Annotated in this window: 25 protein-coding genes and 1 rRNA gene; 13 read left to right on the top strand and 13 right to left on the bottom strand. The window is 75.5% G+C overall.

From position 1 onward, the window contains the following. Nucleotides 1-266: 266 nt before the first annotated feature. The gene (locus ACFYWL_RS29885) at nucleotides 267-1,877 is read left to right on the top strand and encodes an RICIN domain-containing protein (RefSeq protein WP_386979720.1); all 1,611 of its coding nucleotides are present in this window, start codon (nucleotides 267-269) and stop codon (nucleotides 1,875-1,877) included. 51 nt (nucleotides 1,878-1,928) lie between these two features. Here the strand turns inward: ACFYWL_RS29885 and ACFYWL_RS29890 are convergent, their stop codons facing one another. The 6 genes from ACFYWL_RS29890 to ACFYWL_RS29915 form a co-directional block, all read right to left on the bottom strand. Beyond that, nucleotides 1,929-2,828: a siderophore-interacting protein gene (locus ACFYWL_RS29890; RefSeq protein WP_386979723.1), complete on the bottom strand. Its 900-nt coding sequence runs from the start codon at nucleotides 2,826-2,828 to the stop codon at nucleotides 1,929-1,931. 139 nt (nucleotides 2,829-2,967) lie between these two features. After that, nucleotides 2,968-3,546, bottom strand: a complete 579-nt coding sequence (locus tag ACFYWL_RS29895; RefSeq protein WP_386979726.1) for a GNAT family N-acetyltransferase — start codon at nucleotides 3,544-3,546, stop codon at nucleotides 2,968-2,970. A 188-nt stretch (nucleotides 3,547-3,734) separates the two neighbouring features. Next, nucleotides 3,735-5,936 carry a carbohydrate-binding module family 20 domain-containing protein gene (locus tag ACFYWL_RS29900; protein ID WP_386979729.1) on the bottom strand — a complete coding sequence of 734 codons (2,202 nt, stop codon included), beginning with the start codon at nucleotides 5,934-5,936 and terminating at the stop codon, nucleotides 3,735-3,737. A gap of 336 nt (nucleotides 5,937-6,272) precedes the next feature. Then, nucleotides 6,273-7,772 (bottom strand): MFS transporter, encoded by a 1,500-nt coding sequence (locus ACFYWL_RS29905; RefSeq protein ID WP_386979732.1) that lies wholly within the window; start codon nucleotides 7,770-7,772, stop codon nucleotides 6,273-6,275. Further along, complete coding sequence (locus ACFYWL_RS29910; RefSeq protein ID WP_386979735.1) at nucleotides 7,769-9,046, bottom strand: MFS transporter; 1,278 nt, start codon at nucleotides 9,044-9,046, stop codon at nucleotides 7,769-7,771. The genes ACFYWL_RS29905 and ACFYWL_RS29910 overlap by 4 nt, the downstream gene beginning before the upstream one ends. Beyond that, a complete protein-coding gene (locus ACFYWL_RS29915; RefSeq protein ID WP_386979738.1) occupies nucleotides 9,043-9,753 on the bottom strand; it encodes a siderophore-interacting protein in 711 nt (236 codons plus the stop codon). Before ACFYWL_RS29915 ends, ACFYWL_RS29910 begins: the two co-directional genes overlap by 4 nt. 46 nt (nucleotides 9,754-9,799) lie before the next feature. On the opposite strand from ACFYWL_RS29915, the gene ACFYWL_RS29920 reads away from it, so the two are divergent. From ACFYWL_RS29920 to ACFYWL_RS29930, 3 genes are all read left to right on the top strand, one after another. Beyond that, on the top strand, nucleotides 9,800-11,941 hold the full coding sequence (locus ACFYWL_RS29920; protein ID WP_386979741.1) for a penicillin acylase family protein: 2,142 nt from the start codon (nucleotides 9,800-9,802) through the stop codon (nucleotides 11,939-11,941). Beyond that, nucleotides 11,938-12,513: a GNAT family N-acetyltransferase gene (locus ACFYWL_RS29925; protein ID WP_386979743.1), complete on the top strand. Its 576-nt coding sequence runs from the start codon at nucleotides 11,938-11,940 to the stop codon at nucleotides 12,511-12,513. The genes ACFYWL_RS29920 and ACFYWL_RS29925 overlap by 4 nt, the downstream gene beginning before the upstream one ends. A gap of 193 nt (nucleotides 12,514-12,706) precedes the next feature. Then, nucleotides 12,707-13,138, top strand: coding sequence for a GNAT family N-acetyltransferase (locus tag ACFYWL_RS29930; protein ID WP_386979746.1), 432 nt, complete (start codon nucleotides 12,707-12,709; stop codon nucleotides 13,136-13,138). Here ACFYWL_RS29930 and ACFYWL_RS29935 read toward each other — a convergent pair whose 3' ends face one another. After that, nucleotides 13,139-14,323: a PucR family transcriptional regulator gene (locus ACFYWL_RS29935; RefSeq protein WP_386979748.1), complete on the bottom strand. Its 1,185-nt coding sequence runs from the start codon at nucleotides 14,321-14,323 to the stop codon at nucleotides 13,139-13,141. A gap of 181 nt (nucleotides 14,324-14,504) precedes the next feature. On the opposite strand from ACFYWL_RS29935, the gene ACFYWL_RS29940 reads away from it, so the two are divergent. Continuing rightward, nucleotides 14,505-15,791, top strand: coding sequence for a YncE family protein (locus tag ACFYWL_RS29940; RefSeq protein WP_386979751.1), 1,287 nt, complete (start codon nucleotides 14,505-14,507; stop codon nucleotides 15,789-15,791). A 62-nt stretch (nucleotides 15,792-15,853) separates the two neighbouring features. Here the strand turns inward: ACFYWL_RS29940 and ACFYWL_RS29945 are convergent, their stop codons facing one another. Next, nucleotides 15,854-16,651 carry a S1 family peptidase gene (locus ACFYWL_RS29945; RefSeq protein ID WP_386979754.1) on the bottom strand — a complete coding sequence of 266 codons (798 nt, stop codon included), beginning with the start codon at nucleotides 16,649-16,651 and terminating at the stop codon, nucleotides 15,854-15,856. Nucleotides 16,652-16,777: 126 nt separating this feature from the next. Next, entirely contained in the window at nucleotides 16,778-19,387 is a 2,610-nt protein-coding gene (locus ACFYWL_RS29950; RefSeq protein ID WP_386979757.1) for a CHAT domain-containing protein, read from the bottom strand. 186 nt (nucleotides 19,388-19,573) lie between these two features. Here ACFYWL_RS29950 and ACFYWL_RS29955 point away from each other — a divergent pair, with 186 nt between their 5' ends. Genes ACFYWL_RS29955 through ACFYWL_RS29965 form a run of 3 tightly spaced genes read left to right on the top strand, consistent with a single transcriptional unit; the run spans nucleotide 19,574 to nucleotide 21,978 of the window. Next, nucleotides 19,574-20,878: a S8 family serine peptidase gene (locus ACFYWL_RS29955; RefSeq protein WP_386979760.1), complete on the top strand. Its 1,305-nt coding sequence runs from the start codon at nucleotides 19,574-19,576 to the stop codon at nucleotides 20,876-20,878. 28 nt (nucleotides 20,879-20,906) lie between these two features. Further along, a complete protein-coding gene (locus tag ACFYWL_RS29960) occupies nucleotides 20,907-21,539 on the top strand; it encodes an RNA polymerase sigma factor (protein WP_386979762.1) in 633 nt (210 codons plus the stop codon). Further along, the gene (locus ACFYWL_RS29965; protein ID WP_386979765.1) at nucleotides 21,514-21,978 is read left to right on the top strand and encodes a hypothetical protein; all 465 of its coding nucleotides are present in this window, start codon (nucleotides 21,514-21,516) and stop codon (nucleotides 21,976-21,978) included. The genes ACFYWL_RS29960 and ACFYWL_RS29965 overlap by 26 nt, the downstream gene beginning before the upstream one ends. Before the next feature lie 209 nt (nucleotides 21,979-22,187). On the opposite strand, the gene ACFYWL_RS29970 is transcribed toward ACFYWL_RS29965, so the two are convergent. Both ACFYWL_RS29970 and ACFYWL_RS29975 read right to left on the bottom strand, forming a co-directional pair. Continuing rightward, nucleotides 22,188-27,641 (bottom strand): carboxyl transferase domain-containing protein, encoded by a 5,454-nt coding sequence (locus tag ACFYWL_RS29970; protein ID WP_386979768.1) that lies wholly within the window; start codon nucleotides 27,639-27,641, stop codon nucleotides 22,188-22,190. A 169-nt stretch (nucleotides 27,642-27,810) separates the two neighbouring features. Continuing rightward, complete coding sequence (locus ACFYWL_RS29975; RefSeq protein ID WP_386979771.1) at nucleotides 27,811-30,639, bottom strand: condensation domain-containing protein; 2,829 nt, start codon at nucleotides 30,637-30,639, stop codon at nucleotides 27,811-27,813. Nucleotides 30,640-30,780: 141 nt separating this feature from the next. Here ACFYWL_RS29975 and ACFYWL_RS29980 point away from each other — a divergent pair, with 141 nt between their 5' ends. The 4 genes from ACFYWL_RS29980 to ACFYWL_RS29995 are packed head-to-tail and all read left to right on the top strand — an operon-like array spanning nucleotide 30,781 to nucleotide 41,436. Then, the gene (locus ACFYWL_RS29980; protein WP_386979774.1) at nucleotides 30,781-36,516 is read left to right on the top strand and encodes an amino acid adenylation domain-containing protein; all 5,736 of its coding nucleotides are present in this window, start codon (nucleotides 30,781-30,783) and stop codon (nucleotides 36,514-36,516) included. Next, on the top strand, nucleotides 36,513-38,018 hold the full coding sequence (locus tag ACFYWL_RS29985; protein WP_386979777.1) for a class I adenylate-forming enzyme family protein: 1,506 nt from the start codon (nucleotides 36,513-36,515) through the stop codon (nucleotides 38,016-38,018). The genes ACFYWL_RS29980 and ACFYWL_RS29985 overlap by 4 nt, the downstream gene beginning before the upstream one ends. A gap of 20 nt (nucleotides 38,019-38,038) precedes the next feature. After that, nucleotides 38,039-41,194 (top strand): amino acid adenylation domain-containing protein, encoded by a 3,156-nt coding sequence (locus tag ACFYWL_RS29990; protein ID WP_386979780.1) that lies wholly within the window; start codon nucleotides 38,039-38,041, stop codon nucleotides 41,192-41,194. Beyond that, nucleotides 41,194-41,436 carry an acyl carrier protein gene (locus ACFYWL_RS29995; RefSeq protein WP_386979783.1) on the top strand — a complete coding sequence of 81 codons (243 nt, stop codon included), beginning with the start codon at nucleotides 41,194-41,196 and terminating at the stop codon, nucleotides 41,434-41,436. Before ACFYWL_RS29990 ends, ACFYWL_RS29995 begins: the two co-directional genes overlap by 1 nt. Before the next feature lie 55 nt (nucleotides 41,437-41,491). Here ACFYWL_RS29995 and ACFYWL_RS30000 read toward each other — a convergent pair whose 3' ends face one another. Further along, the gene (locus ACFYWL_RS30000; protein ID WP_386979785.1) at nucleotides 41,492-41,893 is read right to left on the bottom strand and encodes a hypothetical protein; all 402 of its coding nucleotides are present in this window, start codon (nucleotides 41,891-41,893) and stop codon (nucleotides 41,492-41,494) included. An 85-nt stretch (nucleotides 41,894-41,978) separates the two neighbouring features. Between ACFYWL_RS30000 and ACFYWL_RS30005 the strand changes: the two genes are divergently transcribed. Beyond that, nucleotides 41,979-42,599, top strand: a complete 621-nt coding sequence (locus tag ACFYWL_RS30005) for an L-threonylcarbamoyladenylate synthase (RefSeq protein ID WP_386979788.1) — start codon at nucleotides 41,979-41,981, stop codon at nucleotides 42,597-42,599. A 165-nt stretch (nucleotides 42,600-42,764) separates the two neighbouring features. Here the strand turns inward: ACFYWL_RS30005 and rrf are convergent. Next, a 5S ribosomal RNA gene (gene rrf / locus ACFYWL_RS30010) occupies nucleotides 42,765-42,857 on the bottom strand; the annotation flags it as partial.

Below are 42,857 nucleotides of genomic sequence, written 5' to 3' on the forward strand. Positions count from 1 at the left end.
ACTCAACGCCACCCACCGGACCAACCGGGATGCTCATGCAACCCCAGGACCACCGGGCTGATCAAGCACCGGAGTCCTTTACATGAGCCGGGCGGCGGGCGGCCGGGCGGGCAACGGGCGGCCGGGCGGGCAGCCGGGCAACGCCTTGACACGGCGGAAGGCGAGCGAAAGCATCGATTCCGGTCGCTATCCGGAAAGCGCTTGCCGATCCGTCCCGTCGGCTTCCGGCGCGGCCGGTCCATCGCCACCGCACCGAAGGAGCACCGATGAGACTCCCCGTCCCCCGCCGACGACCCCGCTCCCGGCGGATCGGCCTGGCGGTCGCCACCGCGCTCGCGCTCGTCGGCGCGGCCGTGGCGGTCGGCCCGCAGGCCGCCTCCGCCGCCGCCGTCGACACCGGCGCGACGTACGTGTTCGTCAACCGGCACAGCGGCAAGGCAATGGACCTGTACAACTGGTCCACCGCCGACGGCGCGCCGGTCAACCAGTACGCCCGCAACGACCTCGCCGTGCAGCAGTGGCGCTTCGTGGACGTCGGCGGCGGCTACTACCAGATCCGCTCCGTGCACAGCGGCAAGGTCCTCGAACTGCCCAACGCCGTCGACGGCACCCCGCTCGTGCAGAACGCGGCGGTCGGCGGCAACACCCGGCAGCACTTCGGCCTCGCCGACTCCGACGGCGGGTACGTCCGGTTCGTCAACCGGCACTCCGGCAAGGCCCTCGACGTGTGGGGCTGGTCGACCGCCGACGGGGGCATGATCTCGCAGTACCAGGACCTCGGCGGGGCCAACCAGCAGTGGCAGTTGGTCCGGGTCGGGGCCGCCGCCGACTGCGGGTCGGGCTCGTTCCAGGCCGAGGCGGTGCTCGGCGGCGGCACCTGGACGGTCCGCAACGGCGGCAGCACCGTCCACACCGGCACCGACATGCGCGCCGCCGTGCAGGCCGCCGTGAACAGCCTGACCGCCGGGCGCACCAGCAAGCAGCGGGTCGTCGTCCGCGGCTCCGGCTCGATCAGCGCCGGCTCCCGGATCTCGCTGCCCAGCTACACCACCATTGACGTCTGCGGCACGATCAACGTGACCGGCACCGGCACCGGCGACCAGGCGCCCATCTACTCCCGGGGCACCACGCAGGTGGAGGTGCAGCACCTCGCCGTCACGGGCAGTCCGCTGTACGGGATCTTCCTGCGCAACGTCACCAACGTGGTCCTCGGGCAGATCGACATGCGGCTGACCGCCGGCCTGGGCGTCCGCATCGACAACCGCGGCGACACCAGCCAGTGGACCCGCAACGTGCGCATCGACAACGTCTACGTCTCCGGGGCCAGCTCGCACGCCGTCGAGACCTACGGCGTCGACGGCCTGACCATCGGCACCGTCACCGCCCGCAACGTCGGCGAGTCGGGGCTGCTGCTCAACCAGACCATCAACGCCAGCGTCGCCACCGTCGACGCGGAGAACGCCGGCGCCGGCACCGGCTACGCGGCGTTCCGGATGGCCAACCGCAACGGCCGCGTCGGCGACAGCTACCCGACCAACGTCCGGGTGGGCACCGTGCGGGCCCGCGGCGGCGGCCGGGGGATCTTCTGCGTCTCCGAGTCGGGCGGGGCGGCGATCGACCGGGTCGACATCGCCAACACCGGCAACAACGCCATCCTGATCGAGAACTGCTACGGCGTGAACATCGCCTCCGGCGGCGGCACGATCAGCGGCGGCGGCGAGGTGCGGCTCGCCGAGCGCACCGAGTTCCCCGGCACCCGCGACATCACGCTGCGCAACTTCACGCTGGTCAACAACCGGATCGTGGAGAACCCGTGCGTGGACAACCTGACCATCAGCAACGTCACGCTGAACAACTCGTCGATCAGCCGCTGCTGACCGGGCGGGCCGCACCGGGCCACCGCCGGGCGCAGGCGCGCCGGCGGCGGCTCAGGCGGGGTCGGCCCGGCCCAGCCGCCAGTAGCCCATGAAGGCCACCGCCCGCCGGTCCAGCCCCCGCTCGGCCACCAGGTGCCGGCGCAGCGTGCGGATGACGCCGGCCTCCCCCGCGAGCCACGCGTACAGCGGCACCGGGGTCGCCGGGGTCGGCACCTCCCAGAGGAGTTCCCGGTCGACGTCGACGTCCGCGACCGCCTTGGCTGCCGGCGCGGGGCCGCAGAGCAGGTCGTCCGCCGCCGCGACGGCGGGCACGAGGCGGCTGCCGTGCCGCCCGCCGGCGCGGGGCAGCCAGGTGACCCGCATGCCGGGCGGCGCGGCGACGCCGAGCGCGTCGGCGGGATCGGGCACCTCGAGCAGCGCCCGCCCCCGGGCGTCGGCCGGGAGCCGCTCCAGGATGGCGGTGATCGCCGGCACGGCGGTCTCGTCGCCGGCCAGCAGCAGCCGGCCCGCCGGTGGTGGCCGGAACTCGATGCCGCCGTGCTCGCCGTCGAAGCCGGCGTCGGGGCCGAGCAGGGCCGCCTGGTCGCCGGGGCGCACCCGGCGGGCCCACCGGGTGGCGGGGCCGCCGTCGCCGTGCAGGACGAGATCGACGTCCACCTCGGCCAGGTGCGGGCGGGCCGCCCGGACGGTGTACGTGCGGACCGGGTTGCGCAGGTGCTCGGGCAGGGCCCGATAGCGGGCGTACCAGTCGGGGCCCTCGGGGAGGCTCACCCCGGCCTGCCCGGGCAGCGGCAGCGCCAGCTTGATCCGCTGGTCGTAGCCGTTGTCGGCGAAGCGGTCGAGGTCGCCGCCGGTGAAGGTGACGCGGACGAACGACAGGCTGAGCCGCCGCACGGCGCGGACCTCGACGTCGAACAGCCGCCACGGCGCGATGGGCAGGGTCTGGGTCATGGCGCCTCTCGGACGTGGGCGGGTTCCGTCCCACGGCACCCGGCGTCGATCATCGGACACCGGTCAGGTTAGCCTACCCTTACACGGCCGTGCGCGGGGGTGGTGCGCCGTCCCTCCACCGGGCGACCGGGTCGCCGGCTCAGCCCCCGGCGCAGACCCGGTCGAGGAAGACCGACCGGTCCAGGAAGAGCAGTTGGGCCCGCTTCTCCGGCAGGTCGATCTGCGGCCCGGGCACGAAACCGGCGCGGACCAGCCGGGCGACCGCCCGGTCGTTGCGCGCGTCCGGCTCGGCGACGACGCGCAGCCGGGCCGGGTCGGCCAGCACGAAGGCGAGGAACGTGTCGAGGACCGCCCCGGTGAAGCCGGGCTCGACGCCGCCGTCCGGCGGGCCGATCAGCAGGTGGACGCCGAAGTCGCCGGGGCGCACGTCGTAGCACTCCCCGACCGGGTCGGCCGCCGGCTCGTACGTCTGGAACAGCGCCGCCGGCCGGCCGTCGCGGTGCACGAGGTAGGCGTGGTGGGTGGCGAGCGAGTCGACGTACTCGTAGATCTCGCGCACCCGCTCGCGGCTGGCGTCGCGCATGCCCCAGAACCGCGACCGTTCCCGGGTGACCCAGTCGTGGATCACGTCGGCGTCGCGGGCCGGCTCGACGGGGCGGACGGACACCTCGCCGAACCCCTCGACGTGTCGCCGGAAGACGGTCGATGCGGTGGTCATGCGACTCCTCTGTGGGCGGACACCGTGACGGACGGTCAGGTCAGGTCAGGTCAGGGCAGCGTAACCACACCATTTCCGGACGGGTAGGCCGCCCCGGCCACCCGCGGCACCTGCGGCGTGTGCGCGGACGGGTGGCCGGCCCCGTCGGCGTCGGGGCCGGCCACCCGCGTCGCCGCGTGGCGCGGCGGCTACCTCCAGGTGTCGGTGTTGGTCCGGGCGCCGCCGCCCGGGGTGGTGAAGGCGCGGTTGCCGCCGGACTCCCAGGTGACGGTGCCGTCGGGGTTCTTCTTCACGTACTTGTACTCGACGGCGGTGTTCGGCGGCAGGTCGACCGTCGCCCGCCAGACCGGGTAGTCGGCCGGGGAGAGCGGCACCGCGTTGGCCGGGTTCCACCCGCCGAGGGCCGCGATGTTGCCGACGACGTAGACGTTCTGGCCGTAGCTGGTGGTGACCGTGGCGTGGAACGAGGTGGCGATCTGCCCGCTGGTGACGGTGTCGCCGCGGAACGTCTCGGTGACGGCGTAGGCGCCGCTGGCGGGGGTGGTGAACGCGCGGTTCGCCCCGGACTCCCAGGTGACCGCGCCGGCGGCGGTCTTCTTCACGAACTTGTACTCCACCCCCGTCGACCGGGGCAGGTCGACCACGGCCCGGTAGGCGCCGCCGCCCTGCGCGGTCAGCTTGACGGCGCTGGCCGGGGCCCAGGAGCCCAGCTCGGCGACGCTGCCGACCACGTAGACCTCCTGGCCGCTGGCCGGGGTCGCGGCGACGGTGAAGGTGGTGGCGATCCTGTCGGTCGGGTTGCTGGTCGGGGTGGCCGTCGGCGACGCGGTGGGGCTGGCCGTCGGCGACGGGGTCGCGCCGGGGCGGGCATTGACGTGGATCGCGACCGCGTTGTTGGCGGGGATCGTCACCGACGCCCGGCCGCCGGAGACGGTGACCGTGCCGCCGGCGCAGCCGGAGGCGGTGGCGGGGCCGGAGACGACGTCGCAGTACCGGCCGTCGGCGAGGCCGGTGGCGAACGTGGCGGTGGCGGCGCTGCCGGAGTCGTTGATGCCGATCCAGGCGCGGTCGCCGCGGTGGAAGCCGATGACGTTGCTGTTGACCGCCGTGAAGTCCGAGACGGTCCTGACCGGCCGCGCGGCGTTGGCCCAGCCGACCATGCCCTTGACGCCGGTGGACTGGGTCAGGCAGTTCCAGCCGCTGCCGCAGACGGTGTCGGTGACGTGGCCGTTGCCGTCGGCCGGCGGGGACTGGTTGCGGTTGGACCAGGAGAAGCTGTCGTAGACCGACGGCTTGCCGTGCGGGTAGGCCAGGGCGAAGTAGTTGGCCAGGGTGTAGTCGCTGCCGTCCCTGTAGGACAGCACGACCCCGTCGCGCTCCAGGTCGTGGTTGGTGACCATGGCGAAGACGTTGGCGCTGGGCGCGTCGAGGTTCCAGCTGCCGATGGTGGCGAGCGTGGCGATCGAGCCCTGGAAGGCGGACTTCAGGCCCTTGGCGTACGCGAAGTCGAGCACGTCGCCGTTGCCGGTGAAGGCCCGCGCCTTGAGCGCGTCGTTGCTCGCGCCGTCGAAGATCTCCTGGGCGACGTACGGGCGCTTGTTCTCGGCGACGGTGTTGTTCAGCTTGCCGAGGATCGCCACGAAGTCCTCCTTCTTGACGTGTTTGACGGCGTCCACCCGGAACCCGTCGACGCCGAGGCCGATCAGGTCGTTGAGGAAGGCAGCGATCTTGGTGCGGACGCTGTCCTTCTCGGTGTACAGGTCCGTCAGTGACAGCAGCTCGCAGCTGGTGACCTGGGCCTCGTTGTTCCAGTCGGTGATGGCGCCGTTGGTCGGGCAGTTGTCGCCCGGCCGGTGGAAGTCGCCGTTGCCGTAGGGCACCGCGGGGAAGCTGTAGCCGGGGCCGGAGAAGTCGGTGCCGGCGTAGCCGACGACGGACTCCGGGTTGTTCGCGCCCGCCATGTGGTTGACGACCGCGTCGACGTACACGCGCACGCCGGCGTCGTGGCAGGCGGCGACCATGGCCGCGAACTGCGCGCGGTTGCCGAAGCGGCTCTCCAGCTTGTACGACACCGGCTGGTACACCTCGTACCAGGGGTGCACGCCGTCGGCGCTGGTGGGCAGGCTGACCGACTCCTGGGGCGGCGCGACCTGCACTGCGCCGTAGCCGGCGGGGCCGAGGTGGTTGGTGCAGGCGGCGGAGACGGAGTTCCAGTTCCACTGCCACAGGTTCGCCGTCACCTCGCTGTCGTTGAGGGCGACGGCGGCGCGGGCGGGGGTGGCGGTGGTGGCGGCAGCGACGATCGCCGGCGTCGCGCCGGCCGCGACGATCGCGGCGGCGAGCAGCAGGCGACCGGCGCGGGCGCGGGGGTGTGGCCCTACGGATTCCATGGCAGGGGGGACCTTCTTCCGGGGTCGAAGAGGCACTGACGAGAGTGGACGGCCGTCCGGGTAGCGAAACGATGCGCCACACCTGAAAGGGATTGCAAGACCTTGCGGCAAGATTCTTGAAACCCGCCGGCAACACCGCCGCCGCGCGAACGGTTACATCTCCCCGCAAAGGAGCAGGCCAGCCCGGCTCGCCCACACCGCCGAGCCACCGCTCATGCACGCAGCGCGCTTCGAAAACTGGGACGAGGTTGACGCTCCGCCCGGCCGGCCGTAGCTTTCTCCGCAAGACCTTCCAGAGACTTTCATGGCCCGGCGACGCCGCGCCCGCATCCCGCCTCAGCCGGCCCGCTGGGCTCGGCGCAGCAGCCACGCGGCGAGCAGCCCACCCGCGAGGACGGCAACGGCCCCGACGGTCTGCCCGGCCTCCGACGCGGCACGGAAGGCGTCGGTCACCTGGCCGCGCTCGGCGTCCGTCGCGGCGGCGGCGAGCGCGGCGGGGAACGAGCCGGCCCCGGCCAACGCGGCGGGCAGCAGCGCGGCGAACCGGGCGTTGAGCACCGCCCCCAGCACGGCGACGCCGAGGCTGCTGCCGACCTCCGTCATCGTGCCGTCCACGCCCGCGCCCGCCCCGGCCTTCTCCGGCGGGATCGCGCTCATCACCGCCTCCACGATCGCCGGGTTGGCCAGGGCGCAGCCGGTGCCCATCGTCAGCAGCCCGGCCAGCAGCACGGCGTAGCCGTCGGACGGGGCGTGGGTGACCAGCAGCAGGCCGCTGGCGAGCAGCGTCATGCCGACCGCGATGGCGGCGGCCGTGCCCAGCCGGTGGATCAGCCGCGCGGCCACCCCGGCGAGGTTGAGCACGACGATGGACAGCGCGAACGGGACCATCCGCAGCCCGGCCTCCCAGGCGGGGTAGCCCCGGACGAACTGGAGGTGCTGGGTGAGCAGGAACAGCGCGCCGGTCGCGCCGAAGGTGATCAGGACGACCCCGGAGATCGCGCCGACGAAGCGCCGGTTGCGGAACAGGCCCATGTCCAGCATGGGGTGGGCGACCCGCAGCTCCCACCGGACGAAGGCGGCCAGCAGCAGCGCGCCGCCCAGGGCCGCGCCGAGCACCGGCGCGGAGGACCAGCCCCGCTCCGGGCCCGCGATGATCGCGTACACCACCGCGGTCAGGCCGGCGGTGGACAGCGCCACCCCGCCCACGTCGAACCGCCCGCCGGCCGGGTCCCGGGACTCGGGCACCAGGGCCGCGCCCGCCGCCAGGCAGAGCAGCACGATCGGGATGTTGACCAGGAAGATCGCCTCCCACGGGAAGTGGGCGAGGATGGCGCCGCCCACGGGCGGCCCGGCCGCGAAGCCCAGGGCGCTCGCCGCCGCCCACACGCCGATGGCCCGGGGGCGCTCGGCGGCGTCGAAGACCTGCATCGCCACCGCCAGGGTGGAGGTGACCAGCAGGGCCCCGCCGACGCCCATCCCGGCGCGGGCGGCGACGAGCTGGCCGGTGGACCCGGCGAGGGCAGCCAGCAGCGAACCGAGTCCGAACAGGACGAGGCCGGCGAGCAGCATGCGGCGGCGGCCGTACCGGTCGACGGCCCCACCGGCGGTGATCAGCAGCCCGGACTGCACCAGCGCGTACGCGTTGATGGTCCACTGCACGTCGGCGGTGCTGGCCCCCAGCTCGGCGGTGAGCACGGGCACCGCCACGGTCAGCACGGTGTTGTCGAGCACCACGGTGACCTGGGCGAGGCAGAGCACCGCGAGGATCAGCCACCGGGTGGGCAGCGGGTGGGCGGCGGCCGGGGGCACCTCGGCGGCGGGGGCGGGCAGGCTCACGGCCGGGTCCTCACGGTCGTCGGGGCAACGGGGGCGACGGGCGCAACGGGGGCGGCGGGCGCGGCGACGGGGGCCGGCGCGGGGCGCGGGTGGCGGCGCTGGTGCGCCACACCCACGGCCACGCCGGCCGCGACCAGCACGACCGAGCCGACCGCGACGGCCGGGTAGCCGACCCGGTCGGCGGCGGCGAGCCCCACGGAGGCCGCCGCGAAGGAGCAGACCAGCCCGAACGACGACAGCACCGTGAAGTCGGTGCCGCCGGTGCCCGGCCGGGAGTAGTCCATGTTGACGGTGTAGAGCACGACGTTCGCGGCCGTGTACGCGGCCATGAACGCCGACAGCGCCAGCACCGTCGGCGCGAGCGGGGCGTGGCCGGTCAGCAGCGGCAGCAGCGCCGCCGTGGACGCCGCCAGGGCCACCCCGGCGGCGACGAGCACCCCGGCGCGGCCGAGGCGGCCGACCAGCGCGCCGGCGGCCAGCCCCGCCACGACGGCCGGCACGCTGGTCACGACGCCGGTGACGAGGCCGATGCGCTCCAGCGACCAGCCCGCGTCGACCAGGGCGGGCGACACGAGGGCGTACGCCGCGCCCGCTCCGGTGTAGACCAGCGGCACGACGCCGAAGGTCCACCAGCGGCAGCCGGGCTGCCCGAACACCGACCACAGCGCCCGGTACGCCTGCCCGGCGTCGGCGGGGCGAGCGGCGCGCGGGGGCTCCCGGAACCGCCACACCACCAGCAGCCCGACGGCGGTCAGCCCGGCCAGCAGCAGGATCGCCGGCACCCAGCCGTACCGGTCGTAGACGACCACGCAGGCGCCCCCGCCGAGCAGGTTGCCCACGTAGCTCGCGGCCACCTGGACGCCGTTGCCGACGCCCCGGGCGCGCTCGGAGAGCACCCGGACGGCGACGGCGTCGACGGCGATGTCCTGGGTCGCCGACAGCAGCACGTACGCGGCGCAGATCGCCACGATCGGGCCGAGCTGCCCGGCGGGCCGGGGGTACGGCAGCAGGGCGAGCAGCGCGAGCACCAGGCCGCCCTGCAACACGAGCAGCCAGGACCGGTAGTGGCCCAGGCTGCGGGAGCCGAACCGGTCGAGCAGCGGCGCCCAGAGGAACTTGATCGGCCAGATCAGCCCGACGAACGTCAACAGGGCGAGGGTGTCCAGCGAGGTGCCGCCGTCGCGCAGGATCGCGGTCAGGCCGACGGTGATGAAACCGATGCCGAGGTACTGGGTGACGTAGAGGGTGGAGAGGGTGCCCAGCGGTGATCTCACCGGGCGCTCCAGTAGCCCAGCGCGGTGAGCTGGTGCCGGCCGACGCCGAGGGTGCGGCGCAGGTGCCGGGTGATGTCCCGGGTGCTGCCGGCCTCGCAGGCCACCCAGTAGTGGGCGTCGTCGACGCCGGGCAGCGCCGAGCGGACGGTGTCGACCAGGTGCCGGCCCTCGTCGCGGCGCGGCACCCAGACGACCTCGTGGTGGTCGCGGGCCCGGGTGGGCAGCGCCTTCTCGTCGTCGTGGGCGTACTCGACCCAGACCGTCGCCGGCACGTCGGGGGCGGCGTCGAGCAGGCTGTTCACGGCCGGCAGCGACGCGGCGTCGCCGACCAGGTAGAGGTGGCGTGGGGCGGGGTCGGGCAGGCGGAACGCGCTGCCCTGCACGGTGGCCTCGATGGTGTCGCCGACGCGGGCGGCGCTCGCCCAGCGGGCCGCGACCCCGTCGTGCAGGGCGAACTCCAGGCTGAACCGCCCGGCCGCCGGGTCCGGGTCCACGAGGGTGTAGGCGCGCTGGTGGGGCCGGCCGTCGTTGTCGAACCACAGCCGGATCCACATGGTGGGGTGGACGCCGCACTCAACGAGCAGGCCGCCGTCGTCGACGTGGAGCCGCTGGTAACGCCCGCCCACCGACTCGGTCCCCCGCACCGTGAGCCGGAAGGTCCGGCCGCCCATCGCGCGCAGCACCAGGGCTTCCCAGTTCCGTTTCACGCACCCCTCCAGTAAGGTCTGCCTAAGTTAGGGGAGGGTAACCTAAATGACGCTGTTACGGGAGTCGACGCCACCGCCGGCGTCGCTCGCGCCGCCCGTCGGGCCGCCGGTCCGGGCCGCCGGCATCCACCGCGACACCTGGGGCGTGCCGCACCTGTGGGCCGACACCGTGGACGACCTCGCCCGCCTCCAGGGCCGGGCCACCGCGCTCGACCGGGCCTGGCAGGTCGAGGTGGAGCGGTGGCGTTGCGAGGGGCGGCTCGCCGAGCACGTCGGCCCGGCCGAGGTGGCCTGGGACCGCTTCGCCCGCCGGGCCCGCCTCGACGACACCGCCCGACGCTGCTACGCCCGGCTCGACCCGGACACCCGGCGCTGGGTCGCCACGTACGCGCAGGGGGTCAACGACGGGCTCGCCGAGGGCGCCGCCGCGGCCCCGGAGTTCGCGGCGGCCGGCTGCGCCCCGGGCCGGTGGCGGCCGTGGTCGCCGCTCGGCGTCTTCCTGGTGCAGCACGTGCTCTTCTCGACGTTTCCCAACAAGCTGTGGCGCGCCCACGTCGCCGCCACGCTCGGGCCGGCGGCCACCGCCCTGTTCGACGCCGAGGCCCCCGGCGGGTCCGGCAGCAACGCCTGGGTGACGCCGGCCGACCCGACCACCGGCCGCGGCCCGGTCGTCGCCGGCGACCCGCACCGGATCCTCGAACTGCCCGGCATCTACCAGCAGGTGCGCCTGGCCTGCCCCGAGTTCGACGTGCTCGGCTTCGCATTCCCCGGCGTGCCGGGCCTGCCCCACTTCGGCCACGCCGGCGACGTGGCCTGGGCGGTGACCAACGCGATGGCCGACTACCAGGACGTCTATCGCGAGCGGCTGCGCCGCGACGGCGACGTGGTCCTGGTCCGCGAGGCCGACGGCTGGGCGACGGCGCGCCGCCGGGTCGAACACATCGGGGTACGCGGCGGCGAGCCCGTCCCCGTCGAGGTGATCGAGACGGCCCGGGGGCCGGTGGTCGACCACGACCGGGACACCGGCGAGGCGCTGAGCCTGCGCACGCCCACCCGGGTCGAGCAGCGCTGCGGCTTCGAGGCGCTGCTGCCGCTGCTGCGCTCGCGGACCGTCGACGACGTCGCCGCCGCGCTGGAGTCCTGGGTCGAGCCGGTCAACAGCGTGCTCGTCGCCGACCGGTCGGGCGCGGTGACCCAGCTCGTCGCCGGCCTGGTGCCGGTGCGCGACGACCGGTGCCGCCGGGAGCCGGTGCCCGCCTGGGAGCCCCGCTACCGCTGGAGCGGCCGGTACGCGTCGATGCCCCGCACGGCGGTCACCGGGCCCACGGCCTGCGCCAACGACCGCCGGCCCGACGTGGCGGCGCTGGGCCGCGACTTCGCCCCGCCGCACCGGGCCCGCCGCATCCGCGCCCTGCTCGCCGAGGGCGTCGAGCCGGCGGCCGTGCACATGGACACCAGGCTCGACGCGGGTGTGCTGCGCGGCCTCCTCGGCCGGCTCGACCCCGACGCCCTCACCGACCCGGCCCGCGACCTGTGGGAGCGGCTGGCCGCCTGGGACGGGCGGATGGCCGCCGACAGCGTCGACGCCGCCGCCTACGCCGCCTGGCGGGCGGCCCTCGCCCGAGGGCTGCACGAGCACCCGGCGCTGCGCCCGCTGCGCGCCCCGGGCGCGTACGACGAGCTGTTCCGGCCGTGGACGAACCCGCTGGGACGGATCGGCCACGCCCTCGACGCCGTGGTGGCCGGACTGCCCGGCCTCGGCCTCGGCCTCGGCGTCGAGGGCGTGGCCGTCGCCGCCCTGGAGGAGGTCGCGCACGGCGACCCGCCCGGCACCTGGGGGCGACGGCACGCCCTGCACCCCGTCCACCTGCCGGTCTGCCCCGAGGTCGACGCGGCGGTGGAGGCGATGCGCGCCCGCGTCGCGCTGGCCGGCGACAGCGACTGCGTGCTCGCCACCAGCAGCGTCCCCGGCCTGTCGGACGCCTGCTGGCGCGGCCCGGTCGCCCGCTACGTGTGGGACCTGACCGACCGGGCGGCGAGCCGGTGGGTGGTGCCCTTCGGCGCGTCGGGCCGCCCCGCCGACCCGCACTTCGCCGACCAGTTGCCGCTGTGGGCCACCGGCGGACTCGTCCCGGTGGTGACCGACTGGCGGCTGCTCACCCGTGAATCCGAGAAGAGGGACACGTGACGTACCAGGAGACCCTGCCCGGCCTCGGCGAGCTGTCCCTCGTCGAGGTCGACCCGCAGGCCCATGCCGAGCTGCTGCACGGCTGGGTCACCCAGCCCCGGGCCGTGTACTGGGGCATGGGTGGCTACACCGTCGAGGAGGTCCGCGAGGTCTACGCCTTCGTCGCCGGGCTGGCGACGCACCACGCGTACCTGATCCTGCTCGGCGGCGCGCCGGTCGGCCTGTTCCAGACCTACCAACCGGAGGCCGACCCGGTCGGCGAGCGGTACCCGGTGCGGCCCGGCGACATCGGCATGCACCTGCTGCTGGCCCCCGGGCGACGCCCGCCGCGCGACCTCACCGGCACGGTGGGGCAGGCGCTGGTGCGGTTCCTGTTCCGGGACCCGACGCGACAGCGGGTCGTGGTCGAGCCGGACGTGCGCAACGAGCTGGCCCTGCGCCGGCTGGCGCGCTCCGGCTTCACGTTCGACGACGAGATCGACATGCCGGACAAGCGGGCCCGGCTGGCGTTCCTGACCCGGGACCGCTTCGAGACCCTCTTCCCGGCCCCCACCGCCACCCCGTCCCCGTGACTGGCTGACCGCCCGCGTGGCACAGGGCGATCGGTGCCGCGGGACGCACATTGGGAGCTGAGTCGTTGACGTCATCACCGCCCTTTCCTGTCGAGCCCCCACCCGCTCCCGTCACCGGCCCAGCCTGGTGATCAAGAGATTTGCGTCATCGCCGAGATCAACTCTGACGCATTTCTCTTGATCACTGTCCCGGGTGGGATCACCGCCACTGGAGAAGCTCCTCTCCGACGAACTGGACGCCATCAACCATGCCGCCACCGCCTCGAACGACGAAACGCCGTTCTCCATCCGAGCCACGGCCGAAGACGGTGTTCTCCTCGGCGGTCTCGCCGGCTGGACCTGGGGCGGCTGCGGTGGGATCACCACACTGTGGCTGAGATCAGATCAGCGCGGCCGAGGCTTGGGCGGACGGCTGCTGACCGCCGCCGAGAACGAGATCCTTCGGCGTGGCTGCGACCGGGTTGTCGTCGCGACGATGTCCTTCCAGGCGCCGGCTTTCTACCTGCGACACGGTTACGAGGAAGTCGGCCGCACGCCGGACATGCTGGACGGCACCGCGAAGCACCGCTTCTTCAAACGTCTGGTCGCCAAACGTCTGGTCGCCGCACCCGCCCAGACGCACTGATCAGTCTCCGTCGAGCCAGGTGCGCAGCGCCCACCACCAGCGCACCGTCTGCGGCACCGGCCACCGTCCGCCCGGCTCGGCGAGGGTCGGCGGCATCCCGGTCAGCTCCTGCACCCGGCGCAGCCGGTAGCGCACGGTGTTCGGGTGCAGGTGCAGGGCCTCGGCCGTGCGGTCGAGCCGCTGGCCGTGGTCGAGGTAGGCCAGCGCGGTCGAGGCGAGCTGCCGGTGGAACTCGTCGGCCGGGTCGAGGGCGGCCAGCAGCTCCCCGCTGACCAGGTCGGCCAGGGCCGGCTGGGCGGCCAGCGCGGTCTCCCCGGCGAGGTCGACCACCCGGTGCAGGCCGCGCAGCCCGGCCCGGGACGCGGCGCGCAGGGCGGCCACGCACAGCCGGTGCAGGGCCGGGGCCTGCGCCAGGGGCCGCGCCGGGGCGGCCACCACGAGCCCGGCCGCGTCGGCGAGGCCGGCGGGCGGCAGCCGTACGCAGAGGCCGGCGAGCCGGTCGTCGACGGTGCCGAACAGCGCGCCCGCGCCGCACAGCTGCCGCTCCACCGCCGAGATCCGGGCCGGGTCGGTCAGCTCGGTGACCACGCAGTGGTAGCGGCCGTCGGGGCGCAGCCCGAAGGCGGACAGGTCGTCGGGGCGCAGCCCGAGACCGTGCCCGGGGCGGGCGTCGCCGGCCTCGTCGAGCAGCAGCCGACGCAGCAGCCGGTTGCGGGCGTCGCGGCGGGTGCGGGCCAGTTCCAGCTCCGCCGTGTGGTGGCCGTCGACCAGGGCGCGTTCCAGGGCGCTGGCGTACCGGCCGAGCTCCAGCAGGGCGTCCAACAGCGCGGAGTCGGGTATCCCGGCGGCCCGGCCCCGGTCGAGCGCGATCTCCACCACGCGCTGCCGGCCGGCCTGCACTCCGCGCAGCAGGCCGGCGACGGAGACGCCCTGCGCGGCCCGGTCCGCGCCGAGGCGTCGGGCCTCGGCGAAGTCCCGCTCGCTCGGCTCCGCCAGCCGTGCGAACGACGCCAGCCCGGCGGTCAGCAGGGCCGCCACGTGCCGGCGGTTCTCGGCCGTCGGCAGCCGGGCCACCTCGGGCGAGTGCTCCCGGGCCGCCTCGACCATCTCGTCCACGACCCGCCGGTCGGTCGCCAGGTCGCGCAGCAGCGCGCCGAGGGCACCGGCCCGCTCCGGCATCCCCATCGGCCCGCTTCCCTCCGCCCCGGCCACTGTGGGCCGTACACAACGACCCGGCCGGGTTTTGGCCCCCGTGCCCTACCGGGAGTCCGGCTTCGGTTGGTTTCCTTCTGTTACCGCAAAGTAACACCGCGCCAGCGCACCGCGGAACGCCACCATCGGTCGCCCCCACCGGCAGGAGCAGCCCATGCCCGCAGCAGCACCGTCGTCCCCGCCCGTCCGCCTCGCCCGCAGGTGCGGCGCGCTCGCCGCCGCCGTCGCCGTCGTGGCCGCCGCCGCGCCGGCCCCGGCCGTCGCCGCTCCCGCCGTCCCGGTGGGCGCCGCCGCCCTGGAGGAGGTGATGTTCGTCGGCAACAACTGGGAGGGCACCGTCGACGTCATCCGCTCCCGGGGCGACTACGCCCGGCTCGGCCGGGTCAACGTCGTGCCCGACAAGCAGCAGCGGCTCTGGGAGATCTACCTCAACCCGATCAAGCTCGCCTTCTACCTGGGCATCCAGCAGGGCCCCGGCGAGGGGCACGACCAGCTCATCGACGACATGTACACCACGCCGGACGGGACGGCGCTGGTGGCGTCCCGGCCCAGCTTCGCCGACGTCGTCTCGATCGACCTGCGCACCGGCGCGGTGCGCTGGCGGTTCCCGGTCTCCGGGTTCCGCTCCGACCACATGGCGGTCTCCCCCGACGGCACCCGCGTCGCGGTGTCGGCGTCCACCTCGGACACCGTGCACGTGCTCGACATCGACACCGGCAAGCAACTCGGGTCGTTCGGCACCGGCGACACCCCGCACGAGAACATCTTCACCGGCGGCGGCCGGTACATCTGGAACATGTCCATCGGGGACGTCAACACCTCGCTGGACGCCCCGTCGCAGGACTGGACCAAGGGCGACCGCAAGATCACCATCGCCGACGCGACCACGTTTGCCAAGGTGAAGGAGATCGACATGCGGCCCCGGCTCGACGCGTACGGCCGCAGCGACCTCTCCGACGCCGTCCGGCCGGCGGTCTTCACCCCCGACGAGAGCAAGCTCTACTTCCAGGTGTCGTTCTTCAACGGCTTCGCCGAGTACGACGTGGCCGGCGACCGGATCACCCGGATCGCCACGCTGCCGAAGAACCCGAACACCACCGAGGACCGCACGAAGTGGGTCAACGACTCACGGCACCACGGCCTGTCGATCAGCCCGGACGGGGCGAAGCTCTGCGTTGCCGGGACGATGGACGACTACACCACGATCGTGGACCGGTCCACGCTCACCCCGGGCCCGCTGGTCACGGCCAGCAAGCCGTACTGGGCGACGGTGAGCGGCGACGGCCGCGACTGCGTCATCTCGGAGTCGGGCGCCGACCAGGTCACCGCGATCAGCTTCGCCACGGGCCAGAAGGTGGTCAGCGTGCCCGTCGGCGACCACCCGCAGCGGGTGCGGATCGGGCGCCTCCCCGCCGGCTGGACCCCGCCGGCCGCCCGGTAGTCCCTCCCGCGCGGGTGCGGCCCGGCCGGTGATCCGGCCGGGCCGCGCCCGTCTGCCTGCGGTCAGCCGCCGAGGCTGGCGGCGGCCGAGGCGATCGCGGAGGCGAAGTAGCTCACCTGCGTGTAGACGCCGGGGTAGTTGGGACGGGCGCAGCCGTTGCCCCAGCTCACGATGCCGACCTGGATCCACGCGTTGCTGGCGTCGCGGCGGAACATCGGGCCGCCCGAGTCGCCCTGGCAGGTGTCCGTGCCGCCCGAGGCGTAGCCGGCGCAGATCTCCTCGGCCGGGATGATGTCGCCGCCGTAGTTGGCGCTGCAGACGGAGTCGCTCACGAACGGCACGGTGGCCTTGAGCAGGTAGCGCTGCTGCGCGCCGCCCTCACGCGGCGCGCCCCAGCCGGCGACGGTGAACGTGCCGCTGTCGTACGCGCCGGTGGTGGCGATGGGCAGGGTGGCCAGGCCGGTGACCGGGGTGGCCAGGCGGATCAGCGCCCAGTCCTTGCCGGAGCCGGTGTAGCCGGGCGCGCGGTAGACGTAGTTGGACCGGACGGTGATCCGGCTGGCCGACTGGAGGTCGACCACGCCGAGGGTGGCGGTGATGCTGGTGTTGGCGCCGGTGCGGCTGACGCAGTGCGCGGCGGTGAGGACCAGGGTGGGGCTGTAGAGCGAGCCGCCGCAGCCCATGGAGAGCCGCACCATGAAGGGGAACTCGCCCTGGGCGGCGGGGGTGCCGCCGACGACGTTGGGGGTGACCGTGGCGTCGCCCGCCGCGGCGGCGGGTGCGGCGAGGGTGAGGCTGCCCGCGGTCACCGCGGCCAGCGCGGCGGCCAACAGGCCAGTGAGGGTGCGCCAGCGAACCATGTGTTCCTCCGCATCATCTGCGGTGCGCCGGGGGTGACGCGCCGCCTTCGGATGACGGGAATCATATTCACCATCGTCGATTACTGATCATCCTCGCCTGGTCATACGACGGTGCTATCGCCGCACTCAGCCGGCGCCGAAGCAGACGAAGGCCGCCGCCGTGGCCAGGGCGTCGGCCTCGCCGGTCGCCACGAACGCGGCCTGGGCGTCGGCCAGGGCGCGCGCCGGCCGCGCGCCGCCCCGCATCCTGCGGTGCAGGTCGAGCATCAGCGCGGTGGTGGGCTCGGCCGGCACCGGCAGCACGGTGCCCACCAGGCAGCGGGCGCCCCGGGCCAGCAGCACCGCCGTGAACCCCATGACCTCGTCGCCGGGGCGCACCCCGGACAGGCCCGAGTCGCACGCGGACAGCACGACGCAGCCGGGCGGCCGGGGCAGCCGCTCCAGCTCGTAGGCCAGCAGCGGCCCGTCGGCCAGTTCGAGGCGGGAGAAGAGCGGGTTGTCGGCCCGGAACGTGCCGTGCGCGGCGATGTGGGCCAGCGCCGCGCCGTCCAGCGCGACGGTCAGCGCGCCGGCGGTGGCGTCCGCCCCGGTGAACACACGCGCGCCCGGCAGCACGCCGGCGAGCTGGCGTACCTCGGTCTGCGCGGCCGGCAGGCGTGGACCCGCCGCCAGCACCGGCGGCCCGGCCGGCGCGTCCCGGCGGTCCGCGACCAGCCAGGCGGTGGCCGAGGGGGCGACGGTGACCGGCCGGCCGGCGCAGGTCGGCAGGCCCGACCACGGCACGGCGTGCAGGGCGCCGATCGGGACGACGACCAGGGGACGGTCGCCCAGGTGCCGGCGCAGCGGGTCGAACAGCTGCCGGTCCAGCGCCGCCGCCGCGTGCGCCACACCGGCCCGCACGCCGGCCGAGTCGCCGGTGGTGACCAGCCGGCGCAGGCCGAACCGCAGCAGCCGGGCCCGGTTCGCCGCCTCGGCGAGCGGGCCGAGGTCGTGCAGCGTCGCCCGGCCGTCGCGGACCAGCACCGCCCGCAGCCGCTCCCCGTGCGCCACCAGCTCGACCAGCACACGCGGGCCGAGCCGCCCGGCCAGCGTCGACACGCCGGGCGGGGACGCCAGGGCCCCGCCGCCGGGCGCCCGGCGGGACAGGTCGCGGATGTGCTGCTCCAGCCGGGCCTGCCGGCCCCGCAGCGCGTGCGCCGGCCGGCCGGCCAGCAGGTAGTCCTCCAGCAGGCTGCTGACCAGGCGCAGCTCGGTGAGCGCGGCGAACAGGTCCGGGTCGGCCGGGGGCAGCGCCGCCCGGGTGCGCACCGCGCTGGCCCGCCACCGCTCCGCCCAGGCCAGCACCCGCGCCGGGGCGCCCGAGCGGACCGCGATGTCGAGGCCCTCGGCGGCCAGCTCCTGCCCGTACGCCCCGCTGTGCGCCCGCAGCTCGGTGGCGCCGAGCGAGGCCCGGTGGCTGTCCAGCACGGCCAGTCCGCGCCGCAGCGCCCGGGCCGCCGTCCGGTCGTCCCCGGCGAGGCGGTGCGACAGCGCCAGGGCGTACCACCCCTGGGCCCGGCCGGGCGCGGTGCCCCGCCGCCGAGCGCGGGCCGCCGCGTCCAGCAGGTCCGCCGCGCGGTCGGCGCGGCCCAGCGCCACGGCCAGCCGGCCGGCGTCGATCCGGGTGGTCAGCGCGGGGCCGGGCCAGCCGGTCGCGTCGAGCTGGGCGGCGGTACGCACCAACGCCGTCAACAGGGCCGCCGACCGGGTGCCCCGGCGGAACTCGGCGCGCAGCTCGACGTGCCGGGCGAAGGCGGCCCAGGTGCGGCGGCCCTGGCGGCGGAACCGGGCCCGGGCCTGGGCGGCCGTGTCGGTCGCGGTGTCCAGGTCACCGGCGAGCAGCGCGGCCCGGGCCCGGGCCAGCAGCGCCTCGGCGAGGTCGGAGGCCATGCCCCGGCGGTTCAGCTCCCGCACGGCCACGGCAGCGACCTCGACCGCCTCGTCGAGCAGGGGCACCGACAGCAGCAGCTCGAAGCGGTCCAGCAGCAGCGCCGGCCGGGGCACGGCGAGACGCCGGTATTCCTGTTCGACCTCGGCGAAGCAGCGCAGCGCCCCCACCATGTCGCCGCGCTGGCCGGCCGCGATGCCCAGGTTCCAACGGGTGTCGGCGGCGGCGAGGTCCAACCCGAGCCCCTCGAAGATGGCCGCCGACCGGGCGAGGTCGTCGTCGCGGCCCCGCGCGCCCCGGTGTGCGTTGAGCAGGCCCCGGTTGTTGCGGGCCCGGGCCTCCAGCAGCCGGTCGCCCTCGCGCTGGGCGATGTCGACGGCAAGGGAGTAGTCGCGCACCGCCTCGTCGTAGCGGCCCCGGTAGTGCAGAACCACGCCCCGCTGCATCCGGGCGCGCCCGGCGTCGGCACCGGTGAGCTGCGGCAGCGCCGCGGTCACCGCCCGCAGCGCCGCGGCGGTGCGGCCGGCGTTGGCCAGCACGTAGCCGAGGCTCATCCGGGCCAGCGCCCGGGCCCGCGGCGTCGTCGCGGCCCGTTCCGCCCGGCGCAGGTGCCGCAGCGCCCCGGGCAGGTCGTTGAGCTCCCGCAGGGCAAGGCCGATCGCCCGTTCGGCGGTGGACCGTTCGTCACCGGCGACGGCGCGACCGGCGGCGAGCACCCGCTGCGCGATCGCTATCGCCTCGCGGGGATAGCGCTGCACGGCGTCGAGCGCGGACTGGGCCGCGCCGGCGGAACCGGCGCTGTCGGCCATGACGGACAGCGTTCCCGATGAACCCGGCCACCGTCAATCCGGGGTCCGACAGTGGAAATGCCGGCAATGGACCACCCATTCCTCCAATTGACTTTCAACTATGCTTTGGAAGAATCGACAGCGCCCCGACGTGCTGTCGCACCGGGACACCGCCGACCGCGCACGTCGCGACCGCCTGGAGGACCGGTGCTTCCTGACCGCCCCCGCACGCCACCGCCCGTCGGTCGACTGTCCCGGCGCGGGCTGCTCACCCTGGCCGCGTGCGCCGCGGCGGCGCCGCTCGGCGGCGGGGCGCGACCGGCCGCCGCGGAGGGCACGGACGACGACGCGTACCAGAAGGCGTTCTCCGCGGCGCTGGCCGCCGACCCCGACGTGCGGCGCTTCACCACGCAGGGCCGGGAGTTCCTCTACCGCCCCCGGCAACTGCTCGCCGCCAACGCCGACGCCCAGCGGGTGCTGTCCTGGCTGCGCTCGCGCGGGCACCAGGTGAGCGTCGGGGCCGGCTTCGCCGGCGTCACCCGCCTGCTGTTCGCCAAGGAGACCGACGTGCCGGCCGTGGTCACGGCGCTGCGCGACCCGCGGCAGTGGCCCGGCCAGCAGGTCCCCGGGGTGCAGCCGCACCACGTGCTCCTGGGCCTGGGCAACATCATGGGCAACCCGGGCGGCCCGCCCCGGGCCGCGTCGGCGCTGCCGCCGCCGGACCCGGCGCGCCTCGGCGAGGGGGCCGGCGTCACCGTCGGGGTCTGCGACACCGGGATCTGGCAGCAGGCCGGGGTCTGGCACCCGCAGTGGCTCGGCGGCAGCTACCTGCCGGAGGCCGACGACGTGGACGCGCTGTACGTCTCCGGCACCACGCTGGCCCCGCAGGGCGGGCACGGCACCTTCGTCGCCGGAGTCGTCCGGCAGGCCGCGCCGGGGGTGCGGGTCGACCCCGAGCAGGCGTTGAACCCGACCGGCGTCGGCGACGAGGCGATGCTGGTGGCCGCCATGTCCCGCCTCGGGCCGCAGGTGTCCGTGATCAACCTGTCCCTCGGCGGCTTCACCCAGGACGACGTGCCCCCGCTGCCGCTGGCCAACGCCGTGGCCGCGCTGCCGGCGCAGACCGCCGTGGTGGCCGCCGCCGGCAACGCCGGCAGCAGCCGTCCCGCCTGGCCCGCTGCCCTGGAGCGGGTGCTCGCCGTGGCGGCCGTGCGCCGCGACGGCGGGGTCCTCGTGCCGGCGTCCTACAGCGGCTTCGGCCCGTGGGTCGACGCGTGCGCCCTGGGTGAGCGCGACAGCACGTACGTCGAGGGTCAGCTCCCGCTGCCGGGGCGGCCGACCCTGGTCTTCCACGGCTTCGCCACGTGGGCCGGCAGCTCCTTCGCCACGGGCCACGTGTCCGGTAGGCTCGCCGCGATGATGACCGCCGGTGGCCTGAGCGCCGAAGCGGCGCGGCTCGCGCTGCTGGCGAACCCCCGCTGGCATCCCGACTACGGGGTGCTCGTCGCATGAGCCGCGCGACGCGCGACGGGGAGGCACGGTGACCGACGCGACGGCGACCCGCCTGGTCGCGGCGGCCTCCGGCGGGGACGAGGCCGCCTGGACGGAGCTGGTGCGCCGCTACACGCCGCTGGTGGTCGCGGTGATCCGCGCCCACGGGATGAGCCGCGCCGATGCCGCCGACGTCAACCAGACCGTGTGGCTGCGCCTGGTGGAGCGGCTCGACCAGCTACGCGACCCGGAGGCGCTGGCCGCCTGGCTGGCCACGACGACCCGGCGCGAGTGCTACCGCCTGTCCCGCCTCGACCGCCGTATGCGGCCCGTCGACCCGTACGACGACGCGCTCGACGCCCGGCACGGGCCGCTGGCGGACGCGGCGGCGCCCGACGAGGAACTGCTGCGCGCCGAACGGCGACAGGCGCTGCGGGAGGGCTTCGCGCAGCTTCCGCCCCGCTGCCAGGAGCTGCTGGCGCTGCTGACGGCCGACCCGCCGGTCAGCTACCGGGAGATCGGCGAACGGCTGGGCATGCCGGTGGGTAGCATCGGCCCGACCCAGGCGCGCTGCCTGCGTAAGCTGCGCGCCTGCCCCGCGCTCGCCCCGTTCCTCGGGGTGCGCCGTGGCCTGGAGACGAGCGGGGGTGAACGCGATGGCGCCGTGGCCGCCGGCCGATGACGACGCCCTGACCGTGGAGCTGGGCGCCGCGCTGTGGGACACCGGGCCGGTCCCGGAGGAGTTCCTGACTGCGGCGCGGGCGGCGTTCGCCTGGCGGACGGTCGACGCCGAGCTGGCGGTCGCCGAGCTGATGTTCGACTCGGCGTGCGACGCCGAACCGGCCGGCCTGACCCGCTCGGGCGGCTCCGCCCGCACGTTGTCGTTCCGCAGCGGCCAGGTGGTGCTGGAGATCGAGGTGACCGAGGCCGGCATCGTCGGCCAGCTCTCCCCGCCCCGGGGCGGCCGGGTCACCGCCCGCACGGCCACCGGCCCCTACGACGAGTCGCCGGTCGACGAGGTGGGCTTCTTCTCGCTGGGCGCTCCCCCGGCAGGCCCGGTCCGGCTCTCCGCCCGCGCCGACGGGTACGCCGTCGCCACCGACTGGGTCAGCCTGGGCTGACGCCCGTGTCGCAGCGGGGAGCACGGCCCACCGAGGACGCGAGTCAGCGCATGGGGAGCTGAGTCGGTCACGACATCAACCGGCCGGAATCACGGCGGGTCGAACGATGTCGTATGCGACTCAGCTCCCTATGCGTCGAGAGAAGGGGCCACCGGCTGGTGGGCTCCGGCCGGCCGATGCCCGAGGGCACCAGCCGGCCGGAACTCGGCTCAGCGCAGGCCGGACTCGATGGCCTCGATGATCCGGGGCCGCAGCTCCGCGGCGCGGATGACGGCGTCGACGGAGCCGACCTCGACCGCGCGCTGGATGTTGTGCACCCGGTCGAACTCGGCGGCGACCTCGCCCAGCTTCTCCGCCCGCACCGACGAGCGCAGCTCGTCCAGCTCGGCGGTGAGGGCGGCCCGCTCGGTGCCGGAGGCCGCCGCGACGCGGGCCTCCAGGTCCCGTACCCGCGGGTCGGCGGCGGTGCGGGCGTTGACGTCGCCGGAGAAGACCACGGCGGCGGCGGGCGCGCCGCCGAGCACCGACGCGAACGAGCCCTCCAGCGCCAGCACCGTCATGTTCGGGTTCAGCGCCTTGGAGAAGACCACGAACGCGCCGCCGTGGTAGCGGGAGATCACGCAGAACACGATCGGGCCGCGGAAGTTGACGATCGCCCGGCCGATCTCCGCGCCGTACTCCAGCTGGAGCTTGCGCATCGACTCCGGCGAGCCGTCGAAACCGGACAGGTTCGCCAGCACGACGAGGGGCCGGTTGCCGCTGGCCGCGTTGATCGCCCGCGCGGCCTTCTTCGACGAACGCGGGAACAGCGTGCCCGCCGTGTAGGTGTCCGGGCCGTCGGTGGGCGGGAAGCCACGCCGGGGCACCGACCGCGACTCGATGCCGAGCAGGCACACCGGCATGCCGCCCAGGTGCACGTCCTGCACCACCGCGGTCTCCGCGTCGGCCATCCCCGCCCAGCGCTCCAGCACCGGGTGGTCCTGGTCGGACAGGGCCCGCATGACGCTGCGGATGTCGAACGGCTTCTTCCGGTCGGGGTTGGCCTCGGCGGAGAAGATCTCGCCGACCGTGGTGAAGTCGCTGCCCGCCATGACGTGCGGGAAGTCGGAGACGTCGCGGTCGACGGGGTCGGTCGTGGTCGCCCGGCGCGGCCCGGACTCGCCCGGGACGACGTACGTGTGGTCGTAGTGCGCCATCAGCACGTCCCGCGCGGCGGTCAGGTTGGGCGCCCAGTATTGGGCCTGCCCGTTGGGGCCCATCACCCGGTCGTAGCCGCCGATGCCGAAGTTGTCCTCCGCCGAGACGCCGCCGGAGAAGTCGAGCGACTGCTTGCCGGTGAGCACCATCGCCGAGTCCGGCGTCATCACCAGGACGCCCTTGGTGTGCATGAGCATCGTCGCCTCGGCGTTCCAGTACGGCTGCGCGCCGACGTTGATGCCCGCGACCACGATGTTGATCTCGCCACCGTCCTGGGTGAACTCGACGATCCGCTTGAGCGCCGCGGCCACCCAGTCCATGTTCTCCGTGCCGGACTCCATGGAGATCCGCGCGCCGGAGGACAGCGCGTACCACTCCAGCGGCACCCGCATCGACTCGGCCAGGTCCAGCGCGGCGATCACCCGCCGGCACTCCGGCTCCGACAGCGCGCCGAGCGACTTCGTCGGGTCGCCGAGCAGCACGACCCGGGTGACGCCCTCCGGGTGGCGCGTCGTGCGGGTGGTGACCACGCCCGCGACGAGCGCCGCGCGGTTGCGGCCCCGGGGCCGGTCGACCGGCACCAGCGCGTGCCGTTCGTCGAGGTCGTGCTCGACGAACTCGCCGAGCAGGCCGGTCAGCTCGTACGGGTAGACCGTGTTGCGGCTGGCGGCCCGCAGCACCTTCTGCCGGTAGTCGTCCAGCGGCTCGACCGGCTCGTCCGACGGCTCGCCGACGGTCAGCTCGGCGGCGCCGGTGGCGTCGAACGAGACCCGTACGGCGATCTTGGTCAGCTCGCCGGTGTCCCGGTCGCGCTGCCGCGCGATGAACAGGATCTCCTCCAGCCCGGCGCCGGCGGTCGTCGGGAGCACCCGCCCGGCGATCGTCTCCAGCTCGGCGCGGGTGATGTCGCTCGGCGGCCAGACGTAGACCACGATCCGGTTGGTGTTGACCCGCTTGTTCGACGGCCGCCGCGACAGCGCGCGCCGGATCGAGTCCAGGCAGGCGGCGACGGTGTCCTCGGCCGTCGGCAGCGACACCAGCCGGCCGTCGTGCTCGCGCAGCTCGGTCAGGTCGCGCACCTGGGCGAACGCGACGAGGCGCTCGTCGGACGGGTTCTCCCGCGCCACGCACCGGAAGAGGTAGACCTCCTCGTCGGACGACGGCAGCCGGGTCAGGTCGAACTTGCGCAGCCGCTCGAGCTGCATCCGCTGCGCGATGTACGGGTGCAGGAAGCGGACCAGCCGCTCCTCGGCCATCCCGGTGGTCGACGGGCGGAACGTGAAGTGGTGGTGCATCACCGCGCCGCTGCGGCCGGCGACGGTGGCGGTGATCCGGCGGACCTGGGCGGGCAGCGGGTAGGCCCCGATGACCTCGTGCAGCGCCGCCGCCATCGCGTCGGAGTCCTCGGGCTGCCGCTCCCAGGCGAGGTAGACGTCGGCGTCGACGGCCTCCTCGCCGCCGGCCAGCTCCGCCAGCCCGCGCAGCGCGTCGCCCAGCGCCTCGAACCGCACCGCGGCGGAGACCACCCGCGAGTCGGCCCGGTCGGCGACGACGAACGTGCAGCCGGCGACCTCGCTGGTGCGTACGCCGGTGAGGCCCTTGTTGCCGTAGTAGCGGCGGGTCAGCACCTCCAGCATCACCGCGTTGTCGAGGTGGTCGCGGACCAGCCGCTGGCCGAGCAGCCGCACCAGCGGCTCGGTGCTGCGGACCATCTCGGCCACGCGCTCGGCGCGGTCCGGCGCGTCGGGGTGGGCGTCGAGGTGGCGCAGGTGCCGGCGCACGGCGGCGTAGACGCGGGCGCGGTTGCGGCGCAGCAGCGGCTGGCCCAGCCAGGCGAACACCACCCCGCGCGCGAGGTCGGCGACGACGGGGAAGCGGACCTGCGTCGCGGCCACCAGCCGCTCCAGCGCGAGGCCGGCGGGCTCGCGCAGCACGTCGTCCGGCGGGGGCTCGCGCAGCCACTCGCGCAGCAGTGTCGCGACGACCGTGGCGTCGGCGGCGGCGCGCTGCTGGGCGAGGAAGATCCGGAACACGGCGGCCTCGAGCGCGGGCGTGCGCTCCAGCTCGGTGACGCCGTAGTGCCCGAGGGCCTTGGCGAGCTTGGCCTGGAACGTCTCCGGCAGGCCGGCGCGCTCGACGTCCAGGCATTGCAGGTAGGTGTGGAAGTATTCGCGGGCGCTGAAGACGTGGCCGTCGCCGTCCTCGCCGGCCGGCCGGTTGCGGCTCAGCTCGGCGAGGTCGGCGAACACGTCGACGAGCCCGAACTCCTCGGCCAGCGGCCGGTAGCCCTCCTCGGCGGCGGCCCGGCGGGCGACCAGGTAGTCGTCGAGCACCCGGCGGTCGTCGTGCGGGTCGACGTCGAAGCCCAGCAGCAGGCTGCGCAGGTCCTCCTGGCCGCGCGTGGCGCGCTCACGCGCCGGGACCGTCGCGGTGGCGGCGGGCAGGTCCAGCTCGACGGCCGGGCCGGACGCGGTGTCCTCGGCCGCGGCGTCGTCGGCGAGGGGCTCCAGCCGCAGCAGCGGCGCGCCGGTCTCCACCTGGCTGCCGACGGACACGGCGCACTCCTTGAGCCGCGCCCGGAACGGCGCGCGCAGCACCGTCTCCATCTTCATGCTCTCCAGCACGAGCACCGGCGCGCCGGCCTCGACCTCCGCGCCGACCTCCAGCGGCGTGGCGACGACCAGCGCGGGCGCGGGCGAGCGGACGACGCCGCCCTCGTCGCGGCTGACCCGGTGGGTCACCCCGTCGACCTCGACCAGGTGCACCGGCCCGTGGGTGCCGGTGAGCAGGCGGTAGCGCGCGCCGTTGACGGCGATCTGCCCGGTGTGCCGGTCGAAGCGGTCGAGCTCGACGTCGGCGGTGCGCACGTCGTCGCCGGCCTCGATGCCGACGCGGAACCGGTGCGCGCCGACGCGCGCCACCCGGACCCGGTAGCCAACGCCGCGCAGCTTCAGGTCCAGCGGCCGGCCGCTGGCGTGCTGCACCTGCGGGCGTCCGCCGAACGCCGTCGACAGCAGCCGCTGCCGCTCGGCGCGCTCCTCCTCCTCGTACGCCTCGATGGCGGCGGCGGCCAGCGCGACGGCGGAGTGCCGGTGCGTCACGAGCCGGCCCTCGCCCCGGACGCGGTCGATCCAGCCGGTGTCGGCGCTGGCGTCGATCACCTCGGGCTGGTCGAGCAGGTCGAGCACGAAACTCTTGTTCGTCGCGCCGCCCTCGATGATCACCGTGGTCTCCGCCATGGCGCGGCGTAGCCGGCCGAGCGCCTCGTGGCGGTCGCGGCCGTACGCGATGATCTTGGCGATCATGGAGTCGAAGTCGGCGGGGATGGTGTCGCCCGCGCTGACGCCGGTGTCGACCCGGATGCCGGGCCCGGCGGGCAGGTCGAGCCGGGCGATGCGGCCCGGGGAGGGGGCGAAGTCGCGGTCCGGGTCCTCGGCGTTGAGCCGGGCCTCGACGGCGTGCCCGCGCTCGACCGGCGGCGCGCCGTCGAGCCGGCCGCCGGAGGCCACGTGCAGCTGCGCCTTGACCAGGTCGAACCCGCAGGTCACCTCGGTGATCGGGTGCTCGACCTGCAACCGGGTGTTGACCTCCAGGAACGCGAACAGCCGGTCGCCGGGGTGGTAGAGGAACTCGACGGTGGCGGCGCCCCGGTAGCCGACCGCGACGGCGAGGCGCTCGGCCGACGCCTTGAGCTCGGCGGCCTGCTCGGGGCTGAGCACCGGCGACGCCGACTCCTCGATGACCTTCTGGTTGCGCCGCTGCACGGAGCAGTCGCGCACGCCCAGCGCCCACGCGGTGACGCCGTCGGCGATCACCTGCACCTCGACGTGCCGGGCGCCGGTGACGAGGCGTTCCAGGAACACCACGCCGCTGCCGAACGCGCGGGCCGCCTCCTGGCTGGTGCGCTCGTAGGCGTCGGCCAGCTCGGCGGAGCTGGTGACCACCCGGATGCCGCGCCCGCCGCCGCCCGCCGTGGCCTTGAGCATCAGCGGGTAGCCGATCCGCTCCGCCGCGGCCAGGGCGTCGTCGAGGGTCTCGACCGCGCCCCGGCTCCACGGCGCGACCGGCACGCCGACCTCCTCGGCGATCAGCTTCGCGCCGATCTTGTCGCCGAGCTTGCGCATGGCGTCCGCGCTCGGCCCGACGAAGGTGACGCCGACCCGCTCGCACAGCTCCGCGAACGCCGGGTCCTCCGCGACGAAGCCCCAGCCGACCCACGCGGCGTCGGCCCCGGTCTCCACCAGGGCGCGTTCCAGGGCCTTCAGGTCGAGGTACGGCCGCGCCGAGGCGGGGCCCAGGTCGTACGACAGGTCGGCCTCGCGGACGAAGGTGGCCGCGCGGTCGACGTCGGTGTGCAGGGCGACGGTCTCGATCCGTGTCCCGGTCTCGGCGGCCAGGTCCCGGACGGCGTGGATGAGCCGCATCGCGGCCTCTCCACGGTTGACGATGGCGACACGACTGAACACCGACCCAGCCCTCCTGTAGACCGACGACGGGCGCACGCGACACTGCGACCCCGGCAGTGTTCACCCTTCCCTGTGCCGGCGGGCGGCGCCATGTCGCAGACAGCGCAGGCTGCGCCGCCGACGTTGTAGGAAACCACCAAAGACCGTTGGCCGCACACGCCTAACCAGGTCACTCGCCGACGGGGCCGGCGGGCGGCGACCACGGCCACGGCACGTCCCGGAAGGCCGCCTCGACGAGCAGGGCCTCGACGGCCCGCAGGAACTCCTCGGCCCGCTCCGGCGGCAGGTAGCGGGTGTCCACGGTCACGGACAGCTCGACCGCGCCGGGGGCGTCGACGACCTGGAGGCGGCAGCGCCAGCTGAACGTGTCCAGCTCCTCCACCCAGCGGAACGCGCTGCGCTCCGCCGCCGCCCGCAGCGTCGCCTCGTCCCAGCCGGCGGGGTCGGCGTCGGCGGCGGGCGGCAGCCGGATGTCGTTGAGGTAGCAGAACGGGGCCAGGGCGGTGTGGTAGTCGAGGCCCCGCGCGGCGAACGCGCGTTCCATCTCCCTGGGGTCGTAGTAGGCGTGCCGGTAGGCGTCCAGCGACGCCGCGCGGGCCCGGGTGAGCAGCTCGGCGAAGGCGGGCCGGTCGGCCAGGTCGATCCGGCAGAGGCCGATCTGGTTGAGCTTGCTGACCGCCCCGTCGTACCCGGGCTGGAAGCGGTTGTTGACCATCGTGAACACGCCGCCGCCGTCGCCGCCGCCGTCGGCGGCGAGCACGGCGGCCGTGGCCGCGAGCAGGACCGTGGCGTTGCTGACCCCGTGCCGGGCGGCGACGAGCCGGGCCGCGTGGCGCACGGCCGGCGAGACCAGCGAGCCCCGGCGGTAGCGGGGGGTCAGGCCGGGGCCGACCGGGTCGAACAGGCCCACGGTGAGGTCGGGGAAGTGCCGCGTCCAGTACGCCACCGCCCGGTCGCCGCGGCGGCGTTCGCCGTCGCCCTCCCGCTCGGCGATGTCGAGCGACTGCGGGCCCGCCGGGGTGGGCACCGCCCCCCGCAGCAGGAGCATCCGCAGGTCGCGCAGCACCGTCTCGGTGGCGTGGAAGTCGACGGTGGAGTGGCTGAAGACCAGCACGACCTGGCGTACCCGGCCGTCCACGGTGACCATCGCGGCCCGCATCGGCCACTCGGCGGCGTGGTCGAAGCGGGGGTCGCCCAGCCGCACGGCCAGCGCCGAGGCGGCGGCCCGGCCGTCGGGATCCGCCGGGGCGTCGGCCACCGGGTGCACCAGCACGGGCAGCCGGCCCGCCCCGGTGGCCGACTGGTACAGCTCGCCGTCGACCGAGCGGACCCGGGTGCGCAGCGACTCGTGCCGCCGCACCAGGGCCGCGACGGCCCGCACGGCCCGCGCGACGTCGACGTCGGCGCGCCGGGACACGGCCAGGGTGCGGCGCAGGTTGAGCACGCTGTGGCGCGGCGACTCGAACACCTCGACGGCCCGCCACATCGCCCGCTGGCCCCAGGTGAGCGGGCCGGTCGCGTCCCGGCCGCCGGTGAACTCCGCGTACGCCAGCTCCTCGCCGCCGGTGGCCGGGAGCACGGCGGGCGACGGCACCGGCGGCGGCGCCGGGGCGGGCGACGGCCAGGGCACCTCGGCGAACGCGGCCTCCACCAGCAACTCCTCCAACTCGCGCAGGAACACCTCGACCGTGTCGAGGGCGACGTGCCGGGTGTCGGCGCTCAGCGTGAGGCCCACCCCGCCCGGGGAGTCGACCACGTGGGTCAACAGGTGCCAGGAGGACCGGCTCAGCCCGGCCGTCCAGGAGAAGGCGCTGCGCGCCGCGACGGCCCGCAGCTCGCCGCGGGTCGCCTCCGGGGCGGGGGCCGGGCCGCCGGCGGGCAGCCGGACGTCGTTGAAATAGTAGTGGGGCAGGAATGCGGAGTCGTAATCGCGGCCGGCCGCGGCGAATGCGGCGCGCAGCGCGGCCGGATCGTAATAGGCGTGCCGCAGGCCGTTCAGCGACGCCTGCCACACGCGGGAGAGCACCTCCGGGAATGTCGGCCGGCCGGTCAGGTCCAGCACGCAGAATCCGATCTGGCCCAGATTGGCCACGGCATTCGCGTAACCGGCCGGGAACCGATTGTGCGCCATCGGGAAAACACCGCAGAGTTCCCGGCCGGAGCGGGCGGCGGCCAGGGCGCTCACGCCGGCGAGCAGCACCGCCGAGGTGCTGACCCGGTGCCGGGCGGCGATCATCCGGGACGCCACGTCGACGGCCGAGGAGACCAGCACGCCGCGCCGCAGCCGGGGGGTCAGCCCGGGGCCGCCGTCGGGCAGCGGCGCGGCCGGCAGCCGGTCGAACTCCCGCAGCCAGTACGCCACCGTCCGCGCGGAGCGCCGCCCGTCGGCGGTGTGCTGGAGGCGGGCCACGTCCGCCGACTGGGGGCCGGGCGGGGCGTCGAGGCGACCACGCAGCAGGAGCAGCCGCAGGTCCCGCAGCACCACCTCGGCGGCGTGGGCGTCCACCGTCGAGTGGCTGAACACCAGCACGACCTGGCGTACCCGGTCGTCCACGGTGACCACCGCGGCCCGCACCGGCCACTCCTGCGCGTGGTCGAACGCGACGTCGGCGAGCCGGTCGGCGACGTCCCGGGCGGCGGCTGCGCCGTCGTCCACGCCGGGCACGACCAGCACCGGCAGGTGGCCGCTCCCGGCCTCCTGCTGGCGTGGCTCGCCGTCGATCACGCGGACCCGGGTGCGCAGCGAGGCGTGCCGGCCCACCAGCGCGCCGAGCGCCCGGGCGGCGCGGTCGGCGTCCGCGCCGGCCCGGGCCGACACCGGCACGGTGCGGCGCAGGCTGAGGAAGCGGTGGTTGGAGCCGTAGCGGGCGTCCGCCCGCCACGTCACCTGCTGCGCCCAGGTCAGCGGGGCCGGCGGGGAGCCGACGCCACGAAACGGCGCGTGCAGCAGGGCCTCGGACGCCCACTCGGCGGGCACGACGGCATCGGCGAATCGCATTCCCGACCGTACGACGGGCGGTAGTGCGCCGGGTCGGTCGATCGGATTTTCCACAGTAGACCGATCAGACGACGCGATGCTCCGTTTGCAGCATGCAGACTACTGCTTCCGACCGACCCCGGCGTGTGAGAAGGCTTCCGCGTGACCAATGTTGACGTACCGACGCGGGCCGCGTACACCCCGCCGAAAACGACGTTCCACCGTTCTGCGGAGAAACCGTCGCTGTCATTCGGCCAGGAGCGGATCTGGTTCACCGAGCAGCTGACCCCCGGCACCGCCGCGTACCTCGTGTGGTCGACGACCCGGCTGCGCGGCCCCCTGGCGGTCGACCTGCTGCGCGCGGCCCTCGACGGCGTCGCCGCCCGGCACGACAGCCTGCGCATGCGGTTCGCCGAGAACGCCGACGGCGAGCCCGTCGTGCAGGTGCTGCCCGAGGTGCGGGTGCCCGTCACCGTCACCGACGCGCCGTCGCTGGCCGACGCCCGCGAGCTGGTCGCCGCCTCCGTGCGCACCCCGTTCGACCTCGGCGTCGCGCCCCTGCTGCGGGCGCTGGTGATCCGGCTCGCCGACGACGACCACGTCCTGCACCTGGCCATGCACCACATCGTCAGCGACGGCTGGTCGCTGGACCTGTTGCTGGGCGAGGTGGCGGCCGGCTACGCCGCGCTGCGCGACGGCGGGCCGCCGCCACCGACCCCCACCACGGGGTACGTCGACTACGCCGCCTGGCAGCGCGACCGCCTCGACGGGCCGTCGACCGGGGACGGGTTCGCGTACTGGACCGGCGCGCTGGCCGGGGTGCCCCCGCTGGAGCTGCCCACCGACCGGCCCCGCCCGGCCGTGCAGTCGTACGCGGGCGGCACGCACCGGTTCACCGTCGACGCCGACCTGACCGGCGCGCTGCGCCGGCTGGGCCGCGCGCACCGGGCCACCCTCTACATGACCCTGCTCACCGGCCTGCAGGCGGTGCTGTTCCGCTACAGCGGCCAGCGGGACTTCGCCATCGGCTCCCCCGTCGCCGGCCGGGTGGTGCCGGAGCTGGAGAACCTGATCGGCCTGTTCGTCAACACCCTGGCGCTGCGCGCCGACCTCTCCCCGACGGCCGGCGCCCCCGCCACCGGGGCGCGCGCCGACGCCCCGGCCGGCGATGCTCCCGCCGCTGGCGCTTCGGACGTCGAGCCGAGCTTCGCCGCCCTGCTGCGGCGCACCCGCGGCGCCGTCGTGCGCGCCCTGGCCCACCAGGAGATCCCCTTCGAGCGGCTGGTCCGGGAGCTGAACGTGCCCCGCGACGTCAGCCGCTCCCCGGTGTTCCAGGTGCTGTTCACGTTGCAGAACTACGCCCGCGGCGGCGGCCGGTGGCCGCAGGAGCTGCGCAGCGAGAGCCTCGGCGCGGACGCCGCCGCGGCCCGGTTCGACCTGTCGCTGTACGTCAGCGAGACCGCCGACGGGCTGCGCGGCATGTTCGTCTACAACAGCGACCTGTTCGACGCCGACACGGTCGCCCGGCTGGCCGCGAGCTTCGACGCCCTGCTGCGCGCGGCGGTCGCCGGGCCGGACCTGCCGGTGGTCGACCTGGACCTGCTCGGCGACGCCGGGCGCGACCGGGTGCTGGCGTTGGCCCGACCCGACGGCGACGACCCGGCGGCCGGCGGCGACCCGGCGGCCGGCGGCGACCCGGCGGCCGGCGGCGGGCCCGGGGTCACCGGCGCGGCGGCCACCCTCGCCGACCTGGTCGCCCCGCACGCCGCCGCGACCCCCGACGCGCCGGCCGTGGTGTGCGGCGCGGACGCGATCACCTACCGGGAGCTGGACCGGCGGGCCAACCGGCTGGCGCACTGGCTGCGCGGACGCGGGGTCGGCCCCGACGTCCTGGTCGGGGTGCTGCTGGAGCAGTCGGTGGAGCTGGCCGTGACGCTGCTGGGGGTGCTGCGGGCCGGCGGGGCGTACCTGCCGCTGGACCCGGAGCAGCCGCCGGCCCGGCTGGGCCTGATGCTCGCCGACGCCCGGCCCGCCGTGGTGCTGACCGCCGCCGGGCTGCGCGACCGGCTGCCGGCGGAGCCGACCGCCGCGCCCGGGGCCGGCGCGCACACCCCGGGCGTCACGGTGGCCTGCCTGGAACAGATCGCCGCCGAGGTCGCCGCCCGGCCCGCCACGCCGCCGCAGTCCGGCAGCGGCGGCGGCGACCTGGCCTACGTCATCTACACCTCCGGCTCCACCGGCACGCCGAAGGGGGTGGCCGTCGCGCACCGGCAGGTGCTGCGCTACCTCGACGGGGTGGCCGACCGGTTCGCCGTCGTCCCGGCCGCCCGGTACGCGCTGCTCCAGTCGATGTCCTTCGACTTCGCCGTCACGATCTTCTACCTGGCGCTGGCCACCGGCGGGACGGTGCACCTGGTGCAGCGCCGCTGCACCGGGGCCGACCTGGCCGCGCAGTTGCGCGCGCACCGCATCGACTACCTGAAGATCACCCCGTCGCACCTGGCGGCGCTGGCCGCCGACGCCGAGCCGGGCGACCTGCTGCCCGCCCGCGCGCTGATCCTCGGCGGCGAGGCGTCCGACCTGGAGCGGATCGCGCCGCTCGCCGCCGTCGGTGGGGCCCGGGTGTTCAACCACTACGGCCCCACCGAGGCCACGGTCGGCGTCGCCACCTACGAGGTGACCGCCGACGGTCCCGCCGCCGGCCCGGTGCCGACCGGCCGGCCGCTGCCGCGCGCCCGGGTGTACCTGCTCGACGAGCGGATGCGGCCGGTGCCGGTGGGGGTGCCCGGCGAGCTGTACCTGGGCGGGGACCGGCTGGCGCGCGGCTACCTCAACCGGCCCGGGCTGACCGCCGACCGGTTCGTGCCCGACCCGTACGGGCCACCGGGGGCGCGCCTGTACCGCACCGGCGACCTGGGCCGGTGGCGCGCCGACGGGCAGCTGATGTTCCTGGGCCGCCGCGACCACCAGGTGAAGATCCGCGGCTACCGGGTGGAACTCGGCGAGGTCGAGGCCGCCCTGCGCGACTGCCCCGGCGTGCACCAGGCGGCGGTGCTGCTGCGCGACGACCGCCTCGTCGCCTACCTGGAGCCGACGCCCGACGCGCCGGCCCTGGAGCCGGCGCGGCTGCGCCGCGCCCTGGCCGACCGGCTGCCCGAGCACATGGTGCCCGGCCGGTGGGTGGTGCTGGACCGGCTGCCGTTGCAGGAGCACGGCAAGGTCGACCGGCGGGCGCTGCCCGAGCCGACCGACGACGTTCCCGCCGGCGAGCGGGTGCCGCCGGCCGGGCCGGTGGAGACCCTGGTCGCCGGGATCTGGCAGGCCGTGCTCGGGGTGGCCGAGGTCGGCGCGACCGACGACTTCTTCGACCTCGGCGGGCACTCGCTGCTGGCCACGCAGGTGGTGGCCCGGCTGCGCCGGGAGCTGCCCGCCGTGGCCGGCGGCGCGACGGGCACGGTCAGCGTGATGGACCTGTTCCGGCACCGGACCGTCCGCGAGCTGGCCGCCCTGGCCGCCGGGGGCGACACCGGCCCGGCGGGGCTGCTGCACGAGCTGACCCCGCCGGTGGCCGCCGCCGACCTGGTCGCCACGCTCGTCTGCGTCCCCTACGGCGGCGGCAGCGCCGTGGTCTACCAGCCGCTGGCCGACGCGCTGCCCGCCGGGTACCGGCTGCTGTCGGTGGCCATGCCGGGCCACGACATCGGCCTCGCCGACGACCCCGCGCCCGTCGAGGAGGTCGCCGCCGGGGTCGCCGAGGAGATCCTGGCCCGGGTGACCGGCCCGGTGATCCTGTACGGGCACTGCGGCCCCGGCGGCGCCCTCGCCGTGGAGGTGGCCCGGCTGCTTCAGGCGCGGGGGCGTGACCTCGACGCCGTGTACCTCGGCGCGGTGTTCCCCTTCGGCCGCCCCGCCGGTGGGCTGCTCGGGCCGGTGCTGCGGCTGCGGCTGGCCGAGCGGATCCGCAGCGACCGGATCTACCGCACCTGGTTGCAGGCGCAGGGCACCGCGGTCGGCTCGCTCGCCCCGGACGAGGTGGCGTTCCTGATCCGGGCGATGCGCCACGACGCCCGGGTCTCCGAGGAGTACTTCACCGAGCTGATGCGCCAGCGGGTCACCCCGCTGCGCGCCCCGGTGATCTCGGTGGTCGGCGAACGGGACCGCAGCACCGACTACCACGCCGAGCGGTTCCGGGAGTGGCACTTCCTCAGCGACCGCACCGCTCTCGCCGTGGTCGACGAGGGCGGGCACTACTTCCTGAAGTACCGGGCCGCCGAGCTGGCCGAGATCGTCACCACCGTGCACCGCCAGGTCGACGCCCCGGCCCCGCCCCCGGCCACCGCACCGTCGGCGGCCGGCGCGCCGCGGGCCGGTTCGCGAGCCGGGGGCGCGGCGGACGTGCCCGCCGCACCGGCCGGGGCCGAGCCGGCGTGGCAGCTCGCCGGGATCTCCCGCCAGCCCGCCGGCCCGCCCGGCGCAGCGCAGCCGGCGGCCGGCGCGGCGCGCGCCCCGGAGCCGAGCATGCGCCGCTTCGGCCTGGTCGCCGCCGGTCAGGTGGTCTCCGGCATGGGCACCGCGCTGACCAACTTCGCGATCCCCCTGTGGATCTATCTGGAGACGGGGTCGCTGGCCCGGTTCGCCCTGTTCGCCGTGCTCGGTCTGCTGCCGGGCCTGCTGGTCGCGCCGCTGGCCGGCGCCGTGATCGACCGGGCCAGCCGGCGGCGGGTGCTGCTGGCCGCCGGCCTCGCCGCCGGGGGCGCGAACGCGGTGCTGGCCGCCCTGGTGCTGGCCGACCGGGCGCAGGTGTGGCACTTCTATCCGCTGGTCGCCTGGCTGTCGGTGGCGCTGGCGTTCCAACGCCTCGCGTTCGTCTCGGCGGTGCCGCAGCTCGTGCCCAAACGTTTCCTCGGCCACGCCAACGGCGTCACCCAGACCGCACTGGGGCTGACCCAGTTCACCGTCCCGCTGGTCGCCGTCGCCCTGCTCGACGCCGTCGGGCTGCGCGGCATCCTGCTCATCGACGTGGCGTCGTACGTGTTCGCGGTCGGGGTGCTGGCGCTCGTCCGGTTCCCCCGCACCCTGGCCCTGCACCGTCGCGAGGGCATCGGCGAGGAGATGGCCGCCGGCCTGCGGTACGCGCTGCGCCGCCGCGAGTTCCGCGCCATGCTGGCGTTCTTCGCCGCCCTGAACCTGTTCCTGTTCCCCGCGCTGTACCTGCTCTCCCCGCTGGTGCTCGGCTTCGCCGACCTGGACCAGGTGGCGCGGGTCGCGCTCACCGGCGGCGTCGGCGCGGCCGTCGGCGGCCTGGTGATGCTGGTCTGGGGCGGCCCGAGCCGCCGCCGGATGCGGGCGGTGCTGCTGGGCACCCTCGGCATCGCGGCGGCGGCCGTGCTGACCGGGCTGCGGCCCGACCCGCTGGTGGTCGGCGCGGGCGCGTTCGGCATGTACCTGGCGCTCGGCGTCGTCAACGGCGTCTACAACACGATCATCCAGACGAAGGTGCCGCCGCGCTTCCACGGCCGGGTGTTCGCGCTCAACCAGATGATCGCCTGGTCGACGATGCCGTTGGGGTGGGGGCTCGTCGCCCCGTTCGCGGCGCGGGTCGCCGAGCCGCTGCTGCTGCCCGGCGGCGCGCTGGCCGGCACCGTCGGCGCGGTCATCGGCGTCGGCCCCGGCCGGGGCCACGGCCTGCTCTACGTCGTGTTCGGGGTGTGCATCGCGCTGACCGCCCTCGTCGCGCTGGCCACGCCGGTGCTGGCCAGGTTCGACGACGAGGTGCCCGACGCGCCGCCGGACGACCTGGTCGGCATCGCCGAACGCGAGGCCCGCGCCGCCGCGCACCCGGCCCGCGCCGCCGCCGGCGCGGGGCAGCTCCAGGGCACGCCGGGCGGGTCGCGGTGACCGCGGCGACGGCCGCCCCGCCGGCCGCCCGGACCGTGCCGGAGCTGCTGGCCTGGCGCACCGCCCTGCACCCCGACCGGGTCGCCGTCGAGGTGGCCGGGGTGCGGGCGCTGACCTTCGCCGACTGGTCGGCCGGCGCGGCGGCCGTCGCCGCCGGCCTGCGCGGCCGGGGGGTGCGCCCCGGCGACCGGGTCGGCCTGGTGTTCGGCGCCCGCGACTGGACCGGGTTCGCGGTGGCGTACTGCGGGGTGCTGCGGGCCGGCGCGGTCGCGGCGCCGCTGTCGGACCGGCTCGCCGCCGGCCAGCTCGGCCACGCGCTGACCCACTGCGGGGCCGCCGCCGTCGTGCACGGCGACGCCACGGCCGCGCCGCCCGCCCCCGCCGGGCTGCCGGTGTGGCGGGCCGCCGACCTGGCCGCCGGGCCCGCCGACGAGACAGACCCGCCGACGGTACGCCCCGGCGACCTCGCGCAGATCCTCTACACCTCCGGCACCACCGGCCGCCCGAAGGGCGTCGCCGCCAGCCACGCCAACCTGACCGTGGGCGCGCCGACCCACCCGCGCCGGCTGGCGCTGGCCCACTCGGAGCGGTTCCTGCACGCGTTCGCCATCGGCACCAACGCCGGGCAGACGATGCTGTTCAACGCGCTGACCGCGAAGGCCGGGGCGCTCACCCTGCCCGCGTTCACGCCGGTCCGGTTCGCCCGGCTGGTCCAGACCCCGGGCACGGGGACGCTGTTCGTCGTGCCGTCGATGGCCATCGAGCTGCTCGACTCGGGGGCGCTGCGCGGCCGGGACTCCTCCGGCGTACACCTGATCGGGTCGACCGCGGCGGCGCTGCCGCCCGCCGTGGCGGCCCGGCTCGCCGCGGCCTTTCCCGAGGCCACCATCGTCAACTACTACACCTCCACCGAGGCGGCCCCCGCGCAGACCACGATGATCTGGGACCCGGCGCGCCGGGACGCGGTGGGTCGCCCGGTCGGCGGGCAGCTGCGCATCGCCGACGCCGACGGCAACCCGCTGCCGCCCGGCGTCACCGGCGACGTGTGGCTGCGCGCGCCGTACCCCCGCGCCTACTACCGCGACGACGACGCCAACCGGGCCACGTTCCGCGCCGGGTGGGTGCGGATGGGCGACGTCGGCCGCGTCGACGCCGACGGCTACCTCTATCTCACCGACCGGCACCAGGACGTCATCAAGTCCGGCGCGTTCAAGGTCTCCAGCCTGGAGGTGGAGGCGGCGCTGCACGAGCATCCCCTCGTCGCCGAGGCGGCCGTCGTCGGGGTGCCGCACCCGGTGCTCGGCTCGGCCGTCGCCGCCGCCGTGGTGGCCCGGCCGCACGCCGACGCCGCCGGGCTGACCCTGCCGGCGCTGCGCGCCTTCCTCGCCGACCGGCTCGCCGACTACCAGCTTCCCGCCCGGCTGCTGCTGCTCGCCGAGCTGCCCCGCAACGAGGGCGGCAAGGTGCTCAAGCGGCAGCTCGCCGGCCTGTTCGACAACTGATCCACCCCCGATGACGATCCATGGGAGAGAATGTGGGCACCGCCGAGGCGACATACGCGCAGCACGCCGTCTGGTTCACCGAGCAGGCCGGGGTCGCCGGCGCGGCGTACCACATGGCGCTCGGCGTCCGGTTCGCCGCTGACCTGGACCGTCGGGCCCTGGTCGAGGCGTGCGCCGCCGTGGCCGACCGGCACCCCGTGCTGGGCGCCCGGGTGGTCACCGACGCCGACGGCACGCCGGGGCTGGCCCCCGCCGCCGGGCGCGCCGCGGTGACCTTCGGCGAGTGGACCGACGCCCGGGTCGCCGAGGAGCTGGCCCGCCCGCACGACCTGCGGGTCGGCCCGCTGGCCCGGTTCGCGCTGCTGACCGCCGCCGACGGCCGGCACCTGCTGCTGGTCTGCGTCCACCACCTCGCCTTCGACGGGATGTCGAAGGACGTGCTGGCGCGCGACCTGGCCGACGCGTACGCCGCGGCGCTGGCCGGGCCGACGGCGCAGGCCACGCCCTACCCCGACGGGTACGCCGGGGACGCGGCTGCCGAGCGAAACCGGGTCGCCGTCGACCTGCCGGCCGCCCGCGAGTTCTGGGCGGCGCACCGGCCCGACGCCGCCGACGTGGTCCTGCCGGGCCTGCGCCGGGTGCCCACCGGCGCGGAGCCGGGCGTCGTCGTGGACGTGGCGCTACCCGCCGGCCTGGTCGACGGCGTGGGCCGGGCCGCCGACCGCCTCGGGGTGACCCGGTTCGAGCTGCTGCTCGCCGCCGTGCACGCCCTGCTGCACCGCTACGGCAACCGGGGCGTGCCCGTGGGCGTCACGCTCTCCACCCGCACGCCGGAGCAGGCCGACCGGGTCGGGTTGTTCGTCAACGAGCTGCCCGTCACCGCCGACGACCCCGCCGCCGCCACGTTCGCCGAGCACGCCCGCGCCGTGCGGGCCCGGCTGCGCGAGGTGTACCGGTTCCGGCACGTGCCGCTGGCCCACGCCGTGTCGGGGCTGCGCCCCGCGCCCGCGCTCACGGCGGTGTCGGTCGGCTACCGCCGCCGCGGCGACGACCCCGCGTTCGCCGGGGTGGCCTCCGCAGTGGAGTGGACGCTGTTCGGCGGCGCGGCCCGCAACGCGCTGCACGTGCAGGTCGTCGACGGCCCCACCGGCGTCAGCGTCGGCCTCCAGCACAGCCCGGCCGCCATCGACACCGACGCGGTCGAGCGCATCGGCGGCCACCTGCGCACGCTGCTCGCCGCCGCCGTGGCCGATCCGCGACGGCCGGTGGCCGACCTGCCGGTGCTGCCCGCCGACGAACTGGACCTGGTCACCCGGGCCGGCGTCGACACCGCGCGGGCGTACCCGGAGGTCACCGTGCCCGAGCTGTTCGCCGCCCGGGTCGCCGCCGACCCGGACGCGGTGGCGGTCGTCGACGGCGACGTCCGGCTCGGCTACGCCCAGCTCGACGCCGCCGCCGGCCGGCTCGCGGCGCTGCTGCGCGGGCGGGGCGTCGGCCGGGGTGCCCTGGTCGCGGTGGCGCTGGACCGGTCCTGGCGGACGGTGGTGACGATGCTGGCGGTGCTGCGCTGCGGGGCGGCGTACCTGCCCGTCGACCCGGGCCACCCGCCCGCGCGGCAGCGGCTCGTGCTCGCCGACGCCGCCCCGACGCTGCTGGTTGCCGCCGCCGCGCCCACCGGCCCGCCGGACGCCGGGCCCCACGCCGGGCCGCCGGTGCTCGCCCTCGACGGGGTCGACCTGCTCACCGGCGGACGCCCGGACCCCGACGCCGACGCCCCGACGGCCGCCGACTGCGCGTACGTGCTCTACACCTCCGGCTCGACCGGCCACCCCAAGGGCGTCGCGGTCGGCCACCGCGCGCTGACCAACCTGCTGCTGGGGCTGCGGGACCTGCTGGACGCCGGGCCCGCGCACCGCTGGCTGCACCTGACCTCGCCGTCGTTCGACATCTCCGCCGTGGAGGTGTTCCTGCCCCTGGTCACCGGCGGCCGGGTGGTGGTCGCCTCGGGGGTCAGCGCGCTCGACGGCGCGGCCGTGCTGCGGCTGGTCCGCGACGCCGGGGTCACCCACGCCCAGGCCACCCCGTCGGGCTGGCGGGTGCTGCTGGCGGCGGGCCTCGGCGCGGCCGAAGCCGCGGGCGCGACGGGGGCGACGGGGGCGGCCGGGTCGCTGGTGGCGATCGCCGGCGGGGAGGCCCTGCCGCTCGCCCTCGCCCGCGAGCTGCGGGCCCGCACGGCCCGGCTGGTCAACGGGTACGGCCCGACCGAGGCGACCATCTACGCCACCGCCGAGGACGTCCCCACCGACCCGGACACGGTGACCATCGGCCGGCCGCTGCCGAACGTCCGGGCGTACGTGCTGGACGCCGCGCTGCGGCCGACGCCCGTCGGGGTGCCCGGCGAGCTGTACCTGGCCGGGACGGGGCTCGCCGACGGCTACCGGGGGCGCGACGACCTGACCGCCGAGCGGTTCGTGCCGGACCCGTTCGGCGCGGCCGACGGCCGGCTGTACCGCACCGGGGACCGCTGCCGATGGCTGCCGGACGGCCGCCTCGACTTCCTCGGCCGCGCCGACGACCAGGTGAAGATCCGGGGGCACCGCCTCGAACTCGGCGAGGTCACCGCCCGCCTGCTGGAGCACCCGGGAGTGGCCGAGGCGACCGCGACGGTGCGCCGCGACGCCGACGGCGAGGTCCGCCTCGTCGCGTACGCGGTGCCCCGCGCCGGCGCGGTCGTCGGTGCGGTCGTCGGTGCGGTCGTCGACGCGGCGGAGCTGCGGCGGCACCTGGCGCTCAGCCTCCCGGCGGCGGTCCTGCCCACCGACTGGGTGCTGCTGGACCGGCTGCCCGTCGGCCCCACCGGCAAGGTCGACCGGGCCGCGCTGCCCGCACCAACGCACCGCGACGCCCCCGACGCGGCGGCACCGACCCCACCGGAGGGCGACGCCGACCCGGTGGTGGAGGCGCTGCGCGAGATCTGGCAGGACGTGCTGAAGATCCCCGACATCGGACTGCACGAGGACCTGTTCGACCTGGGCGGGCACTCGCTGACCATCACCCGGATCAGCGGGCGGATCCAGCAGCGGCTCGGCGTCGAGGTGCCGCTCGACGCGTTCTTCGACACCCCCACGATCGCGGAGATCGCCGAGATCGTCCGACAGTCCCGAGAGGAGCTCTGATGGGCGTCACCGACCCGCGTACGCGGATCGCCGCACTGGTCACCGAGGCCACCGGGGGCGAGGTGTCCGCCGTCGACGTGCTCGACGGCGGCTCGCTGGTCGCTCTGGGCGTCGACTCCCTCGGCCTGCTGCGCCTCGTCGACTCCCTCGAACTGGAGTACGGCGTCGAAGTGGACCTGACCGCGCCCGGTCAGCGGCTGGACACGGTCGACGACCTGGTGGCGATCGTGGCGCAGGGCTGACCGTCGGGTGGCGGTGGCGCCCCCCGGGCCGCGCCACCGCCACCCCCGGCGGCCGTCACCGCAGCCGGCGACGCCCGCTCAACCACTCCCGCGCGGGCCGGGTGTTGAGCGACCAGAGCACCCAGGCCAACAGACCCAGCCCGACGATCGTGATCGCGCCGAAGAGGCCGAGCGAGGCCGCGGCGAACAGCCCGGACAGCGCGTACGCCGGGTAGGCCGCCCACGGCCGTCGGGCCGCCAGGGTGCCGGCCACCAGCGCGCAGGCCGCCGCCATGACGGCGAAGAACACCGCGGCGCCGAGCGAGCCGTCCTCGACCAGCAGTCGGTGCACCGTCGCCAGGGCGAACAGCAGCGTCAGGACCGCGAAGACGAGCACGGTGACCCGCACGGGGCCGGGCATCGGCGGGGAACCCAGCAGGTCCCCGTACCCGCCCCCACGGAACGATCGAACGGCCATGGGATAACGATGACCGTCTACTTTTACGTCGTTTGAACACTGTCAGGAAGACGACAGGTCGGGGCGGGGGCCTAAGCTTCCCGCCATGGCGAAGTACCTCGACGTGCACCCGGACAACCCACAGCCCCGCACCATCGGCCAGGTGGCCGACCTCATCCGTCGGGACGGGCTGATCGCCTACCCCACGGATTCCTGCTTCGCCCTGGGCTGCCGGCTCGGCAACAAGGACGGCATGGACCGGATCCGGGAGATCCGTCACCTCGACAGCGGCCACCACTTCACCCTGGTGTGCCGCGACTTCGCGCAGCTCGGCCAGTTCGTGCACCTCGGCAACGCCGTCTTCCGGGCCGTCAAGGCGGCGACCCCGGGCAGCTACACCTTCATCCTGCCCGCCACGAAGGAGGTGCCGCGCCGGCTGCTGCACCCGAAGAAGAAGACCGTCGGCGTACGCATTCCCGCGCACACCGTCGCCCAGGCCCTGCTCACCGAACTGGGCGAGCCGCTGCTGTCGAGCACCCTGCTGCTGCCCGGCGACGACGAGCCGATGACCCAGGGCTGGGAGATCAAGGAACGCCTCGACCACGCCATCGACGCGGTCGTCGACTCCGGCGACTGCGGCACCGAGCCCACCACCGTGGTCGACTTCTCCGACGGAGAACCCGAGATCGTCCGCGTCGGCGCCGGAGACCCGTCCCGCTTCGCCTAACCCGACCCGCCGGGCGCCAACCTCCAGCTCCCGGTGATCAAGAGGTTTGCGTCAAAGTGGATCTCCAGCCTGACGCAAACCTCTTGATCACCGGAGATACCCCCGCCGTTCGGGGCCGGAAACGGTTCAGGGCCACCCCAACCGGGGTGGCCCTGAACGAAAGATGTCCGGCGGTGTCCTACTCTCCCACACCCTCCCGAGTGCAGTACCATCGGCGCTGGAGGGCTTAGCTTCCGGGTTCGGAATGTAACCGGGCGT

The organism is Micromonospora sp. NPDC002575 (assembly GCF_042889525.1).
GTDB lineage: Bacteria > Actinomycetota > Actinomycetes > Mycobacteriales > Micromonosporaceae > Micromonospora > Micromonospora carbonacea.

Bases quoted from the DNA above. Each gene is read 5' to 3' on its own strand.
- ACFYWL_RS29885 (WP_386979720.1), top strand. From the start codon at position 267: ATGAGACTCCCCGTCCCCCGCCGACGACCCCGCTCCCGGCGGATCGGC.
- ACFYWL_RS29890 (WP_386979723.1), bottom strand. From the start codon at position 2,828: ATGACCCAGACCCTGCCCATCGCGCCGTGGCGGCTGTTCGACGTCGAG.
- ACFYWL_RS29895 (WP_386979726.1), bottom strand. From the start codon at position 3,546: ATGACCACCGCATCGACCGTCTTCCGGCGACACGTCGAGGGGTTCGGC.
- ACFYWL_RS29900 (WP_386979729.1), bottom strand. From the start codon at position 5,936: ATGGAATCCGTAGGGCCACACCCCCGCGCCCGCGCCGGTCGCCTGCTG.
- ACFYWL_RS29920 (WP_386979741.1), top strand. From the start codon at position 9,800: ATGACGCTGTTACGGGAGTCGACGCCACCGCCGGCGTCGCTCGCGCCG.
- ACFYWL_RS29935 (WP_386979748.1), bottom strand. From the start codon at position 14,323: ATGGGGATGCCGGAGCGGGCCGGTGCCCTCGGCGCGCTGCTGCGCGAC.
- ACFYWL_RS29940 (WP_386979751.1), top strand. From the start codon at position 14,505: ATGCCCGCAGCAGCACCGTCGTCCCCGCCCGTCCGCCTCGCCCGCAGG.
- ACFYWL_RS29945 (WP_386979754.1), bottom strand. From the start codon at position 16,651: ATGGTTCGCTGGCGCACCCTCACTGGCCTGTTGGCCGCCGCGCTGGCC.
- ACFYWL_RS29950 (WP_386979757.1), bottom strand. From the start codon at position 19,387: ATGGCCGACAGCGCCGGTTCCGCCGGCGCGGCCCAGTCCGCGCTCGAC.
- ACFYWL_RS29965 (WP_386979765.1), top strand. From the start codon at position 21,514: ATGGCGCCGTGGCCGCCGGCCGATGACGACGCCCTGACCGTGGAGCTG.
- ACFYWL_RS29975 (WP_386979771.1), bottom strand. From the start codon at position 30,639: ATGCGATTCGCCGATGCCGTCGTGCCCGCCGAGTGGGCGTCCGAGGCC.
- ACFYWL_RS29990 (WP_386979780.1), top strand. From the start codon at position 38,039: ATGGGAGAGAATGTGGGCACCGCCGAGGCGACATACGCGCAGCACGCC.
- ACFYWL_RS29995 (WP_386979783.1), top strand. From the start codon at position 41,194: ATGGGCGTCACCGACCCGCGTACGCGGATCGCCGCACTGGTCACCGAG.
- ACFYWL_RS30000 (WP_386979785.1), bottom strand. From the start codon at position 41,893: ATGGCCGTTCGATCGTTCCGTGGGGGCGGGTACGGGGACCTGCTGGGT.
- ACFYWL_RS30005 (WP_386979788.1), top strand. From the start codon at position 41,979: ATGGCGAAGTACCTCGACGTGCACCCGGACAACCCACAGCCCCGCACC.